Genomic DNA, 57,671 nt, shown 5'->3' with positions numbered 1-57,671 from the left:
CGCATCGGCAATATCTGCCTGGATAAACACAAGACGAGGATGGTCCCACAATCCATCAAGATTTTCTCGATGACCCGCATACGTCAATTTGTCCACAACGACAATTCGTGCCTCGGTCCTTTGAAGGGCCATCCGGACAAAATTGGCGCCAATAAAACCAGCGCCTCCGGTCACAATCATGGTCTCCATGATTCAATACTCTCCACGTGATAGAAGCCGTGAGAACCAAGCAGGAAAGACTCTGGTGGGAAGTCTGAAGGACGCCTTACTCAACCGTCACACTCTTGGCAAGATTCCTCGGACGGTCAATATCTACCCCTCGCAACACCGCAATATGATAGGCCAGCAGTTGAAGGCCGACGGTAAATAGAATCGGGGTCAAGAGGGCATGGACAGCAGGAATCGCGAACACGTGATCGGCAACCTGATCCAAGGCATGATCCCCTTCGGTCACAAATGCAATCACGGGGGCACTCCTGGCGCGCACTTCCATCAGATTACTGACAGACTTTTCGTAGAGCCGATCTTTCGGCGATAGTACAACCACAGGCATGTCCTCATCAATCAATGCAATGGGACCATGTTTCATCTCCCCCGCCGCATATCCCTCGGCATGGATATAAGAGATTTCTTTGAGTTTCAAGGCACCTTCCAGGGCAATGGGATAGTTAATCCCCCGTCCCAAATACAAAAAATTTCGTTTTTGATAATACCGCTGGGCAATCGCTTGGATCGACGCTTCCTGCTTGAGAATATGCTCGACTTGGCCGGGAAGCTTGAGAAAATGATCCAACCACCATCGCCCTTCCTCCGGACTTAACGTGCGACGCACTCGTCCCACATGCAAGGCCAAGAGATAGAGGGCAATCACCTGCCCGGTAAAAGCTTTCGTGGAAGCCACACTAATCTCAGGACCACATCTCGTATAAATCACCCCATCGGCTTCGCGAGCCAGCGTACTTCCCACCACATTCACAATCGCCAGGACTCGGGCTCCTCGGTGCTTGGCTTCCCGTGCAGCCGCCAATGTGTCCGCCGTCTCGCCTGATTGTGAAATGGCAATAAACAAATCGTCCTTTTGAATCATAGGCTCCCGGTACCGGAACTCTGAACCAATATCCACCTGAACGGGGCGTCGAATCATTTCTTCAAATAAATATTTCCCGACGAGCCCTGAGTGCCAAGACGTCCCACACGCCACGATCCAGATTCGCCTGGCGTTAAGCAACTCCTCGTCAGTCATGGCCAAATCCGGAAGATCCGCTTCGCCCGTTTCATATTGAAACCGGCCCCGAAGCGTATCCATGATCACTTGTGGCTGTTCGTGAATTTCCTTCATCATGAAATCCGGATAGCCCCCCTTTTCAGCCGCCTCAGCATCCCAATCAATGGTAACAGGGTTGAAGCTTTTCGGTTGGCCATCGGAATCAAAAATAGTGATACCGGAGTCTTCTAAAATGCCCACATCTCCGTCTTCGAGAAACACCACCTCCCGAATATGGGCTAGGAGAGGCGTGACATCAGAGGCCAAAAAGGCTCCTTTTCCATTCTGACCAATCACCAGGGGACACCCTGAACGACTGACGACGATGCGTCCCGGTTCAGCCAGCGACATTACGGCAATGGCATAACTCCCATTGAGCTCATTGGCAATTAATCTGACTGCCTCTTGAAGCCCATGCCCTTTTATCGTGAGCGAGGACAAGAGGTGCGCAATCACCTCGGTGTCGGTTTCAGACTCAAACCGATAGCCTTCTAATTCCAATCGATGGCGAAGATCAAGAAAATTTTCAATGATTCCGTTATGGACGAGAACAATCTCTCCCGAACGGTGAGGATGGGCATTTTGTTCAGATGGCCGACCATGCGTGGCCCAACGCGTATGACCGATTCCTATTGTTCCAGCCACAGCCCCGTTTTGCAAAACGGCCTGAAGATTGGTGAGCTTGCCCACCGTCCTTCGAATTTTCAACTCTCCATTATGTTGAATCGCAATCCCGGCGGAGTCGTAGCCTCGATATTCCAGCCGTTGTAGCCCGGCCACTAAAATAGGGGTCGCTGATTCACCTCCAACATATCCGATGATTCCACACATACTTTAACGCTCCTTACACCGCATCATTTTTTCCAAATGGTATTGGAAAGATCGGGATGGTATCGATCAGCCTGGATGAAAACACATGAGCCAGGCCAGATTTCGCTCGTCTTCGTTCATCAAATTGGCCACTAGACAGGGCCTTTTTGTTCCTGAGGGTTCGGTCGGAATGACGGCTCTGCCGGGTCACCATGTTCCTTTTCTGAGGAAGAAGCCAGAATTTCTCGCCGTTTCGCCGCCGTACCTTCTTTATTGACTTGCGCGACTCGAGAAATGCCCAATGCATTGGGCGGAACATTTTTCGTGACGGTGGTCCCTGCCGCAATCAACGCCCCTTCCCCTATCGTCACCGGGGCAATTAATTGCACATCACTCCCAATAAAGACATTGTCCTCAATCTGTGTCCGTGCCTTTCGAAATCCATCGTAGTTGCAGGTAATGGTCCCGGCGCCGATATTCACATTCCTGCCAATCATGGTATCTCCGAGATAACTCAAATGATTGACCTTAGACCCTTCTCCCACTTCCGTCTGTTTCAATTCCACAAAATTACCAACCTTGCCTTTTCGATGAATATGGCTCCCCGGACGCAAATGCGCAAAGGGTCCGATGACCGCACCCTCTTCTATTTTGGCTTCCAGCAAGACGCACGAATCCTGAATGAGGACATTATTGCCGACCCGGCAATTGTTCAGCCTCGAATTCCCGTGAATAACGCAATTGGCTCCAATGACGGTCCGGCCTTCAAGAATGACTCCGGGATACAGGCTGGTGTCCCTTCCGACCTCGACTCCATCGTCAATGATCACACGCTCCGGATCCAGCATGGTGACACCTGACAACATGAGACGCTGGCAAATTCGTCGTCGCATTTCTTTTTCGGCTAAAGCCAGTTGTTCTCTTGTGTTAATCCCAGTCGTCTCCAAATGATCATTGGTTATCCATGCCACAACTTTCAGGCCTTGCTGGACAGCCATTCCAATAATATCGGTGATGTAATATTCCCCTTGGGCATTTTGCGGACGCAATTGGCTCAGTGCCTTTCCAAGGAAGTTGCCATCCACGACATACGTTCCAACATTAATTTCCGGAATACTTCGTTCTTCTGCTGAGCAATCTTGATCCTCGACAACACGTCGGATTTCGCCGGATGGCCCGCGAACCACCCGCCCGTATCCATGTGATTCCGGAATGACCGTCGTTAAGATTGTCAGGCCGGCTTTTTCAGATTGATGATAATCAACCAGAGAAGTCAAAGTGGCCTGCGTTAATAAGGGGGAATCGCCATTGAGAATTAAGAATTGGTCGGCCTGCTTGGCGTCGTTCCTGGTACAGACTGGATACGCCTGTTGAACGGCATGCCCCGTCCCCAATTGTTTCTCCTGGATCACCACTTCAAACGGCTCAAAATTAGCCTTTTCTTGTTCGAGATAGGCCTGGACCTTTTCCGATCCGTGGCCAACCACAATGGCAACGGTCTGGGTGGTCACTTGCCTAGCTAAGTTCGCGGCATACCACAGCATGGGACGACCGGCCACACGATGCAAGACTTTGGGCAAAGCCGATTTCATCCGGGTTCCTTGTCCCGCAGCCAGAATCATGGCGGCAGTGCTATTTTTACCACTCATTATGCCTGTCATACCCTTTGTTAAATGTCTCTTCTCATGGGGTTTGTACTTTTGGTGAGTCCTTGAGAGTCATTCTATCCCGTTTTTTTGCAATTTCAATGCTAGAGGATTTATCCGGAGGAGAATAGAACCCTCCTGAAACAATCAGCTTCATGGCTTCCTCAACTCCCATATCCACAGGAATAATTTCACTCTCGGGAACCAGGAGAAAATAGCCAGAGGTTGGATTCGGAGATGTGGGGACAAACACATGGACCAGAGGCTCCGGAGCCAGATTCTGAATTTCCTTTCTGGTTTCCCCCGTAACAAACGACAAACAATAGTTTCCCTCTTTTGGAAATTGAATCATCACCACTTTGTTATATTTTTCCCGTTGTTTGAATGATAAGATGTCCATCATCGACTTCAATGTGGCATAAATACCACGTACAATCGGGACGCGATCTAAAATTTCTTCCCACCGGACGACCAATCGTTTTCCCAAAAAATTTGTGGCAAAGACCCCGGCTGAAAAAATCAACAGCAATAATGCCAAAATCCCCAGACCGGGGAAGTAATAATCCGGCAACACCAGGTCCGCTAATGCCGTCCCAAGGATACTATCCACTGTCACAAACAGAGTTTTTAAAATCAGGATCGTTCCCCAAATTGGGGTAATTACCAACAGGCCTGTCAAAAAATAACGTCTGAGAGAGGCGCGCAGGGTATTCATGAGAAAATCCGCCTTATACCCGCCCTATAGAGCAGGCACGGTCTATACGGGAGAGGTAGGAAGTCACCGTAATACTACCGCATCTTACAATCAGGATGGGACTCCTGCAAGACTTTTCTTGCGAATTTCAATGACTTAGACTAGGATCGTTCAGGTTAAATTTCCATGAAACCGAGAAACTACGCAACGGGAAAACAGGGCCTGTCTTCAGGGTTATTTATCACCTTCGAAGGCACAGAAGGCTCTGGAAAGACCACACAATGCCACCGATTGGCACGAGCACTACGAGCTCAGGGCTATCAGGTATTAGAAACCCGTGAGCCTGGAGGAACTCCATTGTCTGAGGCCATTCGTCGCCTTCTGCTTTCCCACTCACACACGAAATCCAATAAGGAAATCATTACTCCAGAATGCGAAACAGCTCTAATTTTTGCTGCCCGGTCCCAACATGTGGCTCATGTGATTCGGCCAGCCCTGCTAAAAGGCATGATTGTGCTGTGTGACCGGTTTTTTGACTCAACTCTGGCCTACCAGGGATACGGACGACACCGTGATATCACCTTTCTCAAGCATTTCCATCAATTCGCCACGGAAGGACTGACTCCACACCTCACGTTTTTACTCGATCTCCCGACCCAGGAAGGGTTAACGAGGCGACAACAGGCCCGACACCAAAATCGGCTTGACCAGGAATCCTTGGATTTCCATCAACGAGTACGTCGAGGCTTCATCGCCCTCGCTAAACAGCACCCCCAACGCATTCAAAAATTGGATGCCAGGCAATCCCCCGAGATCCTGAACACTCTCATTACATCCATGATGGCACGCCTCATTCAGTCATTGCCATCGACATGCCTGGCTCACGTCACTCCTCAACCCAGACGCATCATCAAGCGAGTCCAGAAGAAAGGGACCCCTCAGCATGGCGTTTCGAGATCTCGTCGGGCATCAACGCCCAATTAAATGGCTCCAAACAGCGGTCTCCACCAATCATCTGGGTCATGCCTACCTTTTTCACGGAGAACCGACCATTGGGAAACGACTCACCGCTATCGCGCTTGCACAATATCTCCATTGCGAAGTCCCGGAAATCGCACCAACACCAGATGCCTGCGGCCACTGCCGATCATGTTATCAAATCGCCCAAGCCACCCATCCCGACTTTTTGTTGGTTCAACCTGAAGATATGCAAAAGCAGAATCCTAAAATTACCATTGATCAAATTCGGGACATCGAACATCTGGTCATTTATCGTCCTCTCCTGGGGTCACATAAGATTTGCCTCATTGATCAGGCCGACTCAATGACTACGGAAGCAGCCAACGCCTTGCTCAAGACATTGGAGGATCCGCCAGATCATTGCCTCTTCCTCCTGATCACCAGCCGCCCGGAGCACCTTTTGGCAACGATTCGGTCTCGATGCATTACGTTGCGATTTTCCCCGCTGCCCTCTGCCAGCATTTATGAATTCCTGAAGGAACGGACGGACAGGGAAGACCAGGATAACCGGTTAATCGCAGCATTTGCCGAAGGCCGGTTGGGTTCAGCTTTGGCCTGTGATCCCGCAGAGTTAAAGGTGAAAATCCGTCAGTACTGGGCGTTGTTATTTGGGGAACATACTGCGTCGGCTTCACGGGTGATGGATATGAGTGAAGGGCTGGTCAAATCGAACCAAGTACAGGAAGCGATTCATTGGTTTTGGGCAGGCCTCAGGGACTTGCTGTTGCTGACCCTGGATCATTCCTTGTCTCCCACTTTGTACCAGGATCAAGAATCCTCGCTTCGCGAGTTGTCGCTACAGATCACCCCTTCTTCACTTCTGGACTTAATTCATGAACTCAACCAACTCGAGCGAGGGCAACAACGAAACCTTAATGTGCAAATCGGATTGGAACAATTTTTCTTTCATCTGCACGACCAATTGGAATTCTCGCATTCACCAGGGCTCGCTTAACTATCAATTACCTGCTTACCCCGGTTCTGCGACCACCCGAGTCGTGTGGCACATGTGGGTTCGGAACTAACAGAGGATGTATTGTCATGTCCAACACGTTTTATGTCACCACTCCCATCTATTATGTCAACGATGTGCCTCATATTGGCCACGCCTACACCACCATCGCGGCTGATGTTCTAGCCCGGTTTAATCGGCTAAGAGGCCATGAGGTTTTTTTCCTCACCGGATTAGACGAACATGGGCAAAAAGTCCAACAGTCTGCGGCCAAAGCCGGGATCGACCCCCAGGCACACTGTGACCTCCTCACGCCGAAGTTCAAGAATCTCTGGTCGCAATTGCATATTTCTAACAATGGGTTTATTCGCACCACCGATCTTCAACATCAGGCAATCGTCCAACGCTACCTTCAAGTCCTTTATGACAAAGACTTGATTTACCAGGCCGAATACACCGGCTGGTATTGCACCTTTGACGAGCGATTTTGGACAGAAAAGGATGTGGAGAATGGCCTGTGCCCGGATTGCCGGCGCCCAGTAGAGCAGGTCAGTGAACGAAATTATTTTTATCGCATGAGTCGCTTTCAGAACCGGTTGAAGGAGCATATCCAGACAAATCCCGACTTCATTCAGCCGGACACCCGTCGCAATGAGGTCCTAGGGTTTCTGCAAAAGCCCCTTGAGGATCTGTCAATTTCCCGACCCAAGTCACGGTTATCGTGGGGCATCGAATTACCATTTGATCGGGAGTGCGTGGCCTATGTATGGTTCGACGCTTTAGTGAATTACCTGTCAGCCCTGGAGTACGTCGCTGCAACTCCCAGCACCTCAAAATTCTGGCCCGCGTCGCTCCATCTGGTCGGAAAGGATATCCTGACCACCCATGCCGTGTACTGGTCGACCATGTTAATGGGCTTGGAACTGCCGCTCCCCCAATCCATCTTTGCGCATGGCTGGTGGACGGTGAATGGGGAAAAGATGTCAAAAAGTCGAGGAAATGTTGTCGATCCCTATGCCGTGGTCAAAGAATTCGGCGCTGATGCCTTTCGCTATTTTCTGTTGAGGGAAGTCCCATTCGGCCAGGATGGAGATTTCTCCATCACGGCATTCGGTAGCCGGTATAACGCTGAATTAGCAAACGATCTTGGCAATCTGCTGTCCCGAACTCTTACGATGCTGGCCAATTTTTCCAACAATAGCGTTCCCCAACCCAACGCCAAACACGAAACCGATCAGGATCGTCAACTCCAGCATGCGGCTTCATCCCTTTTCCCCTCCATTGATAGGCACCTTGGCCACTTAGAATTTAATCGCGCACTGGAAACTACGTGGGGTTTGGTCCAGTTAGCTAATCAATATATTGATAAGACCGCTCCGTGGATGTTGGCCAAAGATCCTGATCATACCCCTCGCCTGCACACGGTCCTATTTCATCTCACGGAGGTCTTGCGGTTCCTCACGGTGGCCGTATACCCGTTTATGCCACAGATCGCCGAAACGATGAATACCCGACTGGGATTATCGATGGATTTTTCCACGCCCGTGTTGCAAGAATTCCCTCGGTGGGGAGCATACCTTTATACGGGGCAAACCAGTAAAGGCGCTTCGCTATTTCCCAGAAAAGATTCCCGTCCATCGGACTCCCAGAAGAGTCCCGAACAGAAAATGCCTATTCACCCAAACAGGACACACATGGAAACACCTCAGCCAGTTTCATCCACCCAACCGCAATCCCCACCCGCCGACGTGATACAAATCGGCATTGCCGATTTCCAAAAAGTTCAATTGAAGGTGGCCAAAGTCCTAACGGCAGAACGTGTTCCAAAGTCTGAAAAATTGCTCAAGCTCCAGGTGGATATCGGAACAGAACAGCGTCAGATCGTGGCTGGAATTGGGAAAAAGTATGCCCCAGAAGAAATGGTGGGCCGAACCATTGTTGTCGTGGCAAATCTCAAGCCGGCAAAACTGATGGGGATTGAATCCCAAGGCATGGTATTAGCTGCGGGAGATCAAGAGGTCCTTGAACTTCTTAACATGCCGCAGGAGATCCCTGCCGGGACAAGAATAAAATGAGGGCCTTCATGCTTCTTTCACTCGAAAAGTCATGATGGACATCTGCCCAAAATCTTTCTTGAGAAGGCCCGCTGACGTCCTTGCACGTAATGAAGAAAATGCATGGTCAAAGAAATGTCAGGGATAATCACGAGGAGGGAAATTCAACCCCATTGGCAAAGGGACGCACATGGGAGACCTGCCGCGTTGCCACACGAAGGGAAAAGGCTAATACGCCTCCCGATGGATCAACCCCTTCCAAAGGGTCATAATCATAATTTTTACATCCAGCCATAAGGACCAATGCTCGATGTAATACATGTCGTAGGCTAAACGTTTTTCCCAAGAGGTATTCCCTCGCAATCCATTAATTTGGGCCCAACCCGTAATTCCGGCTTTCATAGTGTGACGCAGGTTATATTGGGGAATCTGGGACCGGAATTTCTCGATAAACTCCGGTCGCTCGGGACGCGGCCCCACAATACTCATCTCTCCCTTTAAAACATTCCAGAATTGCGGCAATTCATCCAAACTGGTCCGCCGCAGAAACGTCCCGATGGGCGTCCTGCGTGGGTCATGGGCTTTGGCCCAGACGGGACCCGTCTTTTCTTCGGCATCCATACGCATAGTCCGGATTTTGACAATATTGAACGATTTCCCATCGAGGCCAACACGAGTCTGGCGGTAGAAAACTGGACCTGGAGAGGTGAGCTTAATGAGTACCGCAATCATCAATGCGATTGGTGAGGCCACCACCAGGGCCACGGCGGCACCACAGATATCAACCATTCGCTTCAGAAGCAGATTCCACCCGTAAAGAGGAGATCCTTGCAGAGTAATAATAGGAAGGCCTTCAAACATTTCAGCTTCTGCCCGCAACGTCACAAACTCATAAATGGAGGGAATGATCTTCACTCCTGCTGTGGTGGCAGACAGGATTTTCATCAGTCCCTCAGCTTCACATTCCACTTCCGGAGGCAGACACAAAAATACGATGTCCACCTGGCTGGTTAAAATATCAGCCGCCTGGTCAAACGTTCCGATAACGGGTGTCCCGTCCAATACTTGACCAACCTTCTCGGCATTCCTGGTCAAATACCCGCGAACCTGGAGGCCAAGTTCGGGATGCATTTTGAGCGTATCGCCAACCCGCTGCCCAAGTTTTCCTGCGCCGATAATAACCACCTGGCGTTGGTTGTATCCCATTCGCCGGAAAACCCTGAGAATTTCCCGAAAGACCATACGGGAAAAGCCCAACACCACCAGATTCAATAACCAAAAATACATGATCACCAAACGGGAAAATTCAAACGGCTTCGAGAAAAAGGTCAATGCGACCAGGATCAGAATACTCAGCGTATTGGCCTTGGCAATGTCCACAAATTCCGCCAGATGAGAGCCCATTCTACGAGGGCGATACAGATTAAATGAATAGAAACAAATTCCCCATACGGCGACAATTGGAAAAAGGAGCCAGAGATACGGGTCAATAGGAGGGATGCCTTTGGTGATGGGAAACAGGGGCACTGAAAAACGAATGAAGTAGGCGACCACCCAACACACGCATATCACAACCAAGTCCGAAAGGAAGAGCAGATTTTTTAAGAATTCACTGTGGCGTTTCAACATGGTGGGGTACGACGGAATTCGCGATAACGAGACATGATCACCTGCTGCATCCGTTGCTTAAAATGAGAACGATCGAACGGTTCAACATGTGCCCGAATTGCATCCGGATTGAAATCTGTGAGGTGCTGCGTGAACAACTGAATGCTTTCAATTATGGCTTGGACCGACTGTTCATAGTGAAAGACCCCCGTTGGAACAGGAGAAGATCCACTTCCATGAAGACCATGTTCTAAATGATTTTCGCCTGGCTTATGCATAGGATTGAGAGGGACGATTGTTTCAAGAGCTCCACCCTTTCCATAGGCAATTACCGGTTTCCCAGCCGCCATGGCCTCCAAAGGCACAATACCAAAATCCTCTTCACCGGGGAAGAGAACGGCCAGGCACCGGCTGTAAAATTTTCTGACACGATGGTCTGGCTGCCAGCCAAGAAATTCGATACTTGGACCGGCCATTCGCCTCAAGCGTTTCTCATCTTGTCCCTGCCCAATAATTTTCAATGGAAGCCCTAGCTCATTGGCCGCAGCAATGGCCAGCTCGACTTTTTTGTAGGGCGCAAAGGCCGTGACCATCAAGTAAAACCCTTCATGGTGATGCGACACGTGAAAGGTCTGCCAATCAACAGGAGGGTAGACCACACAAGCCGCCCTTCCATACTGGCGTGCAATTCGTCCTGCTACGTTTTGCGAATTGGCAATAAAACAACTCACATCGGCATTCGATTCCACATCCCACCGCTGAAGTCGCGTTCGAAAAAGGCCCATGCCCAGCTTGCCAAAATCCCAAATTCCTGTGTTACCAAAATAGGTATCAAATCCATCCCAGATATACCGCATGGGGGTATGAACGTAGGAAATATGACAGGTCTCGCGAGGCACTCGAATGCCCTTGGCCACGCAATGGCTCGAACTGACCACTAAATCATACTGATGGAATTCCAATCGCTGGATGGCTGAAGGAAAGAAAGGGAGCAAATACCGATATCGACTCTTTGCAAATGGGACTCGATTAAGAAAGCTGGAAATAATGGGATGCCGCTCAATCGTCTGCGACACACTGCCTTTCACATGGAACAGTGTATAAATTGGCGCATCAGGGAACAATTCACACAACGCTTCAAGACACCGCTCACCCCCTCGCATACCTGTCAGCCAATCATGAACCAGCGCAACTTTCACTTGGACCTTCAATGACCTGCATGTGAGGCAGACATTTCCTGATATATTTCCAGAATCGAACCCATCATGGTTTCGATGGAGAATTTTTCCTGTATAGTCTCCTGGGCATTCTTGATGAGGGAGATCCTGAGATCCTCATTGTTTGTGATTATTTTGACCTTTTCAGCAAGATCTTTTCCGCTCCTTTTCTCTACCAACATTCCGTTTACCTCGTCATGAATGATTTCTTCCAATCCACTCACATTCATGCTCACAACCGGAACTCCCATGCCCATAGATTCTAAGACCAAAACCGGCAGGCCTTCCCACCTGGAGGTTAAAATAACCACGCTGAAAGTAGCGAGAATTTCCAGAGCCTCTCCATGAGACAATTCCCCCATCATGTGAACCCGTCCACCTAACCCCCGCCTGGCTATTTCCTGTTTGATCATCGGAGCCAAGGCCCCATCACCAACAATCGTGGCCGAATACTCAGACAAGAACTCCATCATCTCTACAAACAGGAGAGGATCCTTCTGATATTCTAATCGTCCGATAAATCCAATATGCAGGAGCCCCTGAGGCGAGGGCGGTGGAAGGTTTCCCAAAGAAAGTCCGGGATAGATGACTGACCTTTTAGCACAAGCTGATAATACTTGAAAATTTTCTGCAAGACCCACATCATATTTCGACACAAAAATCGAATGACACGCACGTCGCAAATTCCAACGTTCCGCCATTAACGCCATCCAGCGAATTCCTGGTGACTTTTCAATAAAATGAAATCCATGGATGGTATAGACCATCGGGACTTTCAAGAGAGATACCGTAAAGAAAAACCCTGCACGCCCACCATGGACATGAACCAGATCAGGTTGAAGGGCCATCACCAACGCTCGAAGCTGGAAAGGGATGACAGGATTGAGCCGACTCATGAAAAACCGAAGCCCCTGACAGGGAATGCCAAGAGCATCGGCTTTTTTCATTAAATATGATTGTTCTTCCGTAATGAGATGAAAGGAAACGGCATGCCGTAAGCCTTTGAGAATCTGTAGAACATGCGTGGTTCCTCCACCTGGTTTCCCATCGGCAACAATTTGGAGGACCCGCATTACGTCCCCAATTTCCCAAGTAAAATTTCTGTGATTCTTAGAATAGACACTATAGCAGAGCACGACCTATTCGATCGGTTCCAAGGCCACGGTACAGACCTAGTCGAGCATAGATACTCTGAAAAACCCACAAGGCCCATGCAACCGGACGACCAAAATGTTTCCGGAAAAAATAATATTGATTAACATAATAAATTTCTTTTTGTTTAGAAAGATCGCCCCCAAAGGAAGCTCCGGACTGATGCTCTACAACTGCCTCAGGAACGTGCCACACCTCCCAACCAGCCTGCGTGGCCCTGAGGCACAGATCAACATCTTCATAATACAAAAAAAACTTTTCATCAAAGCCGCCAATGGCATTCCAGATTGAACGCCGGCAACAAAGAAAAGCGCCGGATACCCATGCCACAGGCTCCGCTTCATGAGGGAGACAAAATTTTGCCGAACACCAGCCTACCACTCGACGAAAGAGCCCTCGAGCCCCTACACGCTTCGCCACCCAGGCCAACGGCTTATCCAACACAAGGCCAGTCAACGAAGGCGTATCCCCCATTGATTGCAAAGGCCGGCCCGATGGATCAACAAGACGCCCCCCGACAATTCCTACTCGAGGATGCTTCTCATAAAATTGGATAAGGGTTCGAATGGCCTTTTCCGTCGCAATAGTGTCCGGGTTCAAAAAAAGAGCAAAGGATCCGCTCGAAGCCGCCAACCCGATATTACACGCACGCCCAAAACCAATATTATCGTGAAGGGCAATAAGGGTAACCTGCGGAAATTCTCTCTCCAATTTAGCTGCAGTTCCATCCTTCGAATCATTATCCACAACCACCAGCTCAACATCAGAAATGTTGAGTAAAGGACTTAAACAGGTACCGATGCAGGAGCTGGAATTATAGGTCACAATGATAATGGAGCATAGCTTCGGCGTATTCAGCATACTTTCATTTGATTCTGAATTCGTCATGGCATCCTACTACGTCACAACCAGGGCTAATTTTCCACAAAGCTTCCTGACAACCTTCCCACCCAGTTGGTGAAATCTCTAGACTGTAGACATGAATACCACTTTTTGCTTCTGCGGGTTGATTCTCTTCTTATCCTGCCCATCCGGTGCACTTGCCGCCGATAAAATGTGAGCTTGCAGTGAACATCCATTACTCAGCAGAAAGTAAAAAACGGTTTTCGCAGCTAAGAGCGTAAAACCAGGGAGTCATGTAGGGAAATCCCGTCGGCATTGGCTCCACAAAGGAGGAGCACCGGCATGCCACAGGTTTTGTCATTCTCGATTACCCCAATTATTGTTCGGAGGATTGCGGAACCAAGTGATCACCAAAGCCTCAATGGGGAAAAATAGTCATCGATTGACGAGGAAACGCTCTATCAAAATCAGACTCAGTTTTTTCATAGCTAATTCATTTCCAAAATCATTTAAATGCCTATCACTTGGTGAAACCACAATTTCGTTCCCACCTGGCAAATCAAAGATCACAAGGTCATCAGAAGAAATCACCCTTTGCAACCCGCCTTTATAGTCGAAGAATACTCTAAAAAAATTCCCTTGAGAATCCGCCACGCATTTAACCATTTGCATTGCGCGCTTTTCAAAATCTTCTCGAACAGGATAAAAAACAAGGAATTTTGAATGATGCTTTTCGACTTCCTCTTTTACATGCCGCAATAAACTTTTAGTAATCGCAACCAGATATTCATCTCGCCTGGATGGATCTAACATATAGGCAGAAAAGAGACTCCTGCTGTTCAGGAGATCCTGTCCGGATCTTATGGTGTAACCAATCTTATCGTTGAGTTCAAATATCGTGTTAAAAAACTCTCCTTGATTTATAACTGTCAGTCCCTCACAGGCATGTTCATTTTCGGCTTTGTGGGTTTTATGGGAAGATGGCATTTCTTGAAGCCAACGACGAAGAATGCGTTGCTCTAATGTTTCATCTTGTAAGTTTGCGATCACCATCTCTATTAATTGGGCAATGGCACTATTATGTAAATAGGATCCAGATGGGAAATAAGGGCCATACAGCTTCTGATCGACCAATCTAAAGGTCGGCTTTAAGTGTCCTGCCTGCTGGGTCGCACTTCTATCAGGAAAGGCATTTTCCCAAAAATCATTTCCTGGGGTTGCCCACACCAAAACTAAGTCTGCCCTATACAACTTGAAATATTCTCGTATGGCCAGTAGCTGTTGATCCTGACCCCACCCCGAAGAGGCAAGGGAAAACACTTTGACTGGTTGATGCAACTGACGAGTTAGAATTTCCTGAAGAAACTGTTCAGGCATATGTTCCGGCCGGCCAGCATACGCTTCGACCTGGCTGTCGCCCACAAGCAACACCACATAGTCCTCGGTCTGATAGTGAATGCTTTGTCCTCGATATCCAAATTGATTGGTTGTTAACGCATCATATTTAGATAATTTTCTACCCGCAGAATTTGCCCACCCCCATCCTGAATTCAGGGTAGATGGAATTCCAATACCACGCAGTAAGGCCTCCATTATGAAAATCGCAATAATTGTCGATCCAACAACAAGGGCCAAGCTCTGTTTTATTTGCTTCAAGGGTTCCACCACAAGCTCGCCCCCGGGAGGGAGAACTTAGCATTAATTTCGGATAATCATGGTCAATTTAATAATCCTCAAAAGAATACTCCAGGAAGTATGTGGGGGAGATCGGTCCAATCCCCTGACCATGATTAATGAACACCCATCGCAGCGGAAACAAGCTTTTGGTTTCCAGAACTAGACGGACCAAACCAAATGTATCTTCCATAAAATATAGACCAGACGAATTAACAAAACATGCCCCACCCATTCCAGCGTGAAGACCCTTCTCTGACAATCCGAAAGGGGCTCGACTAGTCAGGCGCCCAGCATCGCACTCAATCAAAAGCGGGACTGTTCCTCACGTAATAAAATGTGTTTATGGAGTACCGGTTTAGCTATAACTTGGCTTTGTTATGGCTAATGACTGGATGTGCCACTATTGCCCTGGTCATTGACTAAAATCCTCTTGCTCCAGCGTAGAGCGGATGAAATCCATTTGCTTTGGAGAAAAGGAAAATTCCCATGCTCGGTTGCTTAATGAGGCAACAATTAATTTTATATCACTTGGATAAGGCTTGAGAACGTCTATCGGGATTTTAATCCGGAAACCACTGTGGAACAATGCCTTCTGTTGATGAGCCTCCACGACATCTTGTCTGGAGATTCCAACTTCTGTGCTAGCCGTTAATTTTCCGTTTGTGAAAATGAAAACTTCTTCAGCCGGTTGATTCTTTTCAAGATCAGCAGCCCATCCCTCCACAACAATTGACTCCCCGGAAAGAAGAACACGATCCAGATTCCCAGTGAGATGTTTTTCACCCACATCGATGAAGATTTCCCGCTCACCGGAAAACACTAGTTTTGATTGCCCGGAAACTTCATGTTTCAAACGGATAATTGTCTGCTCATCGCTCAAAGTCCCCTGGCTTGCCAAGGGTATGGGAGTTAATTGTGTATCATGATCTCCAATCAGAAAAACCCTCACTTGGTTCTCGCCTGACCGGAAAGCAGAAGGGGGAAATAAAACAGAAAAATAATTCCGCTTTCCAGCCCATAAGGATGCCTGGGTAGTAGCCCATATTCGTTCATTAAGGGAAATAGCAATCGGAATGTTTCGTCTACTCGTGCCAATAATTTGTCCGCTAAAAAGGGCAGGGATTACTCTTTTTTCAAGATTCCCCTGACCGAATTGATGAGGACTTTCATTTATATATTTTAGGGAAGTTGAGTGACTAATATCCAAATCGCCAAGTTCTTGTCCAATCAACTTTGAAGCCGGTCCTTTTGGCACAAGTCGGTCGAGTGCCGTGTGCTCTCCAAAATGATCGACCTGCCACTTGAGACGAGGAAATCCGTTCAAATCCTGGGATTTAATTTTTCCTACTCCAAGAAAATCTATCTCGTCCCGCGGTGGGATTTCATTGTCCAACATGGAATACCCATCTATTTCCCTGGGAATCTTAAAGTCAAGTAAATCGGCGATGGTTGGCAACACATCAATTCCGCTGACAAGCCGCTCACGAATGGTTCCCTCACGTTGCCCAGGAAGCTTGACGAACATGGGAACTTTTAGAATGTCGCTCTCATTTCCTTTTTGTACCTCACGCATGGATAATCCACGCTGAAAGGAAACACCATGATCTGCGGTAACAATAATGAGCGCCTTATCGAAAAGCTCTGCCCTTTCAAGTGAGCTTCGCAATTTCCCGAGGAACTGATCAACATATCCAATTTGCTGGAGGTATTGGTGGTACGCCGTGAGAATCAAGGATTCTTTTCCAATCCACCTCCCCCCCCAACCCGGGCCATCGATCCACCCGACAGGAATGAATCGTTCCTTGTTTAAATATTGCTGACCAGACGCCAAATATTCATACTTCGTATGAGGCAGGATGACGTGGAGAAAATGAAGGACAGGGCTTGAAGTTTGTTTGATTTGAGAAAGGAAAGAAGTGATTTGCGACTCTCTTGATTTTTTTCCCCCCGTGACAAGATCGAGATGGATATCACTCTCATTCTGCCCAAGAATCCCATTTTTCAACAATTCCTCGCCGAAACCGGTCCATTGAGCATGGAGCGGTGGTAATTGTTTTCCTATTTGTGGCGGGGCAATAATATGTAAATATATCACTGCCAGATCTGCAAAAAAGGACTTGTAACGAATGGACGAACCCGCATCACCATCTTCTTCCTTGCATAGTGTATGGGGACAAAGACTTGTCAAGGACTCCACCACATTAAGAGCATATCGGTCCCCCAACAGTGTGAACAAATTTTGAGGATGATCTGTTGCCGTCGGGTTGAGTCGAACACCAGCTCTTGGTTGCCGCCCTGTCAAAATTCCAGACACGGCAGCTGCGGTTTCTACATACGTCGCCACCGCATTAGGAAACCAATAGCTTTGTGCGGCGAGAGCGGCAAAGTTAGGAAAACGCACCGGATCGATCCGACCTTCGGCATCCAATAACGCGGTGATGTTGAATTCATCCAGCACAATGAGCACAACCGGGACAGGATTGTTAATCTCAATGTCCGCCTGTGCTTTAATGGCTTCCGGCATGACAAGACGACCGACGGGAGTAAACAACAAAAACCACAGTGGAAATGCCACCACGACGGGTGAAAGCACCGTGAGAAACAGCCGGACCGCCTGCCAGCGAACATAAAGGACCGAAAAGAGAAAACCAATCAGTAATGCAAATCCGACAATCAAGAAATCAGATCCATCCTCCAATCGCTGCACCGGAGGTAGGACTGTGAGGAACGCAAGGCCAAAGACAAAGACTAAATGCAGGCTATTCCACACTCGCCTGCCAACCGACAAGGCGGCAAGTTCAAGCAGCACGAGGCCTGATGCCATCCCCAACGAAAGTACGAAAACCATACCGATGATAAGCTCTGGACCGGCCTTATAAGAAACAAAAAACTCCGGATTCTGCCCAAGAAGATCATAGAGCGGCTGAGCAACGGCAAAACCAACGAGAGCAAACAGGTGCAAAAATTCAACAAGGACCATACGAATACCAGTTATATTTAGCTCATCTGACGAAGTGGTCATTTCGGTCCCTGATGACAGAGATTAGCGCAAATTCAAATGTTTATGGTGAGGATGAAAAGTGTCTTTGAGGAAAGCGTGCGGAAATATTCAAGGCCTTTTGCAGCGACATCTCAGATTTTTCATGATGGTTTAATTGCTCACGTACATTCAACCAGGGTAAAAAGCCCTGAATTATATTCGCTTAAACCACACCAACACTCGTCCGCTTTTTGAGACAATTTCATTCTTAATGATCACTGCCTTTTTTTCCAAAATGGCCATGAAATGGTCGGCGGTGTAATCAGGGAAAATATCCTGGCGTAGACTTAACAATTCTTGCACCATAGGATCATTTTTCGGAACAAATTCGATGACCCCCTGTGGGGCAAGTGTGATCAGCCAATTGACAACCTGACCCAACGGAATATTCCTGGCAATAGCTAAGTGATGAACCAGAGCCAAGGCGAGGATGGCATCCGCTGAAGCCCGGGACTGAAGACTTTCCCGCTCGTGACCATTCCACCCTTGATTTGGACTCGGATTAGCGGCATCCATAAACAGAGCCTGAAAGAAGAGACCCCTCTCGATTGCTCGATGGTAACTACCATCCAACGCACCTTGATCAAAGTCAAACCCTACGACGTTTCTGGCCCCGCCATTCAACGCCGTTTCTGAATATTCACCGGTATTGCATCCAAAATCCCATAACAGTGTGGGCTGGACCGTTTGGGCAAATTCAAGAATGAATTGCTTTTTTGGATTTGATTTCCATTGAGGAATAACTACAGGTTCTATCATAGGCACCCCACGTGCTTTCTCCTTTATTGAGAGGGTTCAACTGGCTAATCCAGTCAAACATTTTTTTCAGCATACCTTTGAAAGAAGAAAGAGGAAACGAAGCCCCGGCTAACGTATCATCCTGAAGGCTTTTGGTGTTTTGCGTCGAGGTTTTTTGGAAAAGATCTTGCAAAACCACATGAGTCAAGACATTCCACTTCAAGTAGTGTCGCCACTTCAGTAATCTCCGGATCTCCCCAGTTCCAATTCCTTCCTGGGTTCCCCGATACCAGGCGTTATGAGATATGCCAAAAAACGCACGAAGTAACAGAGGGTTCAGGAATTGTTCGCAAAATTGACGATGACCAACCCACATTTCACCAGATTGATAGCGCCTAAAGGAAAGATGATCAATAAAAACGGGGTGATTTCCCTGAAATTGAATATTGTAAGCCGAGGCATCGGAAAGTGTGACACCGACTTCCAATGATTGCAAATGAATTCGTAAATGCAGGAGTGCGGCGGCCTTCAGTGCCGGAAATGACCATTCATACGGATATGAGATAAAGGGGAGCCTGGGCGTTTCCAAAACATACCGAGGCTTTGGATCTGAGAGCCCCAGAACGTCTGAAGACATGACCTCAAACGGAAGCAGCAGACCTTCGGTCGCAAGCGATTTAAATAATCCGGTTGAAGTGACAAAATCGAAATCTTCAGAAAAACATTCATTCACCGTCCTAAGGATGCGCCCCTCAAACTGATATACGCTCCCGCTGGGATCACGGAAGGATCCTGGAAGGGGTTGGACACCATTCATTACTTCTGATCTTCGGAAGAGGAATGTTCGGATTCTTCTCGAGCATTTCCACGAAATAATCCGACAAATCGTCTCCAGTACAATTTGAGAATCACCACGGCGCCGGCGATGCCGCCCAACAAGAGCTGCAACACCATACTCCCGGTACCGGGATCAAGGTAAGCCTGTGCCGAACTTTCAAATCCGAACACTATTAGAATGATACTAATTGCGAGAAAACTCCTTAAATGTTTCATTTTGCTATTCCCTCTCTGGTCTTTCCAACACCCTGGTCATTTCAGGTTCGATCCTTATTGGTCGAAAAATTATCGTCAAACAGTAACAGGTCACTTATCCTCCAAACAAAACAAAATCTGAATTGAAATCAGGAAAATTGTAAATCAAAATCAGAAAGGTTACTAGAATCCTGTTCTGTTATTTTTTTACAACCCGTTATTGTACCTGATAGAAGAGATTGCGCTCCTGCCGACTTATACGGTTTATTTGATGTGAAATATACCAACCAATTAAAGCGATTCTGGAATGGGGAGACACCTTATCCTTGGAACCATGCAGGGTATTACAAAGAACCATCACGACATTTTCCGCGATTCAATCCACGCATACATCTGGTAAGCGCTTTTCAAAAACAGCCAGGCGGTTCTGACAAACACCCCTGTCAGGCACCTCATCATGAAACACAGGGTCAATCCTGCCCATCTTATGAGACCCCTCGAGAATTAACAAACACCCATTTTCCCTGATCGTCGGATCAACAGCAATGAGAGCCGTAGCCATATCCGGACACACATTCCCCATTCCAAACCAATAAGCATAACCCTGATGAAAACGGAATCCGACCATACCAGGATTTTAAAAAGTAAGTTCGTTTTTAAAAGGTAATTTCATTATGATGCAGGCAGATAGAATCGCAAAAAAATATTCCAATCAATTGAAACCCGACGCACGTCGGGTGGCTTTGGCGCAGGCATCATCCCCACGGTATCATTCCACATAAAAACTCTTTCTCAAATCCCCATACCACTCTCCATTATTACAGATCTATTGCCGAGCCAATGCCATTCAGTTCGCACGAGTAAAAATCACTTCCCTCTGAGCGCGTTCATAGTCGCTTGGCGTGCCGATATCAATAAAATATCCTGTCGTGATGAATGCGCGAGGCTGCAACTCTCGACAATACGGTTGGAGGATATCCGTCTCAAAGGAAAAGTGATCTCCACTTCCATATTGGGAAAAGATTTGAGATTCAACAATGTACACCCCGGCATTTACTAAGCCTGGGCCCTCCTGACCCTTTTCCTGAAACTCTACGACCCGTTCTCCCAGGAGCATGACAGCACCATACCGACTCACATCCGGAACATGCCGAAGGACTATCGCGACCCGAGTTGGGGTCTGGGCATACCAGGCCATCAGGGCAGGATAATCGATGTCAACAAGCGTGTCGGCATTAAGGACCAAAGCTGGAGAAGACTCATCGCCTTTTAGCGCCAAAGCCATCGCTCCTCCTGTTCCCAAAGGATAGCTTTCACTTGAATATTTGATTTGAAGTGAGCGGTAAGCCTGCCCAAAATGCGCTTTAATAACTTCCGCCTTATACCCAACCGATATAATGACTTCGGTCAGCCCAGCATCGACAAGTTTATCGAGAATATACTCCAAAAATGGCCGGCCTTTAACAGGCGCCATGGGTTTAGGAAGATCGGGGAGGACAGATTGAAGTCTTTCGCCGCGTCCCCCAGCCAGAACAATGGCCTTTCTGATTCCCACTTGATTCAAATAAATCACTCCTGTCCTTACACATAAATCAAATACATGCCAGAGGAGGATAACCCCGTTGCAGACAAATCAGCGACTCAGCATCTCACGGAATAATTCAGTTGAATATGCATCAACCCAAACACTCGCCATCCCTGCCTGTCGATGTTCGGACTAAGTACATCATCAATTTATCTCACCAACACATTCGGTTTTTTCAAACAACCATTGAAAGAGTTCAACCCCGATCTGCCGTTCTCCACACCATTCAATTCAATCTATCTTCCAACCTTGCATACCATATTTGGTAAAATGACAGTTACTGACTTGTCCGGAGAATTTTTTTAACGCAAAAATTACTTCCATGCGTTTTTCCGGTGGGACAAAAAACATCATAAATCCTCCTCCGCCAGCACCGGATACCTTCCCGGCCAAGGCTCCGGCCTTGACAGCGGATTCATAGATTTCATCAATATGTGCGTTGGACACACTCTTGGCTGAACGCTTCTTGCTGACCCATCCCTCACGCATGGACTCAACGAGTCCGGTGAAATCGCCTTTCAACAGACTTTCCTTCATCGTACAGGCCTCACGCTTCATGGCATGCATGGCAGATAGCGCCAAGTCAGTGCCAGCCTCAACATTAGTACTCTGATCACTGATGATCTTTGCGGAAGATCTGGACACACCAGTAAAAAAAAGCACTAATGAGGCCTCCAGCTCACAGATGATCCAGTTTTTGATACGCAAGGGATTAACGATCACCCGATTGTCTGCATAAAACTCAATAAAATTAAACCCCCCAAATGTCGCGGCATATTGATCCTGTCTCCCACCTTGCAGACCACAATCAACCCGCTCAAGCCTAAACGCCAAATGAGCCAACGCGTAATCGTCAAGCGGGACGTTCAGCAATTCCGCAAAGGCTTTAATCATCGCCACGACCAGAGTTGAGGAGGATCCTAGCCCAGACCCTACAGGAGCATCGCAGTAGGTAGTAACTTTCACAGGCAACGGCCGTCCTTCATTAAACTGCTTGACCATGTACAGATAGACGGCTCGCTGTAAATCGACACATCCATTGCGTGGAATGGATTCGCCCAACTGATACTCACTAAAATGCTGTCGATCAGCAGAACAAAACTGCACCTTATTGCCTGTCAACACCTCCAGGACCGCATAGGCATATCGATCAATCGTGGCATTGAGCACACAACCGCCATACAAATCACAATAGGGCGACACATCTGTCCCACCGCCCGCCAGGCCAAGCCGAAGAGGCGCCCGCGCGCGGATGATCATCGAATCCTCCACATATCAAAGCGGTTGGTCATTGTGAAACGGTGGTTTTTCCCGATTAAAATGTTTGAGCGTTCGCAGATCGTCCCGGTACTGGTTCAGGTGAATCCGCAGTTCCTCTCGAGGTTGATCTGAGGACCGACACCATCGCCCCCCTGCTTCCACTTCCGCAATGGGACGCTTGCGAATCACAATCTCGATCCCGCATTCCCCAACCGAACTCAAAGTCTGGTCGTATCTTGGAAGATTAAACCGATACGTCGAAATAAGTTGTTCAATTTTGACCGGCTCGGCAGCAGCACCAAGGTCACGAACCAAATCCAGAATATTCAGAGACTGTTGACTCCAGGAATGCATCTTGAAAATGGTAAACGTCCATTTATGATCGGCATTAAATGTGCTTGGAAACTGGCCTTGTTCATATAAATCTTCATCCGGGACGGTAATAACGAGATGGCCGCCTGGCCGCAACACCCTAAACCAATTTCGGAGTCCTACGACGGGATCATGCAGATGCTCCAGGCAATGACTGCTATGCACAAAGTCGAATGTCTCATCCGACACACCCTCAAGAAACTGCGCATTGCCATCAATCTGGTCCCATGTTCGCACATCCTCCATCCGACAAAACAATTCCTGATATAATCCCAAGGGATCGGGATGGCCACCGATATCCAGACCCTTCCCGACGAAAAACCGGTTAATGAAGTTTGGCTCGGATAATCGCCGAGCAATTGACTTGCTACATTCTTTCATAATCTCGTTGACTTATAATGGAAGGGACAGGGATCAAACTCCATGAGACCGGAAGACAAACTGCGGGAAAATTTGCTCACTATGCAACCCGTCCCGACGAATCACCAATTCTTCTACCGCTTCGGTCGCTCCTAAACAGCTTGAGGTGGCCGCATCATCAAACACCACATACCCACCTGGAACCATAAAGGGCTTCACGAGATCATACGAATAGGCCACGGCCGAATAAATATCACAGTCGATATGGGCCAAGACAATGCTTCCAATCTTGTCGATAGCAGAGGGGCCGGTTTCCTGGAACAACCCTTTGATAAATTCAACATTTCTGACACCCTCCCGATTAGCAAATTCTCGCAACTCCTGCAAATCGACGTCTTGGAAGTCTCCTGCTCCGTGGGCATCAATAGCCGATTCGGTTGCCGGCATTCCTGCAAAAGTATCCAGCGCAAAGACTTTTCTGCCAGGATACAGTTGATCGACCACATAGGCCATAAACAGCGCGTTCCCCCCTTTATACGATCCAAATTCGACAATGTGGCCAAAGGGAATGTAGGGAAGAAAATATTTCAGGATCAGGAAAATATTCATCCGGTTATCTTCAGAAACTACAGTCCGGCCAGAAGCCAGTCTGTATGCCTCCTGATATAACGCATCCTTCCGAACCGACTCGCGCAATTGGCCGCATTGCAATCCCCATCCTCTGGCATAGCCATCGCGAACATTCCGGGACTTCCGAACGGGGTAGCCTCCCCCCCCTCCCACGGGAGGGACAAACAAATCAAAGACCATTTCCACTTCTCTCAGATCAGGCTTCATTACTGTATCATCCCTGGGTCACACATCATTCACAGTTATTGCACAACACCAATGAGGCACAGCCTTTCACCATTCACCCTATGAAGAGGAAGGGTCTTCTCCTTCACAGTTCGTCAAGCAGGTTTAAAGTCACAAGTCGCCTTCGATATTTTGTACCCACCGCCTGTGAGCTATGGTGGGTTTTGATAAAGTCCGCCGCATGTTGCCCAATTGTCTGCGCATAATGCGGCTCATTGACGACTCGCTTCATAAACCACACCGCATGCTCAATGTCCGGGTCCGCCCACTTCTGCCCCTTTCCAAATGGATATTCATCCTCTCTGACCGGAATAAGCCGATAATCGACCAGGCACGAATTGTGGGCGTTGGTAAAATCAAGATTTCCCGAATATCCGGTCGCAATCACCGGCTTCCCGAGATACATAGCTTCCGCCAGCCCCCGGCCAAAGCCTTCGGACCGGTGCAGGGACAAAAAGCAATCGCACAGCTTGACCAGGGACTTGGTTTCCCGGTCAGTCAATACCTTATCCATCAGGATGATTCGAGAATCCTCACCATCAATGGATTCAAGAAACGCCTGGTATTCCTTCGGACGCAAGCCCATGCCATTCATCTTAATAACCACTCCGACTCGCGTATCCGAAAGATCGGGAAACGCCTGCAAAAAAGCCCGAATGACCGCATGCGGGTTTTTTCGATGGACATAGGAGGTAAAATCGAAGAAAAAGAGAAACAAAAATCGATCCTCTGGCAATCCAAAGGCTTCCCTGGTCATCCCGTGCGGCTCTGGAAATTCCACGGCCAGGGGCATCCTGATGACCGGGGAAGCGGTTTTATCGGCAATGGCCTGTTCAATAAATCGAGAAGGAGCCCAAACTTCGTCCACCAGTTGAAGCGATGGATGCCACGCCTCGGGAAAATGGCTTAACTCCCACGACCAATATCCAATATTATACCGATCCGCAAAGAGATGCTTGCCCAGGAGCTTTCGAGCATTCTCCATCTCATCTGCATTCAGATGAAATACATTAGTCCGATAGGCTCCAGCTCTGGAAATCTTATCCATGAAAGGGAAATCCTTATGGACCTCGGCAACGTGAACCCCATGCTCTCCATAAACACTTCGAATACCAAATGGGACTTGTGCCGCCGCACATGCTGCCGCAGACAATCGTATATTCTCACCTATACCAAGCACCCCATAGGGATGCCCGATTAATAAAACGCCAGGCGACACCACTGTTCTAATGGACCCAAGGCCGTTTCCCGGCTCGATTGCCTCTATTGAGGGCCTTATCCCAATGGCCGCATGCCAAGGCGACGTCCTTTCCCCAACAATTGCCCTTTTAGATTGGACTCCTTGCCCCACACGATGTAAATCGAGGGATGCTATCCAACTTTCCATCACAGATATGAGTCGTCGCTTCAGACCGCGGAATCCTTCGAAAACCAGGATCTGCCACATACTCCGCAAAACTATCGTGACCCCGCCATGGGAACGAACAGTCTGTTTCGTCATACCAACAAATTTAAGGAAAGTTCCCATTGATTATACCCGGACTATGGCCATGTCACTCTCAACTCTATGGTCTGTAATTTTCCTCGCTTCTTGTGGGGGAGAAGCCTCCATTGAGGGGGAGTTTATCGAACGGACAACACAAGATAAAAAATGATCTATACTCCTTTGGGACTCGTTACACGATCTTCAAGGCGGCAAGCCGAGCTCGATATTTGGTTCCCACTGCCAAGGGACTATGGTGGGTTTTGATAAAGTCCGCCGCATGTTGCCCAATTGTTTGCGCATAATGCGGCTCATTGACGACTCGCTTCATAAACCACACCGCATGCTCAATGTCCGGGTCCGCCCACTTCTGCCCCTTTGCGAACGGATACTCCTGGTCCCCGACTGGAATAAGTCGATAATCGACCAGGCACGAATTGTGGGCGTTGGTAAAATCAAGATTTCCCGAATATCCGGTCGCAATCACCGGCTTCCCGAGATACATAGCTTCCGCCAGCCCACGGCCAAAGCCTTCGGACCGGTGCAGGGACAAAAAACAATCGCACAGCTTGACCAAAGACTTGGTTTCCCGGTCAGTCAATACCTTATCCATCAGGATGATTCGAGGATCCTCATTATCAATGGATTCAAGAAACGCCTGGTATTCCTTCGGACGCAAGCCCATGCCATTCATCTTAATAACCAATCCGACTCGCGTATCCGAAAGATCGGGAAACGCCTGCAAAAAAGCCCGAATGACCGCATGCGGGTTTTTTCGATGGACATAGGAGGTAAAATCGAAGAAAAAGAGAAACAAAAATCGATCCTCTGGTAATCCAAAGGCTTCCCTGCGCACGCCGTGGGGCTCTGGAAATTCCACGGCCAGGGGCATCCTGATGACCGGGGAAGCGGTTTTATCGGCAATGGCCTGTTCAATAAATCGAGAAGGAGCCCAAACTTCGTCCACCAGTTGAAGCGACGGACACCACGCCTCGGGAAAATGGCTTAGCTCCCATGCCCAATACCCAATATTATACCGATCCACAAAAAGGTCCTTGCCCAGGTGAATTTGAGCATTTCCCATCTCATCCGCATTGATGTGAAATACATTGGCCCGATAGGCTCCAGTTCTGGAAATCTTATCCATGAAAGGGAAATCCTGGTGGATGTCGGCCAAATGGATGCCATACTCTCCCTGAACATTTCGAATACCGAAGGGGACTTCCGCCGCTGAACATGCCGCGGCAGACAATCGGACATGCTCCCCCATACCAAGCACTTCATAGGGATGGCCCAGTAGAAGGGCACCAGGGGCAAGGACAGCCCTCGGGGAACCGGAATATTTTTCAATAATGGGGGCTGTCTCTAATTGGGTCATTTCATCTGACTCGCCACTGGACGCAAAGGCCTTTCGATTAGCCAGCAATTGCCTTATTTTTTTCTTCAGCCCGGGAAATCCTTCAAAGGCTAACACCTGCCACAGACGTCGAAATACCATGGTGAATCCTCCATGATGACGGACAGCCTGTTTTGCCACGCCCACAAAATCCACAAAAGTACCCATTGATTAGCCTACGACCTTTTTCATATGTGTCCTGAACACCTATTCCTCCTGTTGCATCCGGAAGGATCTACTTGAATGAACAAAAGAAAACATGAAGAGAAACCCACCTCCAATCCTTCCGTCCATTCACAATCATGAAGGAGAGAAGAAACTGTTCTACTGTGTTACGACATACTCATCGTTGGCGTTCTATAGCGGCCAACGGCTATTGAAATGCCGTTTCCCCTGCGAGAGCATAATTCCGGCCCTGATAGGATCCGAAGGCATAACGTGGTGGAGGAAACCCGGGGTCCTCAAACTGAAAAAAGACATCGTGCTGATAGACCTGCAACGTCTCCGGGGCGCAATGAAATACCACGCTTCGCCGAGTCCTCTGTGGATTGACTGCAGGGGCACCACCGTGAGGCAGTTGAGGATGCCAAATGGCGACATCGCCCTTTTGCAACACAGCCTGCTTCGTTGCTCCGATGGCTCCTGATCGGGCCATCACTTCCCCATAATAGGCTTCGAGAGCATGGCGCACCAACCAGTCATCCGGCTGACCAGGGTTTTCATTACGAACCCGTTTATAGATCGCATGCTGATCACAGGGAAATCGATGACCTCCAGGCACATACATCAATGGGCCGGCATCGGGCTCTATGTCTTCCAAAGCACACCAGGCGCCAACAAAATAGTTGACAGGAAAGGTATGAAAAAAAGGGGCATCACGATGGATGGGCTGCTCGGTGCCATATTCAAAGGTTAACGACGTATAAATGCCGGCTTTATACCCGAAGAGATAATCTAACGCCCTCATAATTTCATCGTGACATCCGATTTTCATGGCATTCTCGGAGGACATATGGAAATTTACCAGTCTGTGATGGCGCCCCTTGGCATCGATATACTGATCGGCATATCCCTTATTGGTTTCAAGGTATCGTTGATAATCATTGACCACCGCATCGCAAAGACCGGGCTCAATCACCCCCTTTAAAATGGTAAACCCCTCCGTGATCATTTCCTTGGCCATCCTGGGATAGTGCGAAGGATACCGAGCGGCTCGTGATACAGCCTCCTGCTCCGCATCAGGCAGATCCAGCCACAAGGCCCCCATCTCACCTCTCGCGCTTACCGGTTGTTCAGATAAATTGACCATACGCAGGATTCTCCTGAAGGAATGATGAAACCTCTGCCATCCCGGAAGACTCATCAGTCGCCCATCACAATCTGTCAGTTCGGAAAGCCACTACTTCACCGCACGAATAATAATGGGAAGCATATTGCCATATTCATACTCGGGATGATTATTCGAGACCAATCCAGAAAACACATCGTAATTGACACCGACACGGACATCACAAAAACCGCACCGGATTAAATCATCCAACAATCCCCAGCCATAGTGATAAAACGTCAATGCTCCCTGAGGGTTAATCGGATCACCATGGTATTCAGGCTCCATCAACAACTCGAGAGATCCATCAGCCAGGATCCGGGCCTTTTGAATCTCCCGGTCAAGCCTGAAGAAAAAGGGGCAGGTAAAAATGAGAGTTCCACCTTTCCTCAGAACCCGATAAAGCTCTTCCAAGGCCTTTTTATAGTCAAAGACATGCTCAAGCACGTCATTATGAACAATGACGTCAAGCGAACATGATGAAAATGACAACCCCGTGATAGACTCGTGTCGGACGGAGATTCCGCACGCCGTATGCATAGTTCCACCCGGGATATCCTTTCCGATAAATTCAGATCCGATAATTCCTGGGTAGATTTCCTGAAGACGGTGATATAAAACAGAGGTTCTCTCCAAAATCGCCATCTGCACATCAGCATAATTTTCCGTCTCCAATGCAATGGCGGAATAGATCAGGCGGTTGCGATTTCCCAACCCGCACTCACAGACTAATCCTTCCCGGAGATTAGGGAGAGGTCCGAAATAGACACCAGCATTTACCGTGAATTTCCTTACCCCCCGACATACGGCACAATACCCGGAAACCTCACTTTGCGAAGAAAGATAGCGCTCGGCCTCGAGTTGATACGATTTAATCTGAGTGACATATTGAAGGAAATCATGCTTTCCATTAAACCACGTAAACATCATCATTTTTATAGAAAATTGAGAACGATCCGTTATCCCAGGCCGTTTTTGGTAGCCACCAGATATTGATGACCAAATTCCCGATCAGGCTCTAAGTGGTTCCCTTCGGCCCATTCATTCCACGCGTTAATAAAGACCACTCGTTCATCGCCAAAATGGAATCGCCGTGTTTGTTCAACGACCTGTCGCAACCAGTATTCGTATCGTTCGGGATTTGCCCCCACAAAGACATGAGAGACATCTTGCCGGCGAGCAGTATTGTCCCACGAAGGCATCACGCCTTTAAAGAGTTTGTAGGATGGCCAAGGTCTTCGTATAAAGTTTTCGGATGTCTGGGCATAATCAAACAACACGCCCTGATACTCAGGATTAGTCAAGGGTTGTGAGAGCTCAGCTTGCACCGGATACCGATGAGGGGGAAATTCAATCGCTGCATCAAATCCATAGAGACTTGGGTCATCTCCCATCGGCATCCGATCAAAGCTTTGAACATAGGCTAAGTAAATTTCTCCAATCCCCGCGTTCACACAATATTCCCGCCACAAATCCGCAGTCCGTTTCGGCTCCGGGAACTGGCCGAGGCGATACACAATCACCAGAGGCTTTCCATGGATTCTGACATACCGTGGATCCAGAAGCGCGGGAGCAATCTCCGCAATAAAGCCCGCATGATCCGCCTGGGTATGACTCTGTGCGATGAGAATATCCTCCTCACACCCGTCCCATCGTCTCGTCCAGTTCTCGTTGGCCCAACAGAGGCAGAACGGAAAGTCCGGGGAACCGGATTGCAGCACTTCGTCAAGGGGGCGATTCAGCAGCTTTTTTCCGGCAAACCAATAATAGTAATAGCAGAAGGCCGAAATACCATACTGGCGAGCCAATCGCGCCTGCTCTTCTCGTACCTCAGGCATACGCAAATCATAAAATCCCAAATCCGCCGGCAGATGGGGCTGATAATGACCTTGGAAATTCGGTCGTGCTTTCGTCACATTCGTCCATTCCGTAAAACCTTTGCCCCACCATCGATCATTTTCAGGAATAGGGTGATATTGTGGAAGAAAAAACGCGATCGCACGAACCTCATGAAGCTTTTTCAGCTCATTGCTCCATCGTTCCATGAAAATCCGACTATTTTTCGCAATGAGCGGCATCTTCGCGTGCCTGGAATCATTGGTGCTGACGCTGAGATGGTGAACGACCACGGAACGCGGTTGATAGAAGACCCGTTTACCCAACTTTCTCACACGGAAGGCTAAATCCGAATCTTCGCAATAACTGGGTGCATAGATGTCATCAAAGCCCCCCAAGGTCTTAAATAACTCAGCCTTGATGAGCAAGCAGGCCCCGGAGCAATAATCGACTTCCCGCACCACATTATATTCAGGCCTGTCCGGATCACCATTCAACCCCACCAGTTCCGCTGAGCCATCCGGTTTAATAATGGCCCCAGCCTCCTGGAGCACACCATTGGGATACAGCAATTTTGAACCCACAAGGCCAACTTCTGATTGTTCTTGAAAAGTGTTCACCAATTCATCAAGCCATCCCTCAAGCACTTGCGTGTCATTATTCAGTAACAATAGATATTGGCCGCGAGCCAATGTTGCACCCCTATTGCAAGAATGGAGAAATCCAATATTTGTCTCATTCCTGCAATAACGAATGTTCTGAACATCCGGGAGAATTTGGGGGGTCTCATCCTGAGACCCATCGTCAACGATGATCACCTCAAAGCTACATTGAGGCACATACCTCAAAATCGAAGCCAAACAGCAAACGGTGTATTCCAGGTGATTGTAGACAGGGATCACGATAGACACCAAAGGCTGCTCCACTTCGGTGAAGTGGAAGGACTGAATGAGCGTGGTCATCCCACCCGGTTCAAGCTGAATGAGAGAAACCGGCTGACGAAGAGGATTCTGAGGAGAGAAATGCGGATTTCCAGATTCATGAAGGACAGGCAATTGCATGTCTTTCCACCGCCGATAACTTTCCGTCTGTTGAAAGAAAGAGCCGAACCGTCCAAAGACAAACGACACCAATTGATGTTTTCGGTGAGGGGAAACGGGCAATAGGGATTTTGCACTCGTTAGGACTCGATCAAGCACGCCACCGGGGGATTGGCGACTTTGAGTCACAGGAAGATCTGAGCCCTTCAACCAATGCACCAAACTTGCGCAAACCTTTCCACGCCATGAACCCTCTGGACACAGCCGTTCCCTCAAAATCCTTACTTTGCTGATATTTCGCCATAGCAAGGATGAATGCATTCGACGTAATTCTTCCTCTTTCGTCAGCAGCCGGGCATACAGATTGCCAAAACGCTGATCCCATTCCCCAACAATCCGTTCGTGCTCAGCCACAGCCTTATTGAGACTGGCGATCTGCATTTCGCGTTCAGCCGCAGCCTGTTTGAGATTGGCAATCTGACCATCTCGCTCAACCAGGGCTTGATTCAAATTTTGACGAGGCAAAGGAGTCGTGCGCAGCCATTGAAGAAATTCATCATAGTTCAACGGCCGCCGGGCTACTTCGGTTTGCAACTCTATCTCCTGCTTGGCGTAACGTTCGATCGTATCATCGGTTATGGCAAAGCCCATTGCTTTGAATACAGCAAGAATAAGTTCTAAAGGCGTGTCAAGAGAATCATCGTCAGTTGTGCCAAAGCGCGTTACCGAATGAATGAGCAAATGCAGAGATCGAAAAATCATCCTGCCGACCGATAGGTCATCGTTCAATGTCCATTCTTGATCTATGACCTGCCATGTTCCGTCATGGCAAACGATGATGTTTTGCGGAAGAGCGTCAAAAAGTTCACCTGGTATCGGTATGTCCGGAGAATCGATTGGCAGAGAAATTTCGGCAGATACGTTCATCGAAAGCAGTATTTGCAGGTATCGCTTCAAAAATGTGGCAACTTCTTCTATACACCAGCCATCCCGAGTGACAATCTGGACGAGCTCTTCAGACAATGGTCTACCGTGCACATATTCCGCTTTTTCTGGAATGTTGAACGTCAATAGTCGCCCGTGAATATGCATGGTTGAACCCGACACAAGGGGATAGTACTGAACCTCGATTGCGCCATTGTCGACTGATAAAAACCGCGTTTCCTTGCAGAACTCTTTGGATCGTTCACTTGTGAAATGCCAGGCCAGGATTAACGGATCCAACACGTGCTGGAGAGATGTCCCCGCCACGATGAGAAATGAATTTGCCAAGTCCAACGCCACTCCATTCTGCATGAGAACCGGCCAAACCAGTTCAGGTGAGAATGCCAGAAGTGGCGGCAGCTGTGGATCGCGTTTCACGCTTTGCCAGGCCAGAGCACTGGCATCAAACCCCTCACATACAAACCCGCTTTCACTTACGATTGAAGCTGGCAACTTATAGTCAGGGAATGGCGCCATGAACTCCGAACTCGCAAAACCGGCCTGTCTGAGCATCTCCGTAAGGACTTTGCGACCATAAGTGTGTGGCTGGTCTTTTCGGTATCGTCCCTCTAGGCCATACATAGCTTGCCCAATGTGATCTTCAGGTGCGCCAGTAAAATATTTAAGACCCAGTTGGTTCTCAACCGCAACAACCAACTTCCCATTAGGTTTCAGCATGGCTCTCACTCGCCGTAACATCCCGAGTGCAGGATCTTCCCCCGGCGTGAACAGGTTTGCATATTCGAGCACACCGATGAGTGTGATGACATCAAACTGGTGATCCCATTTGAAGTCATCAAATGTGTCCGACACCACAATGACGTTTGGAAGATCACGTGTGCGTGATCGCGCGATACTTGCACGGCGATGCGTTCCTTCCAAAGCCAGGACATGGGCCCCACATTCCCCCAAATAACGAGTAATGGCGCCACATCCCGCTCCAATTTCCAGGACATCCGTAGATTCCAACATGCTTTGAAATGGACGCAAGATATTAGCTCGTGTGCTGCTGAGGTGATACAGAGACGGCCAGTCCGTACAATGCTGGCGTAACTCTGTAGACAGAACAGAAATGTCACTCGCATGCTCAATGATCTCGGCGAGGCGTTGCTCGATGATCTCGCCATCATCGTAATCAATGCCGGGGTATTCAGGTCTCGACCAGACGTTGGTTTTGGGATTGAGCCCATAGCCCGCTCTTGACAAGAGTGATTTCATCAAGCAATTTCCTGAGCCGTTAAGTGGAGACCCAAGTCCACAAGGCCAAAAAATTTAGTTTCTGGCCGAACTTGAAAATGAATAGCGTCATAACGCCTGTCGTGAGGCGTGTCTCCTTCGCCATGCTTGGTGGCAATACCTAAGGAAATAAAATAGTCTCCAGGCGCAAGACGACAACAAAAGACAGCCTTGGCGTAAGCTACTTGACCATGCTGACCCAAGGATTTGAATTCTTTGGCTGCAAGTGTTTCGGAATTAGCCCCATAGATGGTTACACCTTCTTTGGTTTTGATAGTAATCCCTAATATTGGTCGCACTAGGCTCCTTGAAAACCTAAATGAAACACCCAAATGGACCGTTTGTCCCGTCGAAATCGCATAAGGATACATGTCCCCATCTGCCGACAAATAAAAATCCAAAATTGAGGCCGAACCATCCCCCCAGCGATATTCGTGCGGATTGTAACCGGGACGCGTGGCAAACACATCTTCCGTATAACTTAACGAGCACCTAAGGTTTGCAGCCTCGTTTGCAGCGGTGGTTGCCGCGATGGGCTCGGCGTCTGGTGATTTTTTTTCTTTGCCAAACAACAAATCCATATAACGATTCACCACCACGCGAGGTTGGCCAGACTCCAGCACCATACCATTTTCAAGCAATAGTGCTTTGGTGCAATGCGTCACGATCTGTTCGCTAGAGTGGGTGACCAGCAATATGCTTGTCCCACTATCTTTGAGTTTCTTTAAACGATCAAAGCATTTAGCCTGGAATTTTGCATCACCAACTGCCAAGGCTTCATCCACAATGAGAATAGCCGGGGCAACTTGGGATTGAACAGCAAAAGCGAGCCGAACCATCATCCCGCTTGAGTACATTTTTACCGGTTGTTCGATGAAGTCGCCAATATCGGCAAATGCAATGATGTCATCGATACGCGCATCGATTTCTGCTCTGCTCAGTCCAAGCACTGCGGCATTCATATAAACGTTTTCGCGCCCCGTAAACTCCGCATTGAATCCCGAACCCAATTCCAGCAGGGCCGCGATCCGGCCATAGGTTAATATACTGCCACTTGTTGGGGTGAGCGTTCCGCAGATCATTTGGAGAAGCGTAGATTTTCCACTGCCGTTGCGACCGATAATGCCAACGGTTTCCCCCCTTTTTACCTCGAACGAGACTTCCTTGAGCGCCCAGAATCCACAGAAATATTGTTTGGCTGGCCTACCGATAAATCTTTGCAATCGTGGGTATATCCACTGTTTCAATCGATCCTGTGGTTGATCATAAATCTGGTAGCACTTGCAGAGATTTTGAACGCGGATGGCGACGTCATTGGCCTCTTGCACGGATTGCCCACTTACCCCCTGAGACTTGTATTCTTGCGATCCGCGATAGGTGGGTTGAGCTTCCTCTCCCCTACTCATTTCCCGCGAGAAGATTGAGGGTTTTTTAAAGAGACTCTTAGACAACATCAGCAAATCCTTTTCGCGTTATTTGGAACCATACAAAGCCCAACCAACCGACCACCCAAAAAACAACCGTATACAGGAGCCAGTCTACCCATTCCGGCATTTGCCCCAAAAATATGACCGATTTCGACGCATTCAGGACGGGTGTCAACGGATTGAGCTGAATGAATCCTCGATAGGTTTCAGGAATAGCCGATAGGGGGTAAAAAATAGGACTGAGAAACATCATCATCGTGGTCATCACGCCTACCAACGGCTGGACATCACGTAGAAACACCCCCATGGAAGCCAGAAACCAACCTAATCCTACAATCAAGAGGACAAACGGAAAAAGTACCACCGGCAACAGCAACACCGTTAGGGGTGGAAAACCATGGACTATGAGGTAGAATATAAACAAAATCAGAAGACTTACGGCAGCATTAAAAAGTGCCACTAATATCGATACCCAAGGCATTATCTCCAGAGGAAACACTACCTTTTTGATATACGACACATTTTCGAGCATAAGACCAGGAGCACGCGTGACACATTCTGAAAACAGATTAAATATAATCAACCCGGAAAATAATAACAGAGCAAAGGCGCCGTTTTCCTCCGTGGGCACCTCCCATCGAATCCGAAACACGACCGAAAAGACAAACGTATATACCCCTAGCATCAACATCGGGACGACAAAGGCCCAGATTACCCCAAGCATCGACCCTCGATAACGAGCATCGATCTCTCGCTTGGCAAGGCGGGCAATCAAGGTTCTGTGTTGCCAGGCACAGATCAATGGTGAAAAAGGACTGTATGTATTATTCATGCATAATTATCGATTTTAGCCACGATGATCTTTGTCTTGGCACCCGGAAAAGATTGACCAAGTGTAAATTCAAATGCAAATTATCCCTTAGGCAAGCCCATTATTTCCAACGCTACGCTACCAAAATCTTCCTGCATGAAATTCCGACCCAAACAGATCCTCTACTCGAACCATCCGCTTAGTTTCTCAATTCCAGTCAATAAACCAATGAAATCAAAGGGGCGGGCGACCAGGAAGTGGGGAAATTCTAAAAATAAATTTTGGGGTATGCGTCAGAAAGAAATGGCCTACTCAAGCTTTGGGAAGATTCCAATTGCATGACTGAGGGGGGGAAGGCCCAATACAGCAAAGAGAATTTATATCAAAATCAACACCATGCTATCAACCATCCAGCCGGATGGTCATATTAAGCCTTCAAAGGGATTTTCAGGATGTCGCTGACATACTTTTTGCAAAAACGAGATGCACCGCCAACCTTTGAACCCTAAATCCATCCTCGTCCGTGCTCAGACCAACACGCAACCGGCCTTAAAAACAAATTCCTATGTGGAGCTCAACTTTCCGGTGTTACGGTTGCATATTCCGAAGCATCTCCTCCTGCAGGTAGCTGGGCACCGGCTCAATCTCCATCGGTGGATAGGCTGTGGCTGGAATGATTGGCATGTCCGGGGAGTTGGCCGGCGGCGTCACCTGCATCCCACTAGCACTACTTGGCGGCACCATGGGCATCGTGGTTCCAGCAGGCACCGGCTGAATATCCATGGGAACACCTACCACCGGAGCTCTTAAACCAGAGCTTTCTCCTGAAGATGAGAAAGATGAGGATGCTGGAGAAAAGTTATCACCAGTCTCTCCCTCCTGAGATAAGAAGGAACGAGTATCCATCTCTTCTTGCCCAGGATCCATTTGCCGGTCTGAACTCAAACCCGATACACCCAACACATCAGATGAATCAACATCTGTGGGGTTTCTCGTCTCAGAAACTGCTTCTTTTGGTGGGGCTTTTGCGGTTACATAGAGATATTGCAAGCGTCCCGCCGCATTGACCGTAAACGCATAATCCCACTGTGCCAGAATTTTGGCCAAGGCCGGGAGTATTTTGTCTTGCTGTAGATCGACCGAAATGACTCTATTCAGTTCTTCACCAGGGGCCTCATATTTTATACCCAACTGTTTCTGTAATTGCTCCAACACCGATCGTAAGGTCACCTGTGAGAGATGACCTGTTAGCCGATCACCTTCAACTTGGATTGGGACTTCCGGGGACAATGCCATCCCCTGTCCCATGAGTGCCCCAAATATTAAGAAGACCATTAGCACCAACTCTCTCATCCATTTGGGCATTCCTTGTTTGGATCTCATTGTGAGTCTCCTTATCTAGCAGTGCACACGGAAAAACATGGACTCATCCTATCCACGAATATTTTCCATCTCGCCCCTTCGTCACGATGCTTGCCACAACAAAAAAGATCTCACCATCGGGAACATACGGAAAAAATTAAGGGATTTCTGGATCTATCAATTACAAATCTTTCCCGAGGTCTTCACCCCATGTTGTTTAAAGTGGATAGGAGGACTACCGCCACGGGGCGATCTCAAGAACTCACAAAAATGTTAGTCCGATAAATGGCGAAGGTCAAGAAGACAATCTCGAGAGAAATAAATGAATCAATCAAAAGTGCATTCCGTCTTACTAGATTATTCCTTGGATCGAAAGCATGATCGTATTACTGTTGAATTCAAAATTATTTATGTTTGAGCTTCTCTTCTCGAAAATATAATCTAAGCGAAAACCCAGCCATTTGACCGTACGGTATTCCGGTCCAATTCGGAATCGAAATTGATCATCAGTTCTATTCGTATTAAAGTTATCGTTGGCATAGTAAAAATTTCCTCTGAGGGCCAGACGTTCCGTAAACGACTGTCTCCCATAAACGTCAACGCCTATTCGTTTAAAGGTGGAGGTACCCTGAACCGCTGACTGATTAATATTCGAAAAGGGACGGATATTAAAACTCAACCGGGACGTGGGGTTCCAGGCCAAATTTCCTCGCATGTACCAGAAAGTCTGCTGCTCCGATCCTAGGCTTAAGCCCTTAGCAAGGAGGTTTTGACCACGAGTTGATTCTTCAGAGATAGGCGCGTGGTCAAAATTTAGTACCTGGTACCCTATATTGAATTCTCCCGAAAACTGGCGGGTAGGTGCCACGCTGAAGCCCGTAAACGCTCCGTAACCGAAACTATTTTGCTGCGTATTCGTATTATAATCATTGTTCACTATTCGAACGCCAAGAAGAGCCCGGGTTGAGGGGGTTACCCTTACAAACACACTCAGATTGGCACCAGCCCGGGTCCGGTCACGCGGGGCAGCCTGCCCATTGTTGGTGTAATTTAAATCATCGAAATTCGTGCGAAGACGGATACCAGCCTTTTGTCCCGTGAATTCAATCTGGCCTAAAAACTGATTCACATTCCATTTGGTAATATCCCTTTGTTGGGTATCCACTTCCGACCCTCTCGGATCAAACCCTTCTAAATGTCCTCCCTGTAAGTCTATGGCTAGACCACCCGGATAATTCAAACTGACGTGGCCAAGAGCATCTTGGGCCAAGGCATTATTTTCAGTAAATTTTGCGTAGAGAAATTGGGCAGCACGATAGTCAAGAAGGACAGAGTGCTTACCTCCGCCAAACGGCATGAACGCCTGAATTCCAGGCGCGACGGTCGTAAGAAAGTCACTTTTCGTATTTGTGTCTCTCTTAAACACATTGTCGGTATACACTTCCGATACGCCTAAAAACGGGCGGAGTAGGACCGGACCGGCTTTGATACCATCCCCTAAACCATTTCCCGTCATATATTCACGAAAAAGCCCCCCCCGATTCTGAATAGGCCGATGAGACCCGGTAAAATAAAATAGTCCCATATCAGAAAAAGATTGAGCCTGTCCCCCGACCGGGGAAAATATCTCACAGGCAACGAGAACAGTCAGAATAACAGCAAATGGCCGTTTCCGCTCACGCATTGTGGCAAATGGGGAAAGACGCACCGCTCTTATTTTTCGCCATACGGAATTAATCATTACATCTACCTTATTATCTTCAATTCGATGGAAGTGCGGGGGGGTGGAGTCAGAAGAATACTCTATAGTTTTGGGCATGACCAACTCTTAGATATGGTGCCCTCATCAGTCTGTTAAGTCAATTGCAAGATGAGTTCCCTGATGAGGGATGGACCCTACCATAGGAACCCGCACAAGAAACAGTCCTTCTGGCTTCAGTATAAGTGAAGTATAAGGTTTTTTTCGTAAACTGTTTTTCTAGATGGGGATGAATACCAAAATTACAAGATAAAGTCGATCAAGGTGGGGAAAACAAATAAAACTCTACCGGAAGACTTCAGTTTTAGTTAAAGGGATCATACAGGACTTCATGTAAATTTCTTGAGGTCAGTTACTAAAATCTCGACGGAGTGGGACTTGAGAAATGAGACTTCAGGTCATCGACCCTGTCCTCATATCCATTATTTAACGAACGCCGGAGAAGAATTCTTTATAAACAGGACATTTGCAGAACATCCTCGTTCTGCAAATGTCCTTAGAGGTAGGGAGACTTCATTATCACGGAGCCCGCTTCATAAATCCCGGGTGAAAACGGCTTACGACATTTCCGTTGATGCAACCCATCCAAATACAATCTATTTGTAACTATTTTTCCCAGAAAACGAATCTCAATAAACCTTTACATCCTTTGGAGGAGCAGGACGCGCATTAACGATAGGCAAGGTAACACTCACCTGATTTGAAAACGGGCTTTCAATTTTACGAGCCCGGTCGTAAGCTTTTACCGCAAAATAATAGGTTTGACCGGGAGTCAGGCTTGTCACCGTATAAATGGCCTGAGCTCCGACATCTTGAGTCTCCGAATAAGTGCCGCTTGAAGTCCCGTAGGCGACAATGAATCCACCATATTCTGCGGAAGGAGGATTCCAGGCTAGGGTGACTTCTCCCGCCAGTGCATTGGAGGAAAAAAGACAGAGAAAAAGAACAATGGTCCATAATGACCTAAATACGGATCGAAAGGAATGGGTATGGGTATGGGGGTAGGTAATTTGAGAGAAACCTTGATCGTGTGACATACGAGATCTCCTTTATGCATGTGAATCATGCCGAGCGAAGCCACTCCGCTCATGTCAAGGAGACTCTGTGGCTTGCCTGGCAACCTGGCAACCCTATCTCAAACTCCGAGACGTAGGCCCATAGCTTTGCGTCCCACCCTTTCAGATGGTTTGCTTTTTTTCAGGATACAACCGTTTTTAATTCTGGATGTTTCATCGGAATCTTTGCCAGATCCTTGAATCCTGGGAAAGAAAATTTCCTATTTCTCAAGAATTCATGAAGACTGCCAAACCTTAATTACAATAAAACAAGAATAGTCGTAGAAAAATGAACCCATGATTCATGAATTAATCTTACGATTAAACAGACGCAATGTGTTAACGAACATCTAATCTGAAGGTCCTACATCTGAAGCACAGGAAACCTGGGCAATCCCCCAAAGCCCCCTTGTCAGGAAAATCGGCCTCACATAAGTCGTTCCCTATGGAATCAGTAAAGTAACCCAAGCTCTCTGCTCAGGAGGCCAACACGGGCGTACGATTTCTAATATCAACAGGTCTGTTTATGTTTTCCCCGTGATTTAATCAATATAAAGTTTGCGTGCGAGGCAAACGCTCTTAAAGAGATTGCAGAGGATCACTGCTAACGCATCATTGTGATCAGAAGTGGCATCAAGTATTCAACCGGAGGAGGCGCGCTCTACCGCATCGATGAGTTTCAAACGCCCTATATTCTTCTTTTCAACTTTTTGATGAGGGAGTGCAGATAATGCTTTAAAACCTAGGGAATGGCTAAATTCATTGCAATAAAGGTAGTTTCTTACCATCCAACTAATTGCGAAAACACAAGATAGATCCAGGCGGCACCAAAGATATAGGTGATTTCTTTTTCACCAATCCGTTCATAGAACAGACGATATCCCAAAATCGGCACAATGGCTAAGATCAGGGCAGAAAAAAAATGCCCAACCACATCGCCTATGATGGCCCCAATCTCGGAATGCCCAGGTACCGCAAGGAAGATGCTACCCGCAAGCATTGCTGCCCACCACCATTTCACATTGGCCGTCAGCATATCCATGCCTACATATAAGGGAAAAGGTTTGTCATCACCAGATCATGCCTTCCAATTGGACTAATCTCAACAAATGGCTCGAAATAATTTGACCGCCTTAAAACCATGCACTCGGAAACAATAACTTTCCATTAGGAAAAGCCAGATTCCAGCATCGGGGTGACAACTAAGACAACGACCAGTGCTTTTAATTCCAAACCATCCCTTAAACTCCATTTCTGTATGTTGGGTAAAACAACAGGTTGGAAATTTCATTTAAACCTTGCCTAATGTTGAATTTTCCAATTGATCGAAGTACTACCCGGAAAGCCAATCGACATGACAGTAAGCCCATTCATCATCCACACCGCCACCGTACCCGTCTGCTTGTTACGCCAAATTATATCTGCGCGCCCATCCCCATTGACATCACTGGTGCTAGCAATCTCCCATCCCTGAGGCACCACGCCAAAAAACCCAGGAGAACTGAGAGTCACCCCATTCATCAACCAAATTGCAACCTCCCCGTTACTCGTTTTACGCCAAACCAAATCCCCCATCCCGTCATCATTTACATCACCCACCCCTGCAATTTGCCAATCCGTGGAGACCCCTCCGGTGAAACCAATTGACAGGACCGTGAGTCCTTGCATTAGCCACACTTCCACTACGCCGGTCAGGTTATTCCGCCATATAAGATCCGCTTTTCCATCGGCATTCATATCTCCCGTTCCCGCTATTTGCCACTCCAACGGTACGGCGCCCAAATGGCCGGAAGAAGCAATCGTGGAGCCGCTCATTAACCAAATCGTCACTTCCCCACTACTTGTGTTGCGCCAAACGAGGTCCGCCCTCCCGTCGCCGTTGACATCACCCACACTCGCGATTTGCCAATCCACAGAGACGCTACCTGGAAAACCCACCGACATGACAGTGAGACCATTCATCAGCCACACCGCAACCGTTCCTGTATCGCTGTGACGCCAGATAACATCTGCTTTCCCATCCTCATTGACATCTCCAGTACCGGCAACCTGCCACTTCGACGACACCACCCCCAATAAACCGGAGGAAGCAATCGTAGAACCGTTCATCAACCAAATCGCGACAGCCCACGTGCTCGTGTTGCGCCAAACGAGGTCTGCCTTCTCGTCACCATTAACATCATTCCGAGTTGGGAAACTCACGCCAGCCTCAAATATCCATCCTAAATCTTGCAACAGAGGTTGAGCTAACCCGAGATCATGAATCGCCCTTCCGGAAGCTATTCCTGGCTCCATAAGCTGATCAGGCTTAATCGTATTCGTGAAATGAGACACCGATGAACCTAATTGAGCCGGGTTTGGAGCATACATCTGAACATGAGTATCCGTCCGTCCGGCCGTCAGGGTTTCGGAGCCGCCTTGAAGATTGCCACCAACAAAATGAAGATTCGGGTTCGCCACATTCGCATATTGCCTTTGGTTATCGGTCATTTCAGGGTAATTGGCCGGACTGGCTCCATGAAGCTCCAACCAACGCATAAAAACATCATTGGTTCCTAAGAATTTCTCTCCGGTTTGCACATCAACAAGTGACAAAAAACCAAGGCCATGAATAATCTCATGAAGTACCACGGTAACAAAATCAAATTGACCAGATGGAGGATTGGCATCCAGCCCAAAATACCAATTCGTGAAATTTGCACTGAAGGTGGCACTTATATCACTGGTAGTAAGATCCAGATCCTGCTCTGCAAGCTTATTGGCAAGGGATTGGACATACCAGGTATTTGCCACAGGAGCATTGGGAAAATTCCGATGGACGGTATTAGGGCCAGCCGATCCCAGTATCCCTGTTCCCAAGGAATCAATTCGAGCATCGACTCGAATGCCCACCGTGCTCACCAGCACCTGCGCTAAAATATTTGCCGCATACTCAAATGCTTTTAACCGTGCCTCCCCAAGGGTGGTGGCCGTATTTCCACCCACTGGTGTAAAAGGCGCAGGATCGTTAAATCCCTCCCCGGGACTATCTTTATTCACAATAATAATGGTGGCAGCGAAGGTCTCGGTCAAGGGTCCAAAGCAGCCAAAGAATAAGACGACCAGAAATCCAGACACCCGGAGGCCGAAGGGTATCGGTAAATGAGAAGAAAAGGGGCTTCCCAGTCTGGCGACTTTAGAATAATTCATGGATGAAAAGAGTCTTCCAACAATCTTCAGGGTTTCAATGGCTCTAGGTCCTCGGGGTCATGATGATGAATCGCATGGTCCGCTCCGTCGGGCACCTTCAGAATTGACTGGAACCGCCCCTCAACATTCACCATTGTTCCTCCCCCCGCATCCGGAACATCCCGTAAGCCCTCCGTACTCATACGACTCTCGGGTATCGAGCCCGAAGGAAGAGGTCGTAGCGTCCCATCCGGTCCTTCAATCCGCATTGGGGCTTTACCTGGTGGAGGGGTTCCCTGACGATTTTCAAGAGACATTGTTTCCTCTTCTCCGCCATATGTTTCCACAATAACCTCTGCTTTCAGGAGTGGGGCACTAATCAGCATTAACCAAAGCATGACAGATACCGGCACCATGATTTTCATTGTATTTCCTCCTTTCAACAGTTTTATTAATTCTCTCTGAGAGAAAATTCGGTGGGAAGCCGATCAAAAAAGTTATTCTGCCTGCGATTTTCGTTCAATCTACTATCCCTTTTCGTCCATGACAACTAAAGAAGAAAAAACATAATGTTTCATTGAAAATGTATCCAATTTTCCCGAAATATTGGGTGTGGATTTATGAATAGGATGCATGAGCGAGGGAAATTAGCATATCTCAAGATTTCCAACCACTCCATAGAAAGAATGTGTGCAAGGCTTGTGGATGCCACGGATATTGTCCTAAAGCAACGGATTCGGCCATTTGGAATTCGCTTGAATTCATTAGGGGGAGGTAAGCCCCAACTGTGCTTGGCCTTATGATTCCGAATTTGAAGAATAAAAACTACCCCTACACCATTTAAAAGCAATCCTTCTTCATTCTCTCTCTTAACAAGCAAAAACAGGTCAACGGTATTGAGGAATCCCAACAAAAACATAGAAATCCATCATTTTTATTTGCTAGCCATTAAAAGTTGGAGGCAGGATCGAGAGTGAATCCTATGTTGGGATGGTTGAATGCCTTCAAATGGGATAGGAGTTGAATTGCCATTGCTTCATTCCGATGGGACCATTTTTTGTTGTCCAACGGAGGCTTGGAAAAAGAGAAGAGTTCCCATTCTGAAGAGGGAAACGAGCACCCTCTAGGACAATTGGATCCAATGACGGCAACGAAGAGCAGGGTACATATGACTACGATTTTTTTATCGACCATATTTTTTATGAACTTTAGGCGTGATGCACATTTTCAGGAAGGGAAGGACATCCAGTCACATGACATCTTCCCACGTTCCTTCAGGCTGTGTACCGTAGGGATTTTGCTGTGGAAAGATCCATTCCTCTCCTTCAGTGCCAGGCCTACTTGGGGCATAAACCTTACCTCCTTTTCCCATTCGATTTAAGCGAGCTGTTTTTTAACTTAAATTCAAATTGTACATGCAACTCAGGCAATTGGTTAATTAGGGCAACTGCGATAGCCATGGTCTTGTGGGAAATCCGACTAAACCTGGGCCTCCGTGGCTATTGGTCTCACTACTGCTATCATTTGACCTAATCCCAGAAAGGGATCAAAAATGCTTTCAGTGAGCAAAGATTTTCGGTTGGAGGGAAGTAAAGCAAAAGTGAAGTGCAATATTAATTAAGCCAGGACTTACTGCGAGGTTAAACGCCAGCGCTTCCTCTTTTCATCCGGCTCGGCCTCATCAACGAGTTTAATCTTGCCTTCCTTATGGAGCAACCGCAACATTTCACCACATGTATGGTCCAATTCCCCGGTGCCCATATTGTGCAACCCTGCCCGACGGGCGATTTCTTCCTGAAAAACCCCCGTTCCTCCCGGCTCTGCATCCGGATGCCCATGAAGGACCTCTAATAAATGGCCCTTCAATGCCTCAATCAACTCCGTACCGCGTTGATGAAGATTCATGGCGTCTCCTCTTACACTATCATTCCTTTGTAATATGACTTGGTGTCTCTTTTCCCATCCGACCCCTGACACTCAAACTTCATTCTGAGTCGATCATTCCCCCTTGCCTTACAATTTTTTCAGGATTACTTAACCAGTTCAACAATCAGACAGAAACATTTCCTTCTATCCTTAGCCTTCGTCTCCGAGGGTTGAGTGAACTCAAGAAATTAAAAAATAGGGGACTTCAAGCCTATCCGTCCATTGAAGATAAAACCGGGTAGATTATTTCCTCATAGCGAAGTATTTTGTGGAAGAAATGTGGAACCTTGGAAAGTTGGCTGGGGGACCAGGGATCGAACCTGGGCAGCCAGATCCAGAATCTGGCGTCCTACCGCTAGACGATCCCCCAACCTAGACTGAGCTTAATTCACTGTTCAGAAGCAGTCAAGCGAAGCAGCAAGACAAATCAGGAAGGCTGGTTATTGCCAGTGATGGCTCGCTCAACCCCGGCACGGATGCGTTGAAGTGACCGCTCTTTTCCTAACAGCGCCATCACCTCATAAATGCCGGGGCTGACTGTCCGGCCTGTCAACGCCACGCGTAACGGTTGAGCCACTTTACCCATTTTGAGCCCATGACGCTCGATAAGGCTATGGAGGATGCGCTCCAGAGTTTCCTTGGAAAAGTCCTCAAAGACCTCCACCTGATCGGCAAATTCCTTGAGAATCGGAGCGATCGTTTGGGTGAGATGTTTGTTCGCAGCCTCTTCCTCCATCGTCATGGGCTCTGCCAGATAGGGTACAGCCCCTTGCACAATATCCAATAGCGTCTCCGATCGCTCTCGCAAGGGCGGGATCAAGGCCTCTGCTCCTCCAGGAATTCTAGACAAGGCAGCCTGGTCATAGCCTGCGTTTTGCAAAAAAGGCAAGAGAGCGTCGGCCACCTCTTTAGGGTCACTGTTTCTAATGTACTGCGCATTGACCCAGCGTAATTTTTCAGGATTAAAGACGGCTGCTGAGGCCTGTACCTGCTTAAAATCGAAAAACTCGACCATTTCCTGAATTGAGAAAATTTCCTGATCTCCATGGGACCATCCCAGACGGACCAGATAATTGATGAGCGCTTCCGGCAGATACCCCATCTCTTTATAGGCCAACACCGATGTGGCTCCATGACGTTTGGATAGACGCGTTTTATCAGACCCCAGAATCATGGGCAGGTGAGCAAACTGAGGCACCGGAAACCCCAGAGCTGAAAAGAGCGGGACCTGTCGCGGGGTGTTGTTGACATGATCATCCCCGCGAATGACATGGGAAATGTTCATAAGTCCGTCATCCACCACCACCGAAAAATTATAGGTAGGATAGCCATTGGACCTGAGGATGATGAGGTCGTCCATGACTGTGTTATCAAACACAATCTGGCCTTTAATGAGATCATTGACGACTGTCTGCCCTTCCTGCGGGGTTAGAAAGCGAAGAGCCGCCGGTTCGGCAGGGTCGGAAATGCCTCGATGTCGACACCGCCCATCATATTTGATGGATTCGCCCTTAGCCTGAGCTTCTTTTCGTCTTGTGTCTAATTCCTCAGGCGTACAGACGCACCAGTAGGCCAGCTTTCGCTTCAAGAGTTCCATCGCCCGGTCGCGATACAACTCTAAGCGGTCGGTTTGGCGGAAAGGCCCCTCATCCCAATTCAATCCGGTCCATTTCAAGCCATCCAGAATGACCTGAATAGCATCATCCGTGGACCGGTCCCGATCGGTGTCCTCAATACGGAGGATAAAGGTTCCACCCTCATGGCGCGCAAATAACCAATTAAACAACGCTGTCCGCACACCACCAATATGGAGGAATCCAGTCGGACTTGGCGCAAAACGAACTCGAACCTCACTCATGTGTTTTCACCGATCTTTCTCTTGACCTCCCACGCCCATATTAAAAGAGGCCCCTCCGGATAGGTGCCATTGATTTCTCATGGCGCCATAATCGCCTCTACACACCTCTTTCCCCTGAGAATCAAAAACAGCCGTTTCCGGGAAACCTTCATACCGCATGCAGTACAACCTCCCAAGTCATATTTCTCATTCTCCGGCCCGTTGCTTTACCATGCCCCCTTCCCGATGTAAAGAACTGAATTGGCACGACCTGCATACTTGCCTTTCCCGTTTCCGGCCCTTAAAATTTCATCATGGTCATCAAAGAAATTCCGAGGAGGCAGGACGCATGATTCGAATTATCCGCGAGGGTTCGCCGTGGGTTATCAAGGCGGTTATTCTGCTCATTGCTGTCACCTTTGTCATCGGCATGGGTTGGTATGGGTACGAGTCCACTCAAGGCAACGCGGTCGCAACGGTCGGTCCCTATAAAGTCACCAAGGATGAATATCTCAGGACGAAGCAAGGCTATTTCCGATTTTATCGCGACCAACTCAAACAAGAAGACGTAAAAGAAGAAACCATTAAGCAACTCGCCCTCGAGGGATTGATCACCACAAAATCCTGGCAATTACTGGCGGATGAAATGAATTTAGCCGTCTCAGCTCAAGAACTCCACGATGCGATTGTGAACCAAAAAGACTTCCAAAAAGATGGCGTCTTCGATACAGAATATTACCAGCGGCTCCTAGCGGCCAACCGGATGAAACCTCATCAATATGAGGAGCAACGCCGGAACGAATTGCTGGCGGAAAAGGCGAGACTCCTTGTCTCTGAAGCCACAACACTCACCCCGACGGAAATGAAAGAAGTCAAAGAACTCGCTGACCGACAAACGCTTGATGGGGCCGAACCTGACCTCAACGTCTTAGAACAGATTCGCTTTCAATTCCTCATGCAAAAGAAACAACGAGCCATGCAGGCCGTCCAGACAGCTCTTCGAGCTCGCGGAGACGTTACGATTCACGAGGAACTGCTGTAAGAACAGACATCCGGCCTTACCCTGAAAATCTCATCTGTTTGGAATCCCCCACTGAGCCACCCGTAGATGCACCGTAGGCACAGACCCTTCCTTTTGCCTCCATAACCTGAAACCTTGGCCATACGTGAGATAGTCTTTGCAGAGAAATCACTTCCGGATTATTCCCTATTGCTACCATCGCCATTATTCAAAACAAGCATCGCATCCCCATAGCTATAAAACCGATAGCGCTCACACACCGCATGGACATATGCCTTCCTGGCCTGCTCTAATCCCGCAAACGCTGAAACTAACATCAAGAGAGTCGTTTCGGGAAAATGAAAATTAGTCAGGAGCCCATCAATGACCCGGAACTTGAATCCCGGCAGGATAAAGAGGCGGGTCTCTCCTGAACAGGACCTGAGCTCGCCTGTGTCATCTAGAGCTGACTCAAGACTTCGCGCCACGGTCGTCCCGACAGCGACAATTCTCCCGCCTCGCTTCCGAACCTCACGAATCCTCTCAGCGGTCTCTTCTGATACCTCGAACCATTCCGGATGCATAATGTGGCGGGTGATGTCCGTTGCCTTGACCGGTTGAAAAGTTCCAGGTCCAACATGCAGGGTAACCGTGGCCGTCCCGATTCCCTTCTCTGCCAGTTGCGTGATCAATTGTGGCGTAAAATGCAATCCGGCGGTTGGGGCGGCAATAGCCCCTTCTACTTTGGCAAAGACGGTTTGATAATCCTCTTGATCACGTGAAACCGGTTGGCGTTTCAAGTACGGAGGAAGGGGGATTTCCCCATGGGACTGTAACCATGTCCGCAATGCACCCGGGCCAAGCCAATGAATGACCGATCGACCAGGCTCTTTTTCCACGACCTGCGCACGGGCAGACCCCTCACATTCCACAATCTGTCCGACCCCAACTTTTCCCTGAATGAGGACTTCCGCATGATCTGTACCGATTTCTTTGACAAACAGCAATTCCACCCGGCCCCCACTTGGGACCTTCTTCGCCCAGAGGCGAGCCGGAATGACTTTGGTATCGTTCACCACGAGCAAATCCCCAGGTCGTAATAAATTTGGGAGATCTTTGATTTGCCGATCGGTTATGTCTCCAGTAGACCGGCTCAGCACCAATAATCTGGCATGATCGCGTGGATGAACCGGATATTTGGCAACCAGGGTCTGGTCAAAGGGAAAGTTGAATTGGGAAAGATCCATGACCAGGCAAGAAAAGAAGGTAAAAGAATTAGTCAATAGCAGTGAGGAGCACACGGTCGATAGGAAGAAGTATCGTGTGTGGATAATAATGTCGAATAATCGATTGGTAGTCATACCCCAACTCGGCCATCTCGCGCATACCCCACTGACACATCCCTACGGCATGTCCCGCCCCATGACCCACCACGACCACTTCCTGACCCAATGATTCGATGGAAAATTGGGTGCTGAAAATTTTTGAGTATCCCACCACTCGTCGCAAGTCTTGCCCACGCAGAATAATTTCTCCGCGAGAATGGAGCAGGCGCACACGATCAACACGACCCGATGGGGTAAAGGTATAGGGCGTAAAGGTCGCGATGTTGCCAACGTCATATCCTTCTTTGAGCAGTTGCTGCTCAAGAAAGTCGAATGTAAATGATGTCCGCCAATCATATCGTGGAGCTTGCTCGTCAAACGGGCAGTCAACACCTTTAAGATAGGGAAGATCCAATGCCCACACATACAATGCATCTTCGGTGGGACCAGCCGCTGTTGACGAATAGGCTGCAAAGATGGGGCGATTTTCATACGTCACTACTTGGCCCCTGGTGGCTGCAACGGCCTGAAGCACAGATTCAGCTTGTACGGAATGGCCATGATAGACTTGATCTTGCACGCCGGCGACTACATCGAAGGATTGCAATTGGTTTTCAACTTTTTTGTACAACACATAGGTTCTGGCAGCAACAGCTTGGGCTTTCAGGGCCTCCAAGGGCCACTTGGCCCCGACTTCACCCGAAACTACGCCTGCGACATAGGATTCAAGATCAACCCAATTAATCAAGGTTAATCCGGATGGGTCCAATCGAATTTCAAGCGGGCCGCGAACCACCCATTCTGGCCGTGAATTGCCGAGGGCAGCCTTTCCGTTCTTCGTCTCCACTCGTACCTGATAGGTGCCTGTGGATCCTTCAACCCGCAGACTCGCCTCAGTCACGACACGGTCATTGAGAAGAAGACCAGCGCCTTGCCTTCGAATAGTCACTTGACCTGAAGCATGAAATCTTTTTCCGGAAGGCAGAAGGAGGGAAAACGAATCCGCAGATTGAATGGAAAGAACCTGGGCAGCCTGGGCAAGACCCACGCGAATAACCGGTTCATTCGCCCAAATGACCGGAGAATACAACATCACCCAACTCACAAGGAGTAGACCTAGGCCTAAGCGACGTGTCACACATGCCATAACTCTTGCCTACCGCCGGAAGAAAAGATAAAAGATCACACTTCCGACCACACTGAGAATGAGACTGGTCGCAAGAGGAAAGTAAAAGGTCACATGATCCCGCTTGATGATAAAATCGCCGGGTAACCGGCCAAGCCAGCCCAGCCCCCCCTCACTATCGGACCATTTACCCAAGACCCAAAATATTCCCCCCAGCACCAGGAGGATAGTCCCCAACAGCATCAGGGCTTTTCCCACTCCACTCATCATGTCGACTCTCACGCATTACCGGATAAGTTCTTCGGCGATTTGTACGGCGTTGAGCGCGGCACCTTTTCGCAAATTATCCGCCACAATCCACAGATTTAATCCATGAGTCACCGATTCATCTTCCCTTACCCTCCCCACAAATACCGCATCAGTTCCCACCACATCGATCGGCAGAGGATACAAATTGCGACTGGGATCATCGTAGACCTGAATGCCCGGAGCGGCAGACAGTATAGCTCGTGCGTCATTGGCGCTCAGCTTTTGCTCAGTTTCAATATTCACGGATTCTGCATGGCAGATAAAGACCGGGACCCTGACCGTCGTTGCCGTAATCGGCAACAATGATTCACCCAAAATTTTCCGGGTCTCGTTGACCATTTTCATTTCTTCTTTGGTGTACCCATTCGGTAAAAAATCATCAATATGTGGCAAACAATTAAAGGCAATTTGATGCGGATAGACCGACACTTTGGCTTCTCCAAAACTGAGTAGTTGCCGGGACTGATCAATCAATTCTTCCATCGCATCCTTGCCGGTTCCGGACACGGATTGAAATGTCGTGACAATGATCCGTTTGATTTGGACTGCATCATGCAGCGGCTTCAAAGCCACGACCATTTGAATGGTGGAACAATTGGGATTGGCAATCAGCCCCTGATGTCCCGAAAGAGCATCGACATTCACCTCAGGCACCACGAGTGGTACGTTGGGGTCCATCCTCCATGCGGAACTATTGTCCACCACGACGGCTCCAGCTTTGACAGCTATCGGACCGAATTCTGTGCTAACACCGGCTCCTGCCGAAAACAAGGCCACATCCACACCCTCGAACGAGTTGTGCTCCAGCACCTTGACAGGAAGGGTCTGCCCCCGAAACATCACCTCATTGCCTTCGGAACGCGCCGAGGCCAGCGGGACTAACTCCTCGACAGGAAACTCCCGTTCTTCCAGGACCTGGATCATTTCCGTACCAACGGCACCGGTTGCTCCCACCACAGCGACCGTATAGGCCGATTTTTTCTTTATCATGTCAGGCTCACTCCCTCAAGAAAAACACGGATGGTATTCAATATTACACACATCCTATCAGTTCAAAATCCTTGACTCAAAAATGACGAAAGGGAAGTCCATAGCGATAGAGCATTCCGGCTAAAGCCCAAAGCCGAAAATTCTGACACCCCCGTAATGGCCTCCCGAACTCTTCTTAGACAGGAATATAGCGGATGCGGTGATTAAAGGTATCGGCAATGGCAATATTGCCCAAGGCGTCAACCGCCACACCAAACGGAAAACTGAGGCTACTATCCGAAGACGGGCCTCCATCACCAGCCCATGTCGATTGGCCATTGCCCGCGACCAGAGTCATTTCTTTTTTGACGGCATCCCACTTCCGGATTAGGTGATGATCGGAATCCGTGATAAGCACATGGCCTTGTGGTGTTATCGCGATGCCATAAGGCCTGGCCAACGCCTGAGATTGTTCGTTCGCCCCACGCTCGTAGCGAAACTCGGCACCATCCCCCGCCACCGTGGACAAAATCCCCGTGCGGTGGTCAAGTATTCGAATACGGCCATTAAAGGTATCGGCAATATAGAGATTTCCATGGCGATCAAGTGCCAACCCGCTTGGTCCCGCAAGCGCCGACTCAATCGCAGGCATACCATCCCCGGTATATCCGGACTCTCCGGTTCCTGCGATGGTTGTAATGACACCCGATTCCAAATCCAGCATACGGATGCGATTATTACTCTGATCGGCAATATAGAGTCGCGTACCATCCACGACTAATGCCACCGGTTCATTCAAGGAAGCGGAAGTTCCGGGACCGCCGTCCCCTGTCCACTTTGCCTGGCCGGTCCCGGCCACGGTCTGGATCATCCCCGTTTTAGAATCTACACGCCGAATGCGATGGTTCCACGTGTCGGCAATAAAGAGATTGCCTGCCGCATCAACGGCGACGGCAGAGGGAAAATTTAATTGTGCTCTTGTGGCCAGGGCTCCATCTCCCGCAAACCGATCTTTGGCCATCCCCTGTCCAACTATGTATCGCACCGTTCCACTCAAATCAGGCGTTTGAGAGTAGGCCTGGCCCGGAATCTCATCCACATCCGCAAGAGGATCAATCTCCTCCTCGACGTGAGAAGTTGGAGATGATGTCGAAGACTGTGGATTGTCTCCTCCAACACGTCGCAGGATCATGCACCCGGCTATCGTTTCGATAACACCGGTGGAATGTCGCAAACGGCGAATGACATGATTTTCAGAATCGGCGATCAGAAGGTTACCTTCAGCGTCAAAGCACACATTTTTGGGTTCATTCAGAACCGCTTGAGTTCCCGGCTGTCCGTCGCCCTCATATCCGGGCTCCCCGGTTCCCGCTATCGTAAGAATTTCCCCACTCCGTCCTTGACCAATCATCTAGTTAGTGTCCTAACTGCGTTGCGATGTGATCGCCCATTTCAGCGGTTCCAACCAGCGTACAGCCGTGACTCTCAATATCTTTCGTGCGATATCCCTGCTCAAGAGTCTTCTGGATAGCCGTTTCAATCATCTCGGCTTCTTTCGTCAATTCGAACGAATAGCACAACATCATGGCTGCGGAAGCAATGGTCCCAATAGGATTGGCGATATTTTTTCCCGCAATATCCGGAGCGCTTCCATGGATAGGTTCAAACATCCCCACTGTCGCTCCAACGCTGGCAGAAGGAAGCATGCCTATCGACCCGGTCAGCATCGCCGCTTCATCACTTAAAATATCCCCAAACAAATTGGTCGTCACGACCACGTCGAATTGCTTGGGATAGCGAACAAGCTGCATAGCACAGTTATCTACATACATGTGACGCAATTCCACATCTTGAAAATCTTTATGCACCTTGATCACTTCTCGCCGCCAGAGCTCGGACGATTCCAGCACGTTGGCCTTATCGATTGAGTGAACAAGGCCACGCCGCTTCCGGGCTGCCTGAAAAGCCACTTCCGCGATCCGTCGAATTTCCTCGGTCGTGTAGACTTCGGTATTGAATCCCCGATGTCCTGTCGCCGTTTGTTCAATGCCTTTCGGTTTGCCAAAATAAATCCCACCGGTCAATTCCCGAACAACCAGAATATCAATACCCGACACGACTTCAGGCTTGAGACTGGATGCCCCCACCAACGCTGAATACATTTTTGCCGGTCGGAGGTTAGCAAAAAGCCCAAGCTGCTCTCGCAACCCGAGTAAGGCACGCTCCGGCCGACGCTCATACTCAAGGCCTTCCCACTTCGGGCCGCCCACAGCTCCCAGAAGGACAGCATCACTCGATTGAGCCAATTTCAGGGTCTCGGCCGGCAATGGAAAGCCTGTCGCGTCAATCGCCTCCCCGCCAACCTGCCCATAGGTAAAGGAAAATTGATGCCCACACTTCTGACCAATGGCCTCGAGCACCCGAATCGCTTGTGGCATGATTTCAGGTCCGATTCCATCACCTGGCAATACGGCAATCCGTTTCTTCATGATTCCCCCAATAATATGATGAACATCTTTGGTTTAATTCTGTCGATAAACGCGCACCCTAAACGGTCTGAGAGAAAACACACACCCATGGACGAAGAAAATGGCAGGAGATCAGAGGCTCATTGACTTAAGATGAAGGGAACGCGTTTTTCAACACAACCCGATTTTTTGTTCGGCTCTGGCATGCCGTTCCGCGAAATCCGCCAATTTATTGAGCGCATTGAGGTAGGCCTGTGCAGAAGCAAGAATAATATCCGTATCTGATCCGTGACCGGTAACGGTTTCACTATTTTCCTCGACGCGAACCGACACTTCTCCCTGGGCATCAGTACCCCCAGTAATCGCTTTGACGATATAGGCACGAAGAAGACTTTTCGTTTCAGTCAAGGCCGCAATGGTCCGGTACACCGCATCCACCGGCCCATCACCCGTACCCATCAGTTTCGCGATTCGCCCATCCATCATCAATTCCACCATCGCGGTCGGGCGCTGATCCAGGCCACTTTCCACATGCAACCCCTTTAAGGCATAGCGCTCAGGAACTTTGGTAATTGCCTTATTGACGATTGCCTCCAGATCTTCTTCAAATAATTCCTTCTTTTGATCCGCCAGATGTTTAAAGCGTTCAAAAGCCTCTTGCAATTCCTGATCAGAAAGGGTGTACCCCAGATTTGCCAGTTCTTCACGAAAGGCATGCCGACCAGACAGTTTACCCATCACCAACCGACTTTGGGTTAATCCCACTGATTCCGGTCGCATGATCTCATAAGTACTTTTGTCTTTGAGCAATCCGTCCTGATGAATACCGGACGTGTGCGCGAAGGCATTGGCACCCACAATCGCTTTATTGGGCTGAACCACCATTCCAGTAATATTACTGACCAATCGACTGGCTTTGGAGATTTCCTCCGTGCGGATGTTGGTATCGGACTGGTAAAAATCGGTACGCGTACGGAGTCCCATCGCGATTTCTTCTAACGACGCATTGCCGGCTCGTTCACCAATCCCGTTGATCGTACATTCCACCTGGCCCGCTCCCGCATAAATGGCGGCCATGGAATTTGCGACAGCCAACCCCAAGTCGTTATGGCAATGGACGGAAATAATGGCTGTCTCCATCCCCCGGACTCGCTCTCTTAATGTCCGAATAATCTTTCCAAACTCCTCGGGAGTCGTATACCCCACCGTATCCGGAATGTTCACCGTTCCCGCTCCAGCCTCCACTACGGCTTCCACCACCTCACAGAGATAGGTCAAATCGGAACGGGTGGCATCCATGGGCGAATATTCCACATCCTCAACATAACTCCGGGCATGGCGAACCATTTCCACTGCCCTCTTAAGGGCTTCGTCCCTGGTCATGCGAAATTGATGTTTCAGATGGATATCCGAAGAAGACAAAAACGTATGGATTCGGCATTTGGGTGCGCCTTTGAGTGCCTCCCAAGCCCGGTCAATATCTTCCGGTTTCGCCCTGGCCAGACTGCAAATGACCGGACCTTCCACTTCCTGGGCAATACGATGAATCGCTTCAAAATCACCAGGAGAACTAAACGCAAAACCGGCTTCGATAATATCTACATTTAACCGGGCTAATTGCCTCGCCACGAGGATTTTTTCTTCGATGTTCATGCTCGCGCCAGGAGACTGCTCTCCATCCCGCAAGGTGGTATCAAAAATTCGGATCATCCGTGTCATGGCTCATTACCCCCCCACATTTGGTCTTCATCTAACGCCCCTTCTCCTCTGCATGGCGGTTTATTCATTTATGGAGTCCATCCGGCCTAATCTCTTCCCCCGGCTTTTTCCCCATCATACCTGCCACCAGCTTCCATCCTTGCTCCAATACGCCCGAAAGCGCATAGGCTGCAAACACGACAAAAAGCATCGCCTGTGGATACGCTAAGACCGCCATGAGAATGAGGACTGCATACACCAAATAATTAAAGTGGTGGTGTTCCTGCGTTTTCAATTCCTTCAGACTACGATAACGAAATGTACTCACCATGAGAAACGCCAGCACCAGGGTCAAGATAATCCCAAGAATAGGCTTCACCTTCTCCCCTAACGGCGCAACATGCTGATCAAAAATTACCAACGTGGCCATTACCCCTGCTGCACCGGGAATAGGGAGTCCGGTAAACGGCTTGCCGTCTCCACCTGTTGTCGCCAAAACGTTATGCCTAGCCAAACGCAGGGCACCACATGCGACAAAGGCAAACATCACCGCCGCGCCCAACATCTTCGGACCACTCAGGGCCCACGAATACATCAGCAAGCCAGGAGCCACGCCGAAAGCCACGACATCTGCCAACGAATCATATTGCAACCCGAAGTCACTCGTACTTTTCATCAAACGGGCTGACGTCCCATCCAATACGTCAAACACGATCGCCACAAGGATCGCAATGGCCGCAGATCCATAATCGCCTCCAAAGACAAACAGGATAGAAGCCAGGCCACTAAAGAGATTTCCTGTGGTCAGCAGATTGGGAATTAAATAGACGACCCGTCGTTTTTTGGGCTGTTTCATGAAGGCTCCACGCATAGCAACTCCGCCACGATGGACGATCCTCCCTTTACCCTCTCGCCAACCTTGACTTGAATGGCACTATCGTGAGGAAGATACAAATCCATCCGAGATCCAAACCGAATAAGCCCAAACCGTTCGCCTGCCTCAACCTGTTCACCGGGGTTGACCCAACAGACGATTCGTCTGGCAATTAACCCGGCAATTTGGACGCACAATATCTTTTTCCCATCGGAACGCCTGAGCATCAGCGCATTTTGCTCATTTTCCGCTGATGCCTCCGGACGACTGGCTACTAAAAACTTCCCTGGAGCATAGACGACATCCTGTAACACTCCTGCGGCCGGCATCCGATTGATATGGACATTGAATACGTTTAAAAAAATGCTGATTCTGATACTGGGCTCTTTGAGGAACCGGTGCTCGAACTCCTCTTCCACCGCTACGACCGTCCCATCCCCTGGAGACACAATGAGGTTTTTTCCCTGAGGAATCGTTCTGGCCGGGTTTCTAAAAAACCAGGCAGTAAACAGGGTTAACGATCCCATCAGGCAAGTGAACCAGACCGATCCGGCCGCCCAACACCCAAGCGTCAGAAGTCCTCCCCCTGCGATAAAGGGGATGCCTTCTTTTGCAACAGGAATCCCTTTTGCCTGATCAGCCATTGGGAATGGGTCTCACGTCCCGCAACCTTCTCATCAATTTTTCTGCTTATCCACAAGCTGATCTTTTTGCAGCCATGGCATCATCCCTCGCAACCGTGAACCGACCTCTTCAATCGGGTGCTCCTCTCCCTTTCTCAAGAGCGCGTTATACACGGGCCGGTTCGCTTGATTTTCCAGCACCCACTCTCTGGCGAATCGACCGCTTTGGATCTCTCCCAAAATCTCTTTCATCACTTTCTTCGTCTCATCCGTTACCACACGTGGCCCTCGTGTCACATCGCCATATTTGGCCGTTGTGCTAATAGAATAGCGCATGTTGGCAATGCCACCCTGATAGATCAGATCCACAATGAGCTTTACTTCATGTAAACATTCGAAATAGGCCATTTCAGGCGAATAACCGGCTTCAACCAAGGTTTCAAATCCTGCCTG

At 48.6% G+C, this 57,671-nt stretch carries 47 protein-coding genes, 1 tRNA gene and 1 riboswitch (2 of these 49 running past the window's edge); of the genes, 4 read left to right on the top strand and 44 right to left on the bottom strand.

Annotation, left to right across the window (positions count from 1 at the left end; genetic code table 11):
- The 4 genes from rfbB to PP769_RS09125 form a co-directional block, all read right to left on the bottom strand.
- Positions 1-189, bottom strand: partial view of a dTDP-glucose 4,6-dehydratase gene (gene rfbB, locus PP769_RS09140; protein WP_312646790.1) — the 5' end (the start) only. It extends 906 nt beyond the left edge of the window; the window shows 189 of its 1,095 coding nt (coding positions 1-189); its start codon is at positions 187-189; its stop codon lies off the left edge, out of view.
- Positions 190-265: 76 nt separating this feature from the next.
- Positions 266-2,095, bottom strand: a complete 1,830-nt coding sequence (gene glmS, locus PP769_RS09135) for a glutamine--fructose-6-phosphate transaminase (isomerizing) (protein WP_312646789.1) — start codon at positions 2,093-2,095, stop codon at positions 266-268.
- Between the two features lie 131 nt (positions 2,096-2,226).
- Positions 2,227-3,723 carry a bifunctional UDP-N-acetylglucosamine diphosphorylase/glucosamine-1-phosphate N-acetyltransferase GlmU gene (glmU, locus tag PP769_RS09130; protein WP_312646788.1) on the bottom strand — a complete coding sequence of 499 codons (1,497 nt, stop codon included), beginning with the start codon at positions 3,721-3,723 and terminating at the stop codon, positions 2,227-2,229.
- Between the two features lie 34 nt (positions 3,724-3,757).
- A complete protein-coding gene (locus tag PP769_RS09125) occupies positions 3,758-4,435 on the bottom strand; it encodes a DUF502 domain-containing protein (protein WP_312646787.1) in 678 nt (225 codons plus the stop codon).
- A gap of 165 nt (positions 4,436-4,600) precedes the next feature.
- Between PP769_RS09125 and tmk the strand changes: the two genes are divergently transcribed.
- The 3 genes from tmk (at position 4,601) to metG (ending at position 8,461) form a co-directional block, all read left to right on the top strand.
- Positions 4,601-5,398, top strand: a complete 798-nt coding sequence (gene tmk / locus PP769_RS09120; RefSeq protein ID WP_312646786.1) for a dTMP kinase — start codon at positions 4,601-4,603, stop codon at positions 5,396-5,398.
- Positions 5,358-6,389 (top strand): DNA polymerase III subunit delta', encoded by a 1,032-nt coding sequence (gene holB / locus PP769_RS09115; RefSeq protein WP_312646785.1) that lies wholly within the window; start codon positions 5,358-5,360, stop codon positions 6,387-6,389. The genes tmk and holB overlap by 41 nt, the downstream gene beginning before the upstream one ends.
- A gap of 86 nt (positions 6,390-6,475) precedes the next feature.
- On the top strand, positions 6,476-8,461 hold the full coding sequence (gene metG / locus PP769_RS09110) for a methionine--tRNA ligase (RefSeq protein WP_312646784.1): 1,986 nt from the start codon (positions 6,476-6,478) through the stop codon (positions 8,459-8,461).
- Between the two features lie 207 nt (positions 8,462-8,668).
- Here the strand turns inward: metG and PP769_RS09105 are convergent, their stop codons facing one another.
- From PP769_RS09105 to gltX, 30 genes are all read right to left on the bottom strand, one after another.
- Entirely contained in the window at positions 8,669-10,069 is a 1,401-nt protein-coding gene (locus PP769_RS09105) for an undecaprenyl-phosphate glucose phosphotransferase (RefSeq protein ID WP_312646782.1), read from the bottom strand.
- Positions 10,063-11,247, bottom strand: coding sequence for a glycosyltransferase (locus tag PP769_RS09100; RefSeq protein ID WP_312646781.1), 1,185 nt, complete (start codon positions 11,245-11,247; stop codon positions 10,063-10,065). The genes PP769_RS09105 and PP769_RS09100 overlap by 7 nt, the downstream gene beginning before the upstream one ends.
- 8 nt (positions 11,248-11,255) lie before the next feature.
- Positions 11,256-12,338: a glycosyltransferase gene (locus PP769_RS09095; protein ID WP_312646780.1), complete on the bottom strand. Its 1,083-nt coding sequence runs from the start codon at positions 12,336-12,338 to the stop codon at positions 11,256-11,258.
- Between the two features lie 49 nt (positions 12,339-12,387).
- Complete coding sequence (locus PP769_RS09090; RefSeq protein WP_312646779.1) at positions 12,388-13,305, bottom strand: glycosyltransferase family 2 protein; 918 nt, start codon at positions 13,303-13,305, stop codon at positions 12,388-12,390.
- 390 nt (positions 13,306-13,695) lie between these two features.
- A complete protein-coding gene (locus PP769_RS09085; protein WP_312646778.1) occupies positions 13,696-14,916 on the bottom strand; it encodes a hypothetical protein in 1,221 nt (406 codons plus the stop codon).
- A gap of 433 nt (positions 14,917-15,349) precedes the next feature.
- Positions 15,350-17,959, bottom strand: a complete 2,610-nt coding sequence (locus PP769_RS09080; RefSeq protein WP_312646777.1) for a sulfatase-like hydrolase/transferase — start codon at positions 17,957-17,959, stop codon at positions 15,350-15,352.
- Between the two features lie 171 nt (positions 17,960-18,130).
- Positions 18,131-18,736: a class I SAM-dependent methyltransferase gene (locus tag PP769_RS09075; protein ID WP_312646776.1), complete on the bottom strand. Its 606-nt coding sequence runs from the start codon at positions 18,734-18,736 to the stop codon at positions 18,131-18,133.
- A complete protein-coding gene (locus PP769_RS09070) occupies positions 18,675-19,532 on the bottom strand; it encodes a hypothetical protein (RefSeq protein ID WP_312646775.1) in 858 nt (285 codons plus the stop codon). The genes PP769_RS09075 and PP769_RS09070 overlap by 62 nt, the downstream gene beginning before the upstream one ends.
- Positions 19,532-19,768, bottom strand: coding sequence for a hypothetical protein (locus PP769_RS09065; protein ID WP_312646774.1), 237 nt, complete (start codon positions 19,766-19,768; stop codon positions 19,532-19,534). Before PP769_RS09065 ends, PP769_RS09070 begins: the two co-directional genes overlap by 1 nt.
- A 355-nt stretch (positions 19,769-20,123) precedes the next feature.
- Entirely contained in the window at positions 20,124-20,375 is a 252-nt protein-coding gene (locus PP769_RS19750; RefSeq protein ID WP_376753406.1) for a phytanoyl-CoA dioxygenase family protein, read from the bottom strand.
- A gap of 219 nt (positions 20,376-20,594) precedes the next feature.
- On the bottom strand, positions 20,595-21,302 hold the full coding sequence (locus PP769_RS09060; RefSeq protein ID WP_312647045.1) for a nucleotidyltransferase family protein: 708 nt from the start codon (positions 21,300-21,302) through the stop codon (positions 20,595-20,597).
- A 261-nt stretch (positions 21,303-21,563) separates the two neighbouring features.
- Complete coding sequence (locus PP769_RS09055) at positions 21,564-22,592, bottom strand: GHMP family kinase ATP-binding protein (RefSeq protein WP_312646772.1); 1,029 nt, start codon at positions 22,590-22,592, stop codon at positions 21,564-21,566.
- A gap of 15 nt (positions 22,593-22,607) precedes the next feature.
- On the bottom strand, positions 22,608-23,345 hold the full coding sequence (locus PP769_RS09050) for a methyltransferase domain-containing protein (protein WP_312646770.1): 738 nt from the start codon (positions 23,343-23,345) through the stop codon (positions 22,608-22,610).
- 33 nt (positions 23,346-23,378) lie between these two features.
- Positions 23,379-24,161 (bottom strand): TylF/MycF/NovP-related O-methyltransferase, encoded by a 783-nt coding sequence (locus tag PP769_RS09045; RefSeq protein WP_312646769.1) that lies wholly within the window; start codon positions 24,159-24,161, stop codon positions 23,379-23,381.
- A gap of 103 nt (positions 24,162-24,264) precedes the next feature.
- The gene (locus PP769_RS09040) at positions 24,265-25,680 is read right to left on the bottom strand and encodes a glycosyltransferase (RefSeq protein WP_312646768.1); all 1,416 of its coding nucleotides are present in this window, start codon (positions 25,678-25,680) and stop codon (positions 24,265-24,267) included.
- Between the two features lie 175 nt (positions 25,681-25,855).
- A complete protein-coding gene (locus tag PP769_RS09035; RefSeq protein ID WP_312646766.1) occupies positions 25,856-27,226 on the bottom strand; it encodes a glycosyltransferase in 1,371 nt (456 codons plus the stop codon).
- Between the two features lie 205 nt (positions 27,227-27,431).
- Positions 27,432-28,367 (bottom strand): phytanoyl-CoA dioxygenase family protein, encoded by a 936-nt coding sequence (locus PP769_RS09030; protein ID WP_312646765.1) that lies wholly within the window; start codon positions 28,365-28,367, stop codon positions 27,432-27,434.
- Positions 28,368-28,457: 90 nt separating this feature from the next.
- Positions 28,458-29,318 carry a class I SAM-dependent methyltransferase gene (locus PP769_RS09025; protein WP_312646764.1) on the bottom strand — a complete coding sequence of 287 codons (861 nt, stop codon included), beginning with the start codon at positions 29,316-29,318 and terminating at the stop codon, positions 28,458-28,460.
- A gap of 26 nt (positions 29,319-29,344) precedes the next feature.
- The gene (locus PP769_RS09020) at positions 29,345-33,463 is read right to left on the bottom strand and encodes a glycoside hydrolase family 99-like domain-containing protein (protein WP_312646763.1); all 4,119 of its coding nucleotides are present in this window, start codon (positions 33,461-33,463) and stop codon (positions 29,345-29,347) included.
- Positions 33,463-34,935, bottom strand: coding sequence for an ABC transporter ATP-binding protein (locus PP769_RS09015; RefSeq protein ID WP_312646762.1), 1,473 nt, complete (start codon positions 34,933-34,935; stop codon positions 33,463-33,465). Before PP769_RS09015 ends, PP769_RS09020 begins: the two co-directional genes overlap by 1 nt.
- Positions 34,925-35,740 carry an ABC transporter permease gene (locus PP769_RS09010; protein ID WP_312646761.1) on the bottom strand — a complete coding sequence of 272 codons (816 nt, stop codon included), beginning with the start codon at positions 35,738-35,740 and terminating at the stop codon, positions 34,925-34,927. The genes PP769_RS09015 and PP769_RS09010 overlap by 11 nt, the downstream gene beginning before the upstream one ends.
- Before the next feature lie 567 nt (positions 35,741-36,307).
- Positions 36,308-37,102, bottom strand: coding sequence for a hypothetical protein (locus PP769_RS09005; RefSeq protein WP_312646760.1), 795 nt, complete (start codon positions 37,100-37,102; stop codon positions 36,308-36,310).
- A 331-nt stretch (positions 37,103-37,433) separates the two neighbouring features.
- Complete coding sequence (locus PP769_RS09000) at positions 37,434-38,822, bottom strand: outer membrane beta-barrel protein (RefSeq protein WP_312646759.1); 1,389 nt, start codon at positions 38,820-38,822, stop codon at positions 37,434-37,436.
- 647 nt (positions 38,823-39,469) lie between these two features.
- On the bottom strand, positions 39,470-39,877 hold the full coding sequence (locus PP769_RS08995; protein WP_312646758.1) for a fibronectin type III domain-containing protein: 408 nt from the start codon (positions 39,875-39,877) through the stop codon (positions 39,470-39,472).
- A gap of 75 nt (positions 39,878-39,952) precedes the next feature.
- Positions 39,953-40,042: riboswitch (cyclic di-GMP riboswitch) on the bottom strand.
- 634 nt (positions 40,043-40,676) lie between these two features.
- Positions 40,677-40,931 carry a hypothetical protein gene (locus tag PP769_RS08990; RefSeq protein ID WP_312646757.1) on the bottom strand — a complete coding sequence of 85 codons (255 nt, stop codon included), beginning with the start codon at positions 40,929-40,931 and terminating at the stop codon, positions 40,677-40,679.
- Between the two features lie 266 nt (positions 40,932-41,197).
- Positions 41,198-43,084 carry an FG-GAP-like repeat-containing protein gene (locus PP769_RS08985; protein WP_312646756.1) on the bottom strand — a complete coding sequence of 629 codons (1,887 nt, stop codon included), beginning with the start codon at positions 43,082-43,084 and terminating at the stop codon, positions 41,198-41,200.
- Between the two features lie 26 nt (positions 43,085-43,110).
- Positions 43,111-43,488, bottom strand: coding sequence for a hypothetical protein (locus PP769_RS08980; protein ID WP_312646755.1), 378 nt, complete (start codon positions 43,486-43,488; stop codon positions 43,111-43,113).
- Positions 43,489-44,692: 1,204 nt separating this feature from the next.
- Complete coding sequence (locus tag PP769_RS08975) at positions 44,693-44,968, bottom strand: hypothetical protein (RefSeq protein WP_312646754.1); 276 nt, start codon at positions 44,966-44,968, stop codon at positions 44,693-44,695.
- A 317-nt stretch (positions 44,969-45,285) separates the two neighbouring features.
- Positions 45,286-45,359 (bottom strand) — tRNA-Gln (locus PP769_RS08970).
- Positions 45,360-45,416: 57 nt separating this feature from the next.
- The gene (gene gltX / locus PP769_RS08965; protein WP_312646752.1) at positions 45,417-46,847 is read right to left on the bottom strand and encodes a glutamate--tRNA ligase; all 1,431 of its coding nucleotides are present in this window, start codon (positions 46,845-46,847) and stop codon (positions 45,417-45,419) included.
- 328 nt (positions 46,848-47,175) lie between these two features.
- Between gltX and PP769_RS08960 the strand changes: the two genes are divergently transcribed.
- Positions 47,176-47,868: a SurA N-terminal domain-containing protein gene (locus PP769_RS08960; protein WP_312646751.1), complete on the top strand. Its 693-nt coding sequence runs from the start codon at positions 47,176-47,178 to the stop codon at positions 47,866-47,868.
- A gap of 158 nt (positions 47,869-48,026) precedes the next feature.
- Here PP769_RS08960 and queA read toward each other — a convergent pair whose 3' ends face one another.
- The 10 genes from queA to ilvC form a co-directional block, all read right to left on the bottom strand.
- Positions 48,027-49,073, bottom strand: a complete 1,047-nt coding sequence (gene queA / locus PP769_RS08955; RefSeq protein ID WP_312646749.1) for a tRNA preQ1(34) S-adenosylmethionine ribosyltransferase-isomerase QueA — start codon at positions 49,071-49,073, stop codon at positions 48,027-48,029.
- 28 nt (positions 49,074-49,101) lie between these two features.
- On the bottom strand, positions 49,102-50,298 hold the full coding sequence (locus PP769_RS08950; RefSeq protein ID WP_312646747.1) for a SpoIID/LytB domain-containing protein: 1,197 nt from the start codon (positions 50,296-50,298) through the stop codon (positions 49,102-49,104).
- A 9-nt stretch (positions 50,299-50,307) separates the two neighbouring features.
- On the bottom strand, positions 50,308-50,547 hold the full coding sequence (locus PP769_RS08945) for a DUF2905 domain-containing protein (protein WP_312646746.1): 240 nt from the start codon (positions 50,545-50,547) through the stop codon (positions 50,308-50,310).
- Positions 50,548-50,562: 15 nt separating this feature from the next.
- Positions 50,563-51,576: an aspartate-semialdehyde dehydrogenase gene (locus tag PP769_RS08940; RefSeq protein ID WP_312646744.1), complete on the bottom strand. Its 1,014-nt coding sequence runs from the start codon at positions 51,574-51,576 to the stop codon at positions 50,563-50,565.
- 175 nt (positions 51,577-51,751) lie between these two features.
- The gene (locus PP769_RS08935; RefSeq protein WP_312646742.1) at positions 51,752-52,966 is read right to left on the bottom strand and encodes an NHL domain-containing protein; all 1,215 of its coding nucleotides are present in this window, start codon (positions 52,964-52,966) and stop codon (positions 51,752-51,754) included.
- 4 nt (positions 52,967-52,970) lie between these two features.
- Positions 52,971-54,044, bottom strand: coding sequence for a 3-isopropylmalate dehydrogenase (gene leuB / locus PP769_RS08930; protein ID WP_312646740.1), 1,074 nt, complete (start codon positions 54,042-54,044; stop codon positions 52,971-52,973).
- A gap of 150 nt (positions 54,045-54,194) precedes the next feature.
- Positions 54,195-55,742 carry a 2-isopropylmalate synthase gene (locus tag PP769_RS08925; RefSeq protein ID WP_312646739.1) on the bottom strand — a complete coding sequence of 516 codons (1,548 nt, stop codon included), beginning with the start codon at positions 55,740-55,742 and terminating at the stop codon, positions 54,195-54,197.
- Positions 55,743-55,806: 64 nt separating this feature from the next.
- Entirely contained in the window at positions 55,807-56,577 is a 771-nt protein-coding gene (pssA, locus tag PP769_RS08920) for a CDP-diacylglycerol--serine O-phosphatidyltransferase (protein WP_312646738.1), read from the bottom strand.
- Complete coding sequence (locus PP769_RS08915) at positions 56,574-57,239, bottom strand: phosphatidylserine decarboxylase family protein (RefSeq protein WP_312646737.1); 666 nt, start codon at positions 57,237-57,239, stop codon at positions 56,574-56,576. The genes pssA and PP769_RS08915 overlap by 4 nt, the downstream gene beginning before the upstream one ends.
- A gap of 33 nt (positions 57,240-57,272) precedes the next feature.
- Positions 57,273-57,671 carry the 3' portion of a ketol-acid reductoisomerase gene (gene ilvC, locus PP769_RS08910; RefSeq protein ID WP_376753432.1) on the bottom strand. The gene runs 615 nt beyond the window's last position, so the window shows 399 of its 1,014 coding nt (coding positions 616-1,014); its start codon lies beyond the right edge, outside the window — the gene reads right to left on this strand; its stop codon occupies positions 57,273-57,275.

Origin of the sequence: Candidatus Nitrospira allomarina (assembly GCF_032050975.1) — a bacterium.
Classification (GTDB): Bacteria; Nitrospirota; Nitrospiria; order Nitrospirales; family UBA8639; genus Nitrospira_E; species Nitrospira_E allomarina.
This window is presented reverse-complemented; position numbering and strand designations above follow the sequence as displayed.

What these genes read in the sequence shown, in the direction of transcription:
- PP769_RS08925 (WP_312646739.1), bottom strand. Translation starts at nt 55,742, where the DNA reads ATGACACGGATGATCCGAATTTTTGATACCACCTTGCGGGATGGAGAG.
- PP769_RS08975 (WP_312646754.1), bottom strand. Translation starts at nt 44,968, where the DNA reads ATGAATCTTCATCAACGCGGTACGGAGTTGATTGAGGCATTGAAGGGC.
- PP769_RS09005 (WP_312646760.1), bottom strand. Translation starts at nt 37,102, where the DNA reads ATGAGATCCAAACAAGGAATGCCCAAATGGATGAGAGAGTTGGTGCTA.
- PP769_RS09095 (WP_312646780.1), bottom strand. Translation starts at nt 12,338, where the DNA reads ATGCGGGTCCTCCAAATTGTTGCCGATGGGAAACCAGGTGGAGGAACC.
- PP769_RS08915 (WP_312646737.1), bottom strand. Translation starts at nt 57,239, where the DNA reads ATGGCTGATCAGGCAAAAGGGATTCCTGTTGCAAAAGAAGGCATCCCC.
- PP769_RS09090 (WP_312646779.1), bottom strand. Translation starts at nt 13,305, where the DNA reads ATGACGAATTCAGAATCAAATGAAAGTATGCTGAATACGCCGAAGCTA.
- PP769_RS09025 (WP_312646764.1), bottom strand. Translation starts at nt 29,318, where the DNA reads ATGATGATGTTTACGTGGTTTAATGGAAAGCATGATTTCCTTCAATAT.
- PP769_RS09010 (WP_312646761.1), bottom strand. Translation starts at nt 35,740, where the DNA reads ATGAATAATACATACAGTCCTTTTTCACCATTGATCTGTGCCTGGCAA.
- tmk (WP_312646786.1), top strand. Translation starts at nt 4,601, where the DNA reads ATGAAACCGAGAAACTACGCAACGGGAAAACAGGGCCTGTCTTCAGGG.
- PP769_RS09080 (WP_312646777.1), bottom strand. Translation starts at nt 17,959, where the DNA reads ATGACCACTTCGTCAGATGAGCTAAATATAACTGGTATTCGTATGGTC.
- PP769_RS08945 (WP_312646746.1), bottom strand. Translation starts at nt 50,547, where the DNA reads ATGATGAGTGGAGTGGGAAAAGCCCTGATGCTGTTGGGGACTATCCTC.
- holB (WP_312646785.1), top strand. Translation starts at nt 5,358, where the DNA reads ATGGCGTTTCGAGATCTCGTCGGGCATCAACGCCCAATTAAATGGCTC.
- glmU (WP_312646788.1), bottom strand. Translation starts at nt 3,723, where the DNA reads ATGAGTGGTAAAAATAGCACTGCCGCCATGATTCTGGCTGCGGGACAA.
- PP769_RS09050 (WP_312646770.1), bottom strand. Translation starts at nt 23,345, where the DNA reads ATGAAAGAATGTAGCAAGTCAATTGCTCGGCGATTATCCGAGCCAAAC.
- PP769_RS09035 (WP_312646766.1), bottom strand. Translation starts at nt 27,226, where the DNA reads ATGGGTACTTTTGTGGATTTTGTGGGCGTGGCAAAACAGGCTGTCCGT.
- PP769_RS09000 (WP_312646759.1), bottom strand. Translation starts at nt 38,822, where the DNA reads ATGATTAATTCCGTATGGCGAAAAATAAGAGCGGTGCGTCTTTCCCCA.
- PP769_RS09045 (WP_312646769.1), bottom strand. Translation starts at nt 24,161, where the DNA reads ATGAAGCCTGATCTGAGAGAAGTGGAAATGGTCTTTGATTTGTTTGTC.
- PP769_RS09105 (WP_312646782.1), bottom strand. Translation starts at nt 10,069, where the DNA reads ATGTTGAAACGCCACAGTGAATTCTTAAAAAATCTGCTCTTCCTTTCG.
- glmS (WP_312646789.1), bottom strand. Translation starts at nt 2,095, where the DNA reads ATGTGTGGAATCATCGGATATGTTGGAGGTGAATCAGCGACCCCTATT.
- PP769_RS09030 (WP_312646765.1), bottom strand. Translation starts at nt 28,367, where the DNA reads ATGGTCAATTTATCTGAACAACCGGTAAGCGCGAGAGGTGAGATGGGG.
- queA (WP_312646749.1), bottom strand. Translation starts at nt 49,073, where the DNA reads ATGGATCTTTCCCAATTCAACTTTCCCTTTGACCAGACCCTGGTTGCC.
- gltX (WP_312646752.1), bottom strand. Translation starts at nt 46,847, where the DNA reads ATGAGTGAGGTTCGAGTTCGTTTTGCGCCAAGTCCGACTGGATTCCTC.
- PP769_RS08950 (WP_312646747.1), bottom strand. Translation starts at nt 50,298, where the DNA reads ATGGCATGTGTGACACGTCGCTTAGGCCTAGGTCTACTCCTTGTGAGT.
- PP769_RS09065 (WP_312646774.1), bottom strand. Translation starts at nt 19,768, where the DNA reads ATGAAACATTTAAGGAGTTTTCTCGCAATTAGTATCATTCTAATAGTG.
- PP769_RS09055 (WP_312646772.1), bottom strand. Translation starts at nt 22,592, where the DNA reads ATGATCATCCGCGCGCGGGCGCCTCTTCGGCTTGGCCTGGCGGGCGGT.
- PP769_RS09040 (WP_312646768.1), bottom strand. Translation starts at nt 25,680, where the DNA reads ATGACGAAACAGACTGTTCGTTCCCATGGCGGGGTCACGATAGTTTTG.
- metG (WP_312646784.1), top strand. Translation starts at nt 6,476, where the DNA reads ATGTCCAACACGTTTTATGTCACCACTCCCATCTATTATGTCAACGAT.
- PP769_RS08985 (WP_312646756.1), bottom strand. Translation starts at nt 43,084, where the DNA reads ATGAATTATTCTAAAGTCGCCAGACTGGGAAGCCCCTTTTCTTCTCAT.
- PP769_RS08995 (WP_312646758.1), bottom strand. Translation starts at nt 39,877, where the DNA reads ATGTCACACGATCAAGGTTTCTCTCAAATTACCTACCCCCATACCCAT.
- PP769_RS09020 (WP_312646763.1), bottom strand. Translation starts at nt 33,463, where the DNA reads ATGAAATCACTCTTGTCAAGAGCGGGCTATGGGCTCAATCCCAAAACC.
- PP769_RS09070 (WP_312646775.1), bottom strand. Translation starts at nt 19,532, where the DNA reads ATGAATGGTGTCCAACCCCTTCCAGGATCCTTCCGTGATCCCAGCGGG.
- PP769_RS08960 (WP_312646751.1), top strand. Translation starts at nt 47,176, where the DNA reads ATGATTCGAATTATCCGCGAGGGTTCGCCGTGGGTTATCAAGGCGGTT.
- PP769_RS09125 (WP_312646787.1), bottom strand. Translation starts at nt 4,435, where the DNA reads ATGAATACCCTGCGCGCCTCTCTCAGACGTTATTTTTTGACAGGCCTG.
- PP769_RS09015 (WP_312646762.1), bottom strand. Translation starts at nt 34,935, where the DNA reads ATGTTGTCTAAGAGTCTCTTTAAAAAACCCTCAATCTTCTCGCGGGAA.
- PP769_RS08980 (WP_312646755.1), bottom strand. Translation starts at nt 43,488, where the DNA reads ATGAAAATCATGGTGCCGGTATCTGTCATGCTTTGGTTAATGCTGATT.
- PP769_RS19750 (WP_376753406.1), bottom strand. Translation starts at nt 20,375, where the DNA reads ATGGTCGGATTCCGTTTTCATCAGGGTTATGCTTATTGGTTTGGAATG.
- PP769_RS09075 (WP_312646776.1), bottom strand. Translation starts at nt 18,736, where the DNA reads ATGATAGAACCTGTAGTTATTCCTCAATGGAAATCAAATCCAAAAAAG.
- PP769_RS08935 (WP_312646742.1), bottom strand. Translation starts at nt 52,966, where the DNA reads ATGATTGGTCAAGGACGGAGTGGGGAAATTCTTACGATAGCGGGAACC.
- pssA (WP_312646738.1), bottom strand. Translation starts at nt 56,577, where the DNA reads ATGAAACAGCCCAAAAAACGACGGGTCGTCTATTTAATTCCCAATCTG.
- leuB (WP_312646740.1), bottom strand. Translation starts at nt 54,044, where the DNA reads ATGAAGAAACGGATTGCCGTATTGCCAGGTGATGGAATCGGACCTGAA.
- PP769_RS08990 (WP_312646757.1), bottom strand. Translation starts at nt 40,931, where the DNA reads ATGCTGACGGCCAATGTGAAATGGTGGTGGGCAGCAATGCTTGCGGGT.
- PP769_RS08940 (WP_312646744.1), bottom strand. Translation starts at nt 51,576, where the DNA reads ATGATAAAGAAAAAATCGGCCTATACGGTCGCTGTGGTGGGAGCAACC.